The sequence below is a fragment of the uncultured Thiothrix sp. genome (genome assembly GCF_937873765.1).
Taxonomy (GTDB): Bacteria; Pseudomonadota; Gammaproteobacteria; order Thiotrichales; family Thiotrichaceae; genus Thiolinea.
This window is the reverse complement of the sequence record NZ_CALMZC010000043.1, coordinates 1-57,671: the sequence shown is the minus strand read 5'-3', so window position 1 is coordinate 57,671 and position 57,671 is coordinate 1. Positions and strand designations below refer to the sequence as shown.

56 protein-coding genes and 1 pseudogene (1 of these 57 running past the window's edge) are annotated in these 57,671 nt (G+C 46.0%); 37 read left to right on the top strand and 20 right to left on the bottom strand.

The window, feature by feature from the left end; all coding sequences use genetic code 11:
• On the top strand, window positions 1-2,241 hold the 3' portion of the coding sequence (locus Q0307_RS13190; protein WP_298661246.1) for an IPTL-CTERM sorting domain-containing protein. It extends 735 nt beyond the left edge of the window; the window shows 2,241 of its 2,976 coding nt (coding positions 736-2,976); its start codon lies off the left edge, out of view; its stop codon occupies window positions 2,239-2,241.
• 70 nt (window positions 2,242-2,311) lie between these two features.
• Here Q0307_RS13190 and Q0307_RS13185 read toward each other — a convergent pair whose 3' ends face one another.
• The gene (locus Q0307_RS13185; RefSeq protein ID WP_298661245.1) at window positions 2,312-2,713 is read right to left on the bottom strand and encodes a PGPGW domain-containing protein; all 402 of its coding nucleotides are present in this window, start codon (window positions 2,711-2,713) and stop codon (window positions 2,312-2,314) included.
• A gap of 38 nt (window positions 2,714-2,751) precedes the next feature.
• Between Q0307_RS13185 and Q0307_RS13180 the strand changes: the two genes are divergently transcribed.
• The 4 genes from Q0307_RS13180 to Q0307_RS13165 all read left to right on the top strand — a co-directional run bounded on the left by Q0307_RS13180 (window position 2,752) and on the right by Q0307_RS13165 (window position 6,405).
• Window positions 2,752-4,038: an ATP-dependent 6-phosphofructokinase gene (locus Q0307_RS13180; RefSeq protein ID WP_298661244.1), complete on the top strand. Its 1,287-nt coding sequence runs from the start codon at window positions 2,752-2,754 to the stop codon at window positions 4,036-4,038.
• 121 nt (window positions 4,039-4,159) lie between these two features.
• Window positions 4,160-4,498 carry a DUF3301 domain-containing protein gene (locus Q0307_RS13175; RefSeq protein ID WP_298661243.1) on the top strand — a complete coding sequence of 113 codons (339 nt, stop codon included), beginning with the start codon at window positions 4,160-4,162 and terminating at the stop codon, window positions 4,496-4,498.
• 35 nt (window positions 4,499-4,533) lie between these two features.
• Entirely contained in the window at window positions 4,534-5,472 is a 939-nt protein-coding gene (gene ispH, locus Q0307_RS13170) for a 4-hydroxy-3-methylbut-2-enyl diphosphate reductase (RefSeq protein ID WP_298661242.1), read from the top strand.
• Between the two features lie 264 nt (window positions 5,473-5,736).
• Window positions 5,737-6,405, top strand: coding sequence for a c-type cytochrome (locus tag Q0307_RS13165; RefSeq protein ID WP_298661240.1), 669 nt, complete (start codon window positions 5,737-5,739; stop codon window positions 6,403-6,405).
• 50 nt (window positions 6,406-6,455) lie between these two features.
• Here Q0307_RS13165 and Q0307_RS13160 read toward each other — a convergent pair whose 3' ends face one another.
• The 9 genes from Q0307_RS13160 to icmF all read right to left on the bottom strand — a co-directional run bounded on the left by Q0307_RS13160 (window position 6,456) and on the right by icmF (window position 22,689).
• Entirely contained in the window at window positions 6,456-7,643 is a 1,188-nt protein-coding gene (locus Q0307_RS13160; RefSeq protein ID WP_298661239.1) for a lytic murein transglycosylase, read from the bottom strand.
• A gap of 94 nt (window positions 7,644-7,737) precedes the next feature.
• Window positions 7,738-10,236: a glycogen/starch/alpha-glucan phosphorylase gene (locus Q0307_RS13155; RefSeq protein WP_298661238.1), complete on the bottom strand. Its 2,499-nt coding sequence runs from the start codon at window positions 10,234-10,236 to the stop codon at window positions 7,738-7,740.
• 35 nt (window positions 10,237-10,271) lie between these two features.
• The gene (gene glgA, locus Q0307_RS13150) at window positions 10,272-11,738 is read right to left on the bottom strand and encodes a glycogen synthase GlgA (protein ID WP_298661237.1); all 1,467 of its coding nucleotides are present in this window, start codon (window positions 11,736-11,738) and stop codon (window positions 10,272-10,274) included.
• Entirely contained in the window at window positions 11,738-13,999 is a 2,262-nt protein-coding gene (glgB, locus tag Q0307_RS13145) for a 1,4-alpha-glucan branching protein GlgB (RefSeq protein ID WP_298661236.1), read from the bottom strand. Before glgB ends, glgA begins: the two co-directional genes overlap by 1 nt.
• 8 nt (window positions 14,000-14,007) lie before the next feature.
• Entirely contained in the window at window positions 14,008-15,420 is a 1,413-nt protein-coding gene (malQ, locus tag Q0307_RS13140) for a 4-alpha-glucanotransferase (protein ID WP_298661235.1), read from the bottom strand.
• Window positions 15,421-15,423: 3 nt separating this feature from the next.
• Window positions 15,424-17,148, bottom strand: a complete 1,725-nt coding sequence (locus Q0307_RS13135) for a glycoside hydrolase family 57 protein (RefSeq protein ID WP_298661234.1) — start codon at window positions 17,146-17,148, stop codon at window positions 15,424-15,426.
• Entirely contained in the window at window positions 17,138-18,472 is a 1,335-nt protein-coding gene (gene glgC / locus Q0307_RS13130) for a glucose-1-phosphate adenylyltransferase (RefSeq protein ID WP_298661233.1), read from the bottom strand. The genes Q0307_RS13135 and glgC overlap by 11 nt, the downstream gene beginning before the upstream one ends.
• Before the next feature lie 210 nt (window positions 18,473-18,682).
• Window positions 18,683-19,264 carry a GspH/FimT family pseudopilin gene (locus tag Q0307_RS13125; protein WP_298661232.1) on the bottom strand — a complete coding sequence of 194 codons (582 nt, stop codon included), beginning with the start codon at window positions 19,262-19,264 and terminating at the stop codon, window positions 18,683-18,685.
• 158 nt (window positions 19,265-19,422) lie between these two features.
• Complete coding sequence (gene icmF / locus Q0307_RS13120; protein ID WP_298661231.1) at window positions 19,423-22,689, bottom strand: fused isobutyryl-CoA mutase/GTPase IcmF; 3,267 nt, start codon at window positions 22,687-22,689, stop codon at window positions 19,423-19,425.
• Window positions 22,690-22,885: 196 nt separating this feature from the next.
• On the opposite strand from icmF, the gene Q0307_RS13115 reads away from it, so the two are divergent.
• Window positions 22,886-23,284 carry a MerR family DNA-binding transcriptional regulator gene (locus tag Q0307_RS13115; RefSeq protein WP_298661230.1) on the top strand — a complete coding sequence of 133 codons (399 nt, stop codon included), beginning with the start codon at window positions 22,886-22,888 and terminating at the stop codon, window positions 23,282-23,284.
• On the opposite strand, the gene cobB is transcribed toward Q0307_RS13115, so the two are convergent.
• Both cobB and Q0307_RS13105 read right to left on the bottom strand, forming a co-directional pair.
• Window positions 23,277-23,999 carry a Sir2 family NAD+-dependent deacetylase gene (gene cobB / locus Q0307_RS13110; RefSeq protein ID WP_298661261.1) on the bottom strand — a complete coding sequence of 241 codons (723 nt, stop codon included), beginning with the start codon at window positions 23,997-23,999 and terminating at the stop codon, window positions 23,277-23,279. The genes Q0307_RS13115 and cobB overlap by 8 nt on opposite strands.
• A 71-nt stretch (window positions 24,000-24,070) precedes the next feature.
• Window positions 24,071-24,484, bottom strand: a complete 414-nt coding sequence (locus tag Q0307_RS13105; protein WP_298661229.1) for a DUF1877 family protein — start codon at window positions 24,482-24,484, stop codon at window positions 24,071-24,073.
• Between the two features lie 132 nt (window positions 24,485-24,616).
• Here Q0307_RS13105 and Q0307_RS13100 point away from each other — a divergent pair, with 132 nt between their 5' ends.
• Window positions 24,617-25,438, top strand: a complete 822-nt coding sequence (locus Q0307_RS13100; RefSeq protein ID WP_298661228.1) for a hypothetical protein — start codon at window positions 24,617-24,619, stop codon at window positions 25,436-25,438.
• Here the strand turns inward: Q0307_RS13100 and Q0307_RS13095 are convergent.
• From Q0307_RS13095 to Q0307_RS13070, 6 genes are all read right to left on the bottom strand, one after another.
• Window positions 25,435-26,622 carry an AGE family epimerase/isomerase gene (locus tag Q0307_RS13095; protein ID WP_298661227.1) on the bottom strand — a complete coding sequence of 396 codons (1,188 nt, stop codon included), beginning with the start codon at window positions 26,620-26,622 and terminating at the stop codon, window positions 25,435-25,437. The two genes, Q0307_RS13100 and Q0307_RS13095, sit on opposite strands and share 4 nt — an antisense overlap.
• Window positions 26,619-27,620: a Gfo/Idh/MocA family oxidoreductase gene (locus Q0307_RS13090; protein WP_298661226.1), complete on the bottom strand. Its 1,002-nt coding sequence runs from the start codon at window positions 27,618-27,620 to the stop codon at window positions 26,619-26,621. Before Q0307_RS13090 ends, Q0307_RS13095 begins: the two co-directional genes overlap by 4 nt.
• 80 nt (window positions 27,621-27,700) lie before the next feature.
• Window positions 27,701-28,195 (bottom strand): heme-degrading domain-containing protein, encoded by a 495-nt coding sequence (locus Q0307_RS13085; RefSeq protein WP_298661225.1) that lies wholly within the window; start codon window positions 28,193-28,195, stop codon window positions 27,701-27,703.
• A 39-nt stretch (window positions 28,196-28,234) separates the two neighbouring features.
• Complete coding sequence (locus Q0307_RS13080; protein ID WP_298661224.1) at window positions 28,235-28,483, bottom strand: Lrp/AsnC ligand binding domain-containing protein; 249 nt, start codon at window positions 28,481-28,483, stop codon at window positions 28,235-28,237.
• Window positions 28,484-28,558: 75 nt separating this feature from the next.
• The gene (locus tag Q0307_RS13075; RefSeq protein WP_298661223.1) at window positions 28,559-29,707 is read right to left on the bottom strand and encodes an alpha-hydroxy acid oxidase; all 1,149 of its coding nucleotides are present in this window, start codon (window positions 29,705-29,707) and stop codon (window positions 28,559-28,561) included.
• 113 nt (window positions 29,708-29,820) lie between these two features.
• Complete coding sequence (locus Q0307_RS13070; RefSeq protein WP_298661222.1) at window positions 29,821-30,144, bottom strand: hypothetical protein; 324 nt, start codon at window positions 30,142-30,144, stop codon at window positions 29,821-29,823.
• Between the two features lie 361 nt (window positions 30,145-30,505).
• Between Q0307_RS13070 and Q0307_RS13065 the strand changes: the two genes are divergently transcribed.
• The 15 genes and pseudogenes from Q0307_RS13065 to Q0307_RS12995 all read left to right on the top strand — a co-directional run bounded on the left by Q0307_RS13065 (window position 30,506) and on the right by Q0307_RS12995 (window position 39,887).
• Window positions 30,506-30,718, top strand: a complete 213-nt coding sequence (locus tag Q0307_RS13065; protein ID WP_298661221.1) for a hypothetical protein — start codon at window positions 30,506-30,508, stop codon at window positions 30,716-30,718.
• Complete coding sequence (locus Q0307_RS13060; protein WP_298661220.1) at window positions 30,719-31,561, top strand: urease accessory protein UreD; 843 nt, start codon at window positions 30,719-30,721, stop codon at window positions 31,559-31,561.
• An 11-nt stretch (window positions 31,562-31,572) separates the two neighbouring features.
• The gene (gene ureA / locus Q0307_RS13055; protein WP_298661219.1) at window positions 31,573-31,875 is read left to right on the top strand and encodes an urease subunit gamma; all 303 of its coding nucleotides are present in this window, start codon (window positions 31,573-31,575) and stop codon (window positions 31,873-31,875) included.
• Window positions 31,876-31,980: 105 nt separating this feature from the next.
• Window positions 31,981-32,286 (top strand): urease subunit beta, encoded by a 306-nt coding sequence (locus Q0307_RS13050; RefSeq protein WP_298661218.1) that lies wholly within the window; start codon window positions 31,981-31,983, stop codon window positions 32,284-32,286.
• Complete coding sequence (gene ureC / locus Q0307_RS13045; RefSeq protein ID WP_298661217.1) at window positions 32,286-33,989, top strand: urease subunit alpha; 1,704 nt, start codon at window positions 32,286-32,288, stop codon at window positions 33,987-33,989. The genes Q0307_RS13050 and ureC overlap by 1 nt, the downstream gene beginning before the upstream one ends.
• 257 nt (window positions 33,990-34,246) lie before the next feature.
• Window positions 34,247-34,486: pseudogene (locus Q0307_RS13040) on the top strand (Uma2 family endonuclease); the annotation flags it as partial.
• Window positions 34,487-34,689: 203 nt separating this feature from the next.
• Window positions 34,690-35,502, top strand: a complete 813-nt coding sequence (locus tag Q0307_RS13035) for a metallophosphoesterase (RefSeq protein WP_298661216.1) — start codon at window positions 34,690-34,692, stop codon at window positions 35,500-35,502.
• Window positions 35,503-35,519: 17 nt separating this feature from the next.
• The gene (locus tag Q0307_RS13030; protein ID WP_298661215.1) at window positions 35,520-36,440 is read left to right on the top strand and encodes a diacylglycerol kinase family protein; all 921 of its coding nucleotides are present in this window, start codon (window positions 35,520-35,522) and stop codon (window positions 36,438-36,440) included.
• A 38-nt stretch (window positions 36,441-36,478) separates the two neighbouring features.
• Complete coding sequence (locus tag Q0307_RS13025; protein ID WP_298661214.1) at window positions 36,479-36,961, top strand: TspO/MBR family protein; 483 nt, start codon at window positions 36,479-36,481, stop codon at window positions 36,959-36,961.
• A gap of 160 nt (window positions 36,962-37,121) precedes the next feature.
• Window positions 37,122-37,601, top strand: a complete 480-nt coding sequence (gene ureE / locus Q0307_RS13020) for an urease accessory protein UreE (protein ID WP_298661213.1) — start codon at window positions 37,122-37,124, stop codon at window positions 37,599-37,601.
• Window positions 37,540-38,268 (top strand): urease accessory protein UreF, encoded by a 729-nt coding sequence (locus Q0307_RS13015; protein WP_298661212.1) that lies wholly within the window; start codon window positions 37,540-37,542, stop codon window positions 38,266-38,268. Before ureE ends, Q0307_RS13015 begins: the two co-directional genes overlap by 62 nt.
• Before the next feature lie 17 nt (window positions 38,269-38,285).
• Window positions 38,286-38,897 (top strand): urease accessory protein UreG, encoded by a 612-nt coding sequence (gene ureG, locus Q0307_RS13010; RefSeq protein WP_298661211.1) that lies wholly within the window; start codon window positions 38,286-38,288, stop codon window positions 38,895-38,897.
• A gap of 165 nt (window positions 38,898-39,062) precedes the next feature.
• Window positions 39,063-39,374: a hypothetical protein gene (locus Q0307_RS13005; RefSeq protein ID WP_298661210.1), complete on the top strand. Its 312-nt coding sequence runs from the start codon at window positions 39,063-39,065 to the stop codon at window positions 39,372-39,374.
• Between the two features lie 37 nt (window positions 39,375-39,411).
• Complete coding sequence (locus tag Q0307_RS13000) at window positions 39,412-39,693, top strand: hypothetical protein (protein WP_298661209.1); 282 nt, start codon at window positions 39,412-39,414, stop codon at window positions 39,691-39,693.
• Window positions 39,660-39,887, top strand: a complete 228-nt coding sequence (locus Q0307_RS12995; protein ID WP_298661208.1) for a hypothetical protein — start codon at window positions 39,660-39,662, stop codon at window positions 39,885-39,887. The genes Q0307_RS13000 and Q0307_RS12995 overlap by 34 nt, the downstream gene beginning before the upstream one ends.
• Here the strand turns inward: Q0307_RS12995 and ubiB are convergent.
• Complete coding sequence (gene ubiB / locus Q0307_RS12990; protein WP_298661207.1) at window positions 39,884-41,548, bottom strand: ubiquinone biosynthesis regulatory protein kinase UbiB; 1,665 nt, start codon at window positions 41,546-41,548, stop codon at window positions 39,884-39,886. The genes Q0307_RS12995 and ubiB overlap by 4 nt on opposite strands.
• A gap of 37 nt (window positions 41,549-41,585) precedes the next feature.
• The gene (locus tag Q0307_RS12985) at window positions 41,586-42,149 is read right to left on the bottom strand and encodes a DUF2058 domain-containing protein (RefSeq protein ID WP_298661206.1); all 564 of its coding nucleotides are present in this window, start codon (window positions 42,147-42,149) and stop codon (window positions 41,586-41,588) included.
• A gap of 179 nt (window positions 42,150-42,328) precedes the next feature.
• Between Q0307_RS12985 and Q0307_RS12980 the strand changes: the two genes are divergently transcribed.
• The 15 genes from Q0307_RS12980 to rdgB all read left to right on the top strand — a co-directional run bounded on the left by Q0307_RS12980 (window position 42,329) and on the right by rdgB (window position 57,542).
• Window positions 42,329-45,859 carry an AAA domain-containing protein gene (locus Q0307_RS12980; RefSeq protein ID WP_298661205.1) on the top strand — a complete coding sequence of 1,177 codons (3,531 nt, stop codon included), beginning with the start codon at window positions 42,329-42,331 and terminating at the stop codon, window positions 45,857-45,859.
• Between the two features lie 643 nt (window positions 45,860-46,502).
• Window positions 46,503-46,955: a XisH family protein gene (locus Q0307_RS12975; RefSeq protein WP_298661204.1), complete on the top strand. Its 453-nt coding sequence runs from the start codon at window positions 46,503-46,505 to the stop codon at window positions 46,953-46,955.
• Window positions 46,925-47,245: an element excision factor XisI family protein gene (locus Q0307_RS12970; protein WP_298661203.1), complete on the top strand. Its 321-nt coding sequence runs from the start codon at window positions 46,925-46,927 to the stop codon at window positions 47,243-47,245. Before Q0307_RS12975 ends, Q0307_RS12970 begins: the two co-directional genes overlap by 31 nt.
• Window positions 47,246-47,434: 189 nt before the next feature.
• Window positions 47,435-47,629 carry a hypothetical protein gene (locus Q0307_RS12965; protein WP_298661202.1) on the top strand — a complete coding sequence of 65 codons (195 nt, stop codon included), beginning with the start codon at window positions 47,435-47,437 and terminating at the stop codon, window positions 47,627-47,629.
• 317 nt (window positions 47,630-47,946) lie between these two features.
• Complete coding sequence (locus Q0307_RS12960) at window positions 47,947-49,053, top strand: PQQ-dependent sugar dehydrogenase (protein ID WP_298661201.1); 1,107 nt, start codon at window positions 47,947-47,949, stop codon at window positions 49,051-49,053.
• A gap of 66 nt (window positions 49,054-49,119) precedes the next feature.
• Window positions 49,120-49,851, top strand: coding sequence for a 1-(5-phosphoribosyl)-5-[(5-phosphoribosylamino)methylideneamino]imidazole-4-carboxamide isomerase (gene hisA, locus Q0307_RS12955; protein WP_298661200.1), 732 nt, complete (start codon window positions 49,120-49,122; stop codon window positions 49,849-49,851).
• 2 nt (window positions 49,852-49,853) lie between these two features.
• Complete coding sequence (hisF, locus tag Q0307_RS12950) at window positions 49,854-50,627, top strand: imidazole glycerol phosphate synthase subunit HisF (RefSeq protein WP_298661199.1); 774 nt, start codon at window positions 49,854-49,856, stop codon at window positions 50,625-50,627.
• A 19-nt stretch (window positions 50,628-50,646) separates the two neighbouring features.
• Complete coding sequence (locus tag Q0307_RS12945; protein ID WP_298661198.1) at window positions 50,647-52,557, top strand: AAA family ATPase; 1,911 nt, start codon at window positions 50,647-50,649, stop codon at window positions 52,555-52,557.
• 29 nt (window positions 52,558-52,586) lie between these two features.
• Entirely contained in the window at window positions 52,587-52,907 is a 321-nt protein-coding gene (locus Q0307_RS12940) for a phosphoribosyl-ATP diphosphatase (protein WP_298661260.1), read from the top strand.
• 22 nt (window positions 52,908-52,929) lie between these two features.
• Complete coding sequence (gene tatA / locus Q0307_RS12935) at window positions 52,930-53,181, top strand: twin-arginine translocase TatA/TatE family subunit (RefSeq protein ID WP_298661197.1); 252 nt, start codon at window positions 52,930-52,932, stop codon at window positions 53,179-53,181.
• A 14-nt stretch (window positions 53,182-53,195) separates the two neighbouring features.
• On the top strand, window positions 53,196-53,483 hold the full coding sequence (tatB, locus tag Q0307_RS12930) for a Sec-independent protein translocase protein TatB (RefSeq protein ID WP_298661196.1): 288 nt from the start codon (window positions 53,196-53,198) through the stop codon (window positions 53,481-53,483).
• Window positions 53,467-54,531, top strand: coding sequence for a twin-arginine translocase subunit TatC (gene tatC / locus Q0307_RS12925; RefSeq protein ID WP_298661195.1), 1,065 nt, complete (start codon window positions 53,467-53,469; stop codon window positions 54,529-54,531). Before tatB ends, tatC begins: the two co-directional genes overlap by 17 nt.
• A gap of 46 nt (window positions 54,532-54,577) precedes the next feature.
• Window positions 54,578-56,116: a 2,3-bisphosphoglycerate-independent phosphoglycerate mutase gene (gene gpmI, locus Q0307_RS12920; RefSeq protein ID WP_298661194.1), complete on the top strand. Its 1,539-nt coding sequence runs from the start codon at window positions 54,578-54,580 to the stop codon at window positions 56,114-56,116.
• Window positions 56,117-56,235: 119 nt separating this feature from the next.
• Complete coding sequence (gene rph / locus Q0307_RS12915; RefSeq protein WP_298661193.1) at window positions 56,236-56,952, top strand: ribonuclease PH; 717 nt, start codon at window positions 56,236-56,238, stop codon at window positions 56,950-56,952.
• Window positions 56,949-57,542, top strand: a complete 594-nt coding sequence (gene rdgB, locus Q0307_RS12910) for an RdgB/HAM1 family non-canonical purine NTP pyrophosphatase (RefSeq protein WP_298661192.1) — start codon at window positions 56,949-56,951, stop codon at window positions 57,540-57,542. Before rph ends, rdgB begins: the two co-directional genes overlap by 4 nt.
• Window positions 57,543-57,671: the final 129 nt, after the last annotated feature.

Here is a 57,671-nt window from a genome sequence, read left to right as displayed (position 1 = left end):
CTGGATGGCAATCAAGATGGGCATCAAACTAGTGGTGAATTTGGCTTAGTTGGTGCTGTGGTTACGCTAATCAAGGCTGATGGTACGGTAGCGCGCGATTTAGATAATTTCGTTGTAGCCACCCAAACCATTGGTGCGACGGGCGCGTACAAATTCACTAATTTACCAGAAGGCGATTATATTGTTAAAGTCACGCCACCTGCTGGTTATGTAGTCAGCCCGGGTGGGGCGGATGCGGATCTTGATAGTACTGATACCGACAATAACTGTGTGACGAATAGTAGCGGTGCACAGACTTTACCCTTTACTTTAACAGCCGGTACGGAACCAGATACCGATGGGGATGATGCGAATAGTAATCTGACCTTGGACTGTGGCTTCTACCAATCAAAAACACCGCTTTACAGTATTGGTAACCAAGTTTGGGTCGATGATGGTGCGGGTGTTGCAGCGAACGCAAATAACGGTAAGCGGGATGCTGGTGAAGCAGCAGTGATGGATGGTGTTCAAGTCGAGCTGCTTGACAATAAAGGTACTGTCATCAAAACCGCTACTACCACTAATGGCTTCTATTTATTCAGTGGTTTAGCTGCGGGTGATTATCAAGTCTGTTTAACAGCAGCCAATTTCACGGCTAAATCCTTGTTGCTAGACTACACCGCAAGCACGAATGGCAATGAAACGGATTCCAATCTGAATGTTGATAACAATGATAATGGTTCAGATACGCCTACAAACGGCTTATGTTCTAGCTTAGTTACTTTAGGCGATGATGAACCGACTAAAGAATCACCAACCGCTAGCGGAATAGCGGGGGATGATGGAGCTAGTACGGATGATAATCGTTCAAACTTAACGATCGACTTTGGGGTTGTTCCACCGAAAGCAGCGCCTTCATCAGTTAGTGTGGGTGATTTAATTTGGGTAGATGGTGATGCGGATGGTGTGCGTGATACTGACGAGTTAGGTTTAGCAGGTGCTAGCGTAGCACTCTTAACAGCAACTGGTGGAACCGCTAAAGATATAGACGGCAAAGATGTTGCACCACAGATTACGGGCGCGGATGGTAAATACTTATTTACGCATTTACCGTCTGGTGATTATCAAGTTACCGTTAAACAGCCGACAGGTTATTTCCTAAGTTTAGGTGGCTTAGATGTCGATGTAGACACCAATAACTCCGATAGTAACTGTATCATCGATAATAGTGGTCTGGCGAAAACACCGGTCTTTAGTTTGGCAGAAGGCACTGAGCCAGACCTGTTAATCGATGGAGATGGTACTAACAGCAACTTAACCGCGGATTGTGGTTTCTATCCAAGCATGACGATCGGCGACAAGATTTGGGAAGATAAAAACGCTGATGGCGTACAAGATGCAACAGAGGCGGGCTTACCCAATGCTGTCGTTACGCTTACCGGAGCCGATGGTATTTCTATAGTTTACGATGTCAATGGTAAGCCGGTCAGCACCACCACCACAGGTATCGATGGTAACTATCAATTTACTAATCTGATTCCAGGTATCTATAGCATTAATGTGAAACCGACCGCAGGTTATCACCTCTCACCGGGCGGAGCTGACCCAGATACTAATACTTCAAATGTAGATAGTAACTGTAAAGCGGTCGAAGGTGGTTTCCAGACTTTATCCTTCAAGATTATGAGTTTGGATGGTAAAACCGGTGTGTCAAATAATTCGATTGACTGCGGTTTCTATCGCTCAGTTGGCTTGGGTAATCGGTTGTGGATTGACTTGGATGGAGATGGTAAGCAAGACCCGAATGAGCCAGGTGTACCGAAAGCTACTGTTACACTAGTCGATATGAATGGTAAGCCAGTCACGGACATTTATGGCAAAGTCGTACAGCCACAAACTACCGGAACGAATGGCGATTATTTCTTCGGTGATCTGCGCGAAGGCGACTATGTATTGCAAGTGACTCCACCCGCTGGCTATACCTTAACTCAAGGGGGTAGTGATCCTAATGACAATGTGCTCAATGATAGTAATGGTATTACCAAAACCGATGGTACGGTGAGTAGCTTACCGATTAAGTTAACTTGGGGCAGTGAGCCGACTAACGACGGGGACAATGATCCTTCGACTAACTTAACCATAGGTTTTGGCTTCATTGCCCCAGAAGGCAGTCTGCAAATTCCTACTTTAAGTCAGTGGGGCCTAGGTATTCTGTCCATGCTGCTAAGCGGTTTAGCATTCTGGAGACGTCGCAAGTCTTAATTTATACCTTAAGTAATCAAAGCCCGGCCTCGTGCTGGGCTTTTTGTTGAGCCATTTAAATTTAGCTTACTTAAACTTCTAAAGGTGGTTTTCCAGCTTTTTCACGAATCCAATTCAAGCTTTCCAACACACCTTTACGTGTCACCACCCAGCGTTCCAAAGCATATTTCCCTGGAAAACTCATAATTGTCAGTCCCAATAGGATACACAGTATTCCTTGCCCCGGCAGTACGAGCATAGCTAAACCGGCTAAGAGCACCATCAAACCAAACAGATTGCGTAAGATAGTCTTGGGTTTTAATAAGTCTACCGTATGTCCTTGCCGCCGGTGACTGAAGTAGTCGCTAGGAATCTTATTAATCAGGACGGGTAGCAGAAGCAGTGAAAAGACAAACATTAAAAGTGAAATAATGCCGATCCAGTACAATAGTGTATCGTGTTGTACCAGCCAGTCTGTGATATTGTTTAGCATCTGTTTGCCCTATCTAGGTTTATGTTAAAGGATGCATCGTGACGGATTTTAGTATCGATCAATTAGGTGTATGTCAGTATCTCAATCCCTTGCATCACTTATTGAACTTTAGCTATCGGGCTGAACACGAGCGCTTATTGTTGCAACCCGAAGTACACTGCCAAGATAGCGGTTTTACCTTGCAAACCACAGAGACGTTAGAACTAGCAGGGCCACGCGAGCTATTGTTCTTTGAAGCCAGCAAAACTCGTGCTGCCATTGTCACTTGTGGTGGATTATGCCCGGGTTTAAACGCGGTGATTCGTGGTCTCGTTATGCAATTATGGCATGTTTACGGTTGCCGAGATATTTTGGGGATTCGTTATGGTTATCATGGCCTTGGCAATCAAGGTAGCGAGCCTTTAGTATTGAATCCGGATATTGTCTCAGGTATCAAAGCTAATGGTGGAACGCTCTTGGGTTCTTCACGTGGTACGCCTCCCACCGATGAATTAGTGGATAATCTGCAAAAGCGTAACATTGATATGCTGTTTGTTATTGGTGGCGATGGCTCCATGCGCGGCGCAGAGGCCTTATGGGATGAAATCAGAGCACGTTCTGCAGCCATTTCCATTATTGGCATTCCCAAAACCATCGATAATGATATTCCCTATGTGCGTCGTACTTTTGGCTTTGACACCGCAGTTGCTGAGGCAGTTAAAGCAATTAATGTTGCGAATATTGAAGCCAAGGGGATGCCGAATGGGGTCGGTTTAGTCAAGCTGATGGGGCGGCATGCCGGTTTTATAACAGCGACCGCTTGTGTGGCGTCAGGCAATGCGAATTTTTGTTTATTGCCTGAAGTTCCGTTCCGTTTAGAAGGCAAATCGGGCTTGTTGGCAATCCTAGAGCAACGTCTAGCTACTCGCCATCATGCAGTGATAGTGGTGGCCGAAGGGGCAGGGCAAGATTTAGTGCAGGGTATTGGCCAAGATGCCTCAGGGAATGCAAAGTTGGGTGATATTGGTTCTTATTTAAAAACGCGTATCACTGAGCATTTTAGTAGGTTACCAATGCCCTTTGGTTTAAAGTATATTGAACCGAGTTATCTAATTCGCTCTGCCCCACCGACTGCATTTGATCAGCTTTATTGCGATCAACTGGCACGAGCGGCAGTCCATGCAGCGATGGCAGGCAAAGGCGGTATGCTCATTGGAGATTGGAATGGGCGGCTCACTCATGTGCCGATTCGCGCACTGCGAGGCCAGCAGCGTTGGGTGAATCCGAGGGGCGAGCTGTGGTTTAGTGTGCGTGAAAACACGGGGCAACCCCAACTTATGGGTTAAGGTGTTGATTGAGATTCATGAGGGGGAACTCATCTGTAGTGACCCGATAGAGCCAAGGCTATTTGTTATGCCTTGGTTTTTGCTTGATACTAGTTCGCTCATTATCTAACGCTATCGAGCTATGAGTATCTTTATTTTTATTGCCGTCTTATTCGCTCTCGCATGGTTCTGGCAAGACAGTCTGAAAAGCCGCGAGCGTGCAATTCAAGCAGCGGCGATTGCCTGCCGCGAAATCGGTGCACAATTACTCGATCAAACCGTTGCTTTAAAAAAACTTAAATTAGCGCGTGCTGAGTCGGGGCAAGTCACTTTGCGGCGGATTTATGAATTTGAATTTAGCTTAGCGGGTTATGAGCGTTTATATGGACGTGCTTATGTGCTTGGGCAAAAGCTAGAGCAAGTCCAACTAGATCGTGCAGAAGGCACTGTGATTGATATAAAAAGCCCAGCGCATTCTTGATACAATCCTATTTTCAGTTGTAGAGACCTCTTTGTATGCAAGTTACGCTCGCTAATCCTCGCGGTTTTTGTGCTGGAGTGGATCGCGCTATTGAAATCGTCGACCGTGCTTTAGAAGTTTTAGGTGCGCCCATTTATGTACGTCATGAAGTCGTGCATAACCGCTTTGTGGTAAATAATTTGCGAGATAAAGGCGCTGTATTTGTGCAAGAGTTGGATGAGGTTCCCGATCATGCCACGGTGATTTTTAGTGCGCATGGCGTGTCACGGGCAGTACAGGAGCAGGCTAAGCGACGTGGTTTGAAAGTCTTTGATGCCACTTGCCCTTTAGTGACGAAAGTCCATGTTGAGGTCACGCGTTATAGCCGTGAAGGTCGGGAAACTGTACTGATCGGGCATAAAAATCACCCCGAAGTCGAAGGTACGATGGGGCAGTATGAAACCAGTTTTGGTGGTCAAATCTATCGCGTGGATTCACCTGAAGAGGTGGCTGCTTTAGAAGTTAATAATCCTGAAAAGCTAGCCTTCGTGACTCAAACTACTTTATCGGTCGATGATGCGGCGATTGTGATTGATGCTTTGCGTGCTAAATTTCCGTCGATTGTAGGGCCACGTAAAGATGATATTTGTTATGCCACCCAAAATCGGCAAGATGCCTTGAAAATGCTGGCTGAAACTTGTGATTTAGTACTGGTCGTGGGTTCGCCCAATAGCTCAAATTCTAATCGCTTGCGTGAATTAGCCGAGAAGCGTAATACCCCGGCTTATTTAATTGATGATGCCAATGATATTCGCTCTGAATGGTTAGGGGGTGTTCAGCGGATTGGCTTAACTGCGGGAGCTTCAGCACCAGAAGTGTTAGTAGATGGTGTGCTGGCGCATTTGAAGCAGTTAGGAGCTACGGTGGAAGTACAGAACTCCGGGATTACTGAGAATATCTCGTTTGTATTGCCGAGAGAGTTACGTAAGGTCTAATAAAAATAGACAACTTATAAGTTAGTTAAAGATGTATTTTTTTGGCTTTTTAAATAACTTAGAGATTCGTATCATTTTTAGTTAAGAGGCGCGCATCTTCAAGTAGTCAACCGAAACAGCACTCTTTATTGGGTGGATTAGATTATTATTTGACTAAACTCAGCTCTAGGCCACCTCGTCGAAGTGTAAGCTATGTAGCGATTTTTAGGTTTAATCCTTAAAAATTTTAATAAAAAGCTATTGATATTACATAGGATAATTGTGATGCGTGCTGTAAAGCTGTTGATGTTAGTGGGTCTGATTGGATTTAGTTGTACTGCTCAGGCAGAAAATAAAATGCTGGAGATGGTGACGCAAAAAGGTTGTTTTATTTGCCACTCAGTGCAAGCTAAAACTGGGCCTGCGATTCCTCTAGCCCCCGCTTATGCAGATATTGCCGAGCGTTTTAAGGATAAAACTGATGCAGTCAGCTATCTTGCACAACGGATTCTAAAAGGGACTATAGATACTCAACAGGATTGGAGTGGTCAGGTTAATATGCGTTTTATGCCACCTAACCTAAATGTCACTGCAGAAGAAGCGACGCAGTTAGCTACTTGGGTGATGAGTATTAAAAAAGATACTATCAGTGAAGAAGTAATTAAACATGAGGGTATGTTGGGTTTAGCGGCGCAAAATGGATGTATCGCTTGTCATGGTATGAGTAAAGAGGCCGATTCACATTATATTCCATTAGCTCCCCCGTTTAGTGAAGTGTCAGCGCGTTATAAAGGCAATGCTGAGGCTAAAGCAGTGCTGGCAGAGTCGATTGTGCAAGGTACAGTAAATAAAGAAAAGAAATGGCCTGATGTGAATATGCGTTTTATGCCACCTAATCCCACGCTTAAACAAGAGGATGTAGACAAGTTAGTAGAGTGGATTCTCTCTTTGTAGTCATGCTAAGAGTTTACCCCCTATCATCTGTAAAATAGGGGGTAAAGGATCTAAAGTTTTCTTAGCAATACTAGGTCTGGATACCCGTCCGCAGGCAAACCCAATTGCTGCTGTACTTGACGCACTGCATTGCGGGTATCTTCGCCAATAATTCCGTCAATTTTACCTACCGGCAGGCCTCGAGCTGCCAATTGTGATTGCAACTGCCGGACTTGCGTAATAGATAGTTTCTGTACGGGTGCATTGCCCGCATACAAAGGATTAGCGCCCGCAAAGCGCGTTGCTAAATAAGCCGCTGTGGTTGCATAAACGGTGGATTCATTCCATTGACGAATCGCGTCAAAATTGGCAAAAGCCAAGAAGGCTGGGCCATTGCGTCCCATCGGTAACAATAAAGCGGCTTGCCCATTTGGGCGCAAAGGGTCGCCATCCGCTTCGGTCACACCCATCGCTGACCATTCTGCAAGTGGTAAGCGATTATCTAAGCGTGCTTTTGACCAATTCATTTCTCGCGGTACTTTGACTTCCACTAACCAAGGTTGACCCGCTTGCCAGCCATGATGTCGCAATAAATTCGCCGCCGAGGCTAAGGCATCCGCTTTGGAGCGAATTAAATCCCGATGACCATCACCATCAAAATCCACCCCTTGTTGATTGTAGCCAGAAGGTAAGAACTGCAATTGACCTAACTCACCTGCCCAAGCGCCGCGCATACTCGCAGGTGTTTGATCACCTTTTTGCACCAACCATAACGCATGTATAAGTTCAGGGCGGAAACGCTCAGGGCGGCGGCAATCATAGGCCAGAGTTGCTAGTGAGCGTATTGTAGGATAGTCACCTGTGACCGCGCCTAAGTCGGTTTCTAAAGCCCATAAAGCGGTAAGCATGGGAGCAGGCACACCATATTCCTGCTCAATGCGTTGAAAGAGTTTGGCATTCGCTTGCATTTGTTTTTGACCATTCGACAAGCGATAACTGGATACTTTTTTACCGGCAAATTCTAAAAAGGTTTGCGCAAATACTTCTTGAGAACGATCTCGTTGAATCACGCTTTGGTCGAGCGTAATACCATTTAAAGTGTTATTAACCACTTCAGCGGAGAGACCAGTGCCTATCGCTGCTTGCTTAAAATTATTGAGCCAGGTTCCAAAATCCTGTGTATTTCGACAATCTGCCCAAGCTGCTGTGCTTCCATAGCAAACACTAGCCAGCAGTAAACCGTATGTAAACTGACGCATAGTTAGCCTTTATTCATATCCATAAGAATAGGATGAGTATAGCAACAGACGGTGAAACTGCCGTCTGTCTTCCAAAGACCAACTTTCAGGGTGATTAGTTCTCTGAGCTGATCGGTAAACGCCAAATATCGCGATTGTATTCGTGCATGGTGCGGTCGGTTGAGAAAAAACCACTGTTGGCAGTATTGAGAATACTCATGCGCGTCCAACGCTCTTGATCTTGCCAAGTGAGCGAGACTTTCTCTTGAGTATCAACATAGCTACGGAAATCCGCCAAAGTCATCCAAGGGTCGTTTGAGCTGAGTAGGCTGTTGATAATATTATCGAAAATACCGGGTTCAAACGAATTAAAGTGCCCACAGCTTAAGAGCTGCATCACTGATTTCAAATCAGCATCTTTCTCAACAAGTTCCCAAGGACGATACTGGTGACATAGATCCTTCACCTCCTGTTCGCGCAGGCCAAACAGGAAGAAATTTTCTTCACCGACGGCTTCTAAAATCTCAATATTCGCACCGTCATACGTACCGATAGTGAGCGCACCATTCATCATGAACTTCATATTACCTGTGCCAGAAGCCTCTTTACCGGCAGTAGAAATTTGCTCGGATAAGTCAGCAGCAGGTGCAATGATTTCCATACTAGAAACGCGATAGTTCGGTAGGAAGGCAACTTTTAACTGCTTACCCACTTCAGGATCATTGTTGACGAGATCAGCCACACTATTAATCAGTTTGATAATGCTTTTCGCCATCACATAACCGGGAGCTGCTTTACCGCCAATCAGCACACAACGATTGGCCCAATTATCTAAGCGGCCTTGTTTAATGCGTGAATACAGATGAATCACATGTAATATATTCAGGAGCTGACGCTTATATTCATGAATCCGTTTGACCTGAATATCAAACAAAGCATGTGGATCGAAATCTACCCCGCATTCAGCGCGAACTAACTTAGCTAAGCGCTGTTTATTTGCATGTTTGACCTCGCGCCAAGCCTGCTGGAAAGCGGTTTGACTGGGTTCTGCAAAAGGTTTAAGTTTCTCTAACTGCTCTAAGTGCGCCACCCAATCGGTGCCAATATGCTGATTGACTAAAGCAGTCAAACCTAAATTCGCATTGGCTAGCCAACGGCGTGGAGTGACACCATTAGTTTTATTATTGAATTTCTCCGGCCAGAGCTCATAGAAATCATGGAAGAGGTCTTTGACTAGTAGCTCAGAGTGCAAAGCGGCCACGCCATTAATCGAGAAGCTGCCCACAATCGCTAGCCAAGCCATGCGCACTTGACGCACCGCACCTTCTTCAATAATCGACATACGGCGTTGGCGCTCTGTATCGCCTGGCCAACGCATGGACACTAAGCGCAGGAAGCGTGCATTGATTTCATAGATTATTTCTAATAAACGTGGCAACAGCTTTGCAAATAAATGCACGGGCCAGCGTTCTAAAGCCTCAGGTAAGAGGGTATGGTTGGTATAAGCCATACACTGCGAAGTAATTTCCCAAGCCTGATCCCAACCCAGTTGCTTTTCATCGATCAACAAACGCATCAACTCTGCGACTGCAATGGTTGGATGCGTGTCATTCATTTGGAAGACATGCTCAGCAGCAAATTGGCTGTAATCATGCTCCGTATGATCACGCTCCCAAATCCGAATCGCGTCTTGTAAGCTGGCAGAAGCTAAGAAATATTGTTGGCGTAAACGCAGTTCTTTACCATTTTCGCTGCTGTCATTCGGGTAAAGCACCATCGAAATGTGTTCTGCATTATTTTTGGCTTGTACGGCCTCGGTGTAATCACCTTGGTTGAATTCTTGCAGATTGAATTCATCTGTCGCACTAGCTTTCCACAAGCGCAAGGTATTCACTGTTTTATTGCGATAGCCCGCAATCGGCATATCAAACGGGATAGCTAAGACATCTTCGGTCTCCACCCAACGAGTACGCATCTTGTTTTCAGCATCGCGATAGGTTTCACTGCGCCCACCAAATTGAATGCGCTGAGCATATTCGGCTCGTTCAATTTCCCAAGGATTACCATCACGTAGCCAATGATCAGGTTCTTCGGTTTGATAGCCATTTTCAATATGTTGACGGAACATGCCGTATTCATAGCGAATTCCATAACCGACTACTGGCAAGCGTAAGCTCGCGCAACTATCCATAAAGCAAGCCGCTAAGCGGCCTAAACCACCATTGCCTAAGCCAGCATCCGGTTCTTCAGAGGCAATTTCTTCTAAGGATGTGCAGTAGTGATAGAGGGCTGATTTGATATTCGCGTCAAGATCCATGTTCAATAAATTATTGCCAAGTGAGCGTCCAATTAGGAACTCTAAAGACATGTAATAAGCACGCCGTGTACCGGGCTTGAGATATTCATCCCAAGTATTGCGCCAATCGACCATTAAACGATCACGAATCGTATAGGCAAGCGCATTGTACAAATACACCGGAGGACAACCTTGAAAACGGCCTAAGTGATAAGAAAGATAGCGCTGAAAATCACTACCGAGGGTTTCAACATCATTGTTCAATGGGTCAAGCTCCACCGGAAGGAAGGGCATTTGATTGCTTGGATGGGTGTTCATAGAACGGACACTCCTAAATTGCCTGTCCAAATTGATTAATTGCGATAAAGTTCGAGATAACGCTTAGCACTGCGCTTCCATTCAAAATCAGCTTTGAGTGCATTACGTTGCAATACTCGCCACAATTTTTGATCGTCTGCAAACATGCGTAAGACCCACCATAAAGTGCCTAATAAGGCATGGCTAAACGGCAAGTAAAAGACAAAGCCATTGGCGGTGTTGGCAGTGATATTCGCTTCAGTGGCATTAATCACCGTATCCGCTAAGCCACCCGTGTTATACACCACTGGCAAAGTCCCATAATTCAAACTGTACATTTGATTTAAGCCACAAGGCTCAAAGCGCGAAGGCATTAAGAAAATATCACAGCCTGCTTCGAGCAAATGCGCTAGAGCCTCGTTATAACCGATATACACCATCACGCGACCCGGATAGCGGGCTGCCAAATCATAGAGCGCTTGCTCATAGTGATAATGGCCACTACCGATGAGTACAAAGGCGGCATTGGTTTCAGCGAGGAGCGGGTGAATACATTCCATCACCATATCCACACCTTTTTGTTCAACTAAGCGACTTACCATACCTAGCAAGGGACGTGCCAACTGCTCTTGAGTTGGGCTTTGCCCAAAGCGTTCTAATAAGGCTTGTTTATTCGCCAGTTTGCCTTTTTTGACATCGCGCAGGCCATAGTTCTGTACCAGATAGTGATCGTGCTTAGGATTCCAACTCTCGGTATCAATCCCATTGAGAATGCCGTGGAGTTTATGGCTACGTGAGCGCAATAGCCCATCTAGACCATAACCAAACTCTGGAGTACAGATTTCTTTGGCATAGGTGGGGCTAACCGTAGTCACGGTATCGGCATAGACAATACCTGCTTTGAGCATCGAAAAGCCCCCGTAAAACTCTACACCCTCACTCGACCACCAATGCCAAGCTAGTTGTAATTGATCATAAACAGTCCGTGAGAAATGACCGCCATAGGCAAGATTATGAATCGTAAAGATACTACGTGGGCGTGGATTGATCTCTTCCAACAAAGCGGGAATCAAGCCAGTTTGCCAGTCATGGGCGTGCACCACATCCGGTCGCCAGTTGAGCTGTAAAGCATCAGCGGCCAATAAGGCTGCTGCACGCGCAAAGACAGTGAAGCGTTCCGCATTATCTGGCCAATCATAGCCATCAGGATGCATATAAGGATTGCCGGAGCGTCCAAATAAAGTACCGCACTCCACCACCCAAATCGGGAAAGGAAAGGCTTCATGCGAGCCTTCCAAAATATGTACCGTATGTACACGCCCAGCACCTTGAATTTGCAAAGCGCCAAGACTGTGAACATCTTTAAGCTTACCCATCATGTCATAGTAAGCCGGTAATAGGAGGCGTACCTCAGCACGCTCAGTATGGAGTGCAACCGGTAAGCCATAAGCTACATCAGCGAGTCCACCGGTCTTGATTAAGGGGTAGGCCTCGCTGGCAGCAAATAAAACTTTTAATGCCATTAATCTGTCTCGCGAATAGGTTTCTTACTTAGAGCTGGAGAGGCTGCAGAACTTGCAGGCACTTCAGCTTCAGGAATAGCTTGCAAGAAAACTGCCGCTAAGGGAGGAAGGGTGAGTTCAATCGAGTGCTCAAAGCTCATGTGTGGGTGATTTTGCACGATTAACTTGCCCGCGTTGCCACAATTGCTACCGCCATAGTATTCGCTGTCGGTATTTAAAATTTCTTGATAAGCGTAAGCGGGTGGTACACCTAAGCGATAAAAGCTGCGAGGTACAGGAGTGAAATTCAGTGCAATGACCAACGGATGCTGTCTATCTTTACCGTAGCGCACCAGACTCAATAAAGAGCGCTCAGCATCATCACAATCAATCCAACGGAAACCTTGTGGGTCGTGATCAAATTGGTGTAAAGCCGGATTATTCCGATAGACACTGTTCAAATCGCTAATGAGCTTGCCTAAAACTTGATGTGCTGGGAAGTTGAGCAGACCCCAATCCAGCTCGACTGCTTCATTCCATTCCAACCATTGCCCGAACTCACCACCCATAAAGAGTAGTTTCTTACCCGGATGTGCATATTGCCAAGCATAGAATAAGCGCAGATTCGCAAAGCGTTGCCAATAATCACCCGGCATTTTACCCAGCATACTGCGTTTCATGTGTACAACTTCATCATGTGAAAGTGGTAACACGAAGTTCTCAGTCCACGCATACATTTGGCTAAAAGTGAGCTTATTTTGGTGGTATTTGCGATAGAGAGGGTCGAGTGCAATATAACTTAGGCTGTCATTCATCCAGCCCATATTCCACTTCATGGAAAAGCCTAGACCTCCTAATTCAATCGGGCGCGATACGGCCGGCCAAGTCGTCGATTCTTCCGCGATGGTGAGTACACCGGGGAATTGTGCATGTACCACTAGATTGAGTTCACGCAGGAATGCAACCGCTTCAAGATTTTCCCGCCCGCCATACTGATTGGGAATCCATTGTCCGGCTGGGCGCGAATAATCCAAATAGAGCATAGAGGCTACCGCATCCACGCGCAGGCCATCTAAATGGAACTCTTCCATCCAATACAAGGCATTCGCAATCAGGAAGTTACGGACTTCATTGCGTCCATAATCAAAAATCAGAGTCCCCCAATCTTGATGCTCACCTTTACGGGGGTCAGCATGCTCGTATAAGGCTTCACCGGTAAAGCGTGCGAGGGCGAAATCATCTTTGGGGAAATGTGCTGGTACCCAGTCGAGCAAAATCCCGATGTTATTTTGGTGGCAGCAATCGACAAAATAGCGTAACTCATCGGGGCTACCTAAGCGTGCCGTGGGTGCATAATATCCTGAGACTTGATAACCCCAAGATTGATCGAGTGGATGCTCGGAGATGGGTAGCAGTTCAATATGGGTATAACCCAAATTGTTCACATAAGGGATTAACGTATCGGCTAATTCACGCCAGCTATAAAAGCGATTATCAGCATGTCGCTTCCAAGAGCCAGCATGTAATTCATAAATACTCAGCGGTTGGTGTTGCCAATCAAATTGCTCACGCTGTTGCATCCAAGTTTGATCTTGCCAAACATACTGGCTGGGTGCTGGAATACAGGCCAATGTCTCTGGACGCAAAAACATTTGCTGTGCATAAGGGTCTGCTTTACGGATAAGGCTGCCAAAGCGGGTGAGGATTTCGTATTTGTAACCTTCACCTGCTGGCAGGTCAGGGACAAATAGCTCCCAAATCCCCGTTTCACCACGTGAGCGCATCGGATAGCGTCGACCATCCCAGTCATTGAAATTGCCTACTATGCTGACGCGCTGTACACCTGGAGCCCAAACTGCAAATAGGCAGCCTTGTACACCATTGATTTCTTTTAAATGCGCCCCCAAAACCTTCCAAGCTTGACGATGATTACCTTCACCGAGTAGATGCAGATCAATTTCACCCAATTGTGGCTCAAAAGTGTAAGGAGTAACGGTTTCTAACCACTGGCCAGTTTTTTTATCTAAATAGCGTAGCTTCGGGTGGATGTAGGGGGCGGCTTTACCTAGCTCGCTACTCGCTTCTGGTATGAAGCTAAAGCAATCTGAGCCTTCCAAGCGTTGGAGTGGCTGCTGATCAATTTCAATTTTTTCTGCAGAGGGCATAAAAGCGCGAAACACCCAAGTGATTCCCTCTTGATGCCATCCCAAAAAGTGAAAAGGATCGTGATGCGTACCTGCTTGCAGGCGCTGCAGCTCGCTCATACTAGGCGAAGTATTCATGATTTATCTCACTGGGTTACTACTGTGGTGTGGTATCGCTGATGTTGCTGTAACTGTGTTTTTAACCGTGTGAGTCGATCTGACTGAACTTGGTGCCAATCAAAGCGCCAATGCCAGTTGCCTTCGATCGTGCCGGGAACATTCATCCGTGCTTCACTGCCTAAGCCGAGTACATCTTGCCAAGGTAGCATTACCAAACCTGCCGCACTTTGGATCACAGTAGCTAGCATCAAGTCGGTGATATTACCTTGATTTTGTTCGGTACTCAAAAAAATATGTTCTTGAATTAAATTCAAAGTCCAAGCTCGTTGCTCAGCAGTCAAACTATTGAACCAACCTAGCAACGTATCGTTGTCATGTGTGCCAGTGTAATACACGGTATTGGTGGTGACATTCCAAGGCTTATGCGGATTATCTGCAAAATGGTCAAAAGCGAATTGCAGCACTGACATGCCGGGTAGTTTGTATTTATGCCTTAAAGCTGTAACCTCATGAGTAATGATGCCTAAGTCTTCAGCAACCAAAGGCAAATCACCCGACGCAGCTTGCAAACAAGCTAGTAATTCATCTCCCGGAACTTTAGCCCAATAGCCTTCAATAGCGGTGGGACTGTCTGCTGGAATCATCCATGCTGCTTCTAAGCCTCGAAAGTGATCAATACGTACCAAATCGAAGAAATCAAAATGATAACGCAAGCGCTCGCGCCACCAAGCAAATTGAGTTTGCTGCATTAATTCCCAGTTATAGTGCGGATTACCCCAGCGCTGACCAGTTGCGGAGAAATAATCAGGCGGGACGCCAGTCACAACAGTCGGCTTGCCTGCCGCATCTAACAGAAATAATTCAGGATGCGCCCAAACATCCGCACTATCGTAAGCTACAAAAATCGGCATATCGCCAAATAAGCGAATGCCCAAGGCTTTTGCATGAGCGCGTAGACTTTGCCAATGTTGCCAGCAAGCGAATTGCTCATCAATGTGTTGGTTTAGCGCATCGGTATGTTCACTTTTAAAGCTAGCTAAAGCAGCTCCTGAACGCTGTCGGTACTCACTGGGCCAAGTCGACCATTCAGTGCTATTGAAAACAGCTTTCAATTCCATGAATAAGGAAAAATCATCAACCCAATGCTGATTTTTTTGATACCAAGCGGCAAATTCAACAGTTTCAGCTGGTTGTTCTAAGGGGACACTCCTCTTGTTAGGAAATAACGCCGGATTTAAAGCAAAGGCTGAAACACATTGATAAGGCGAAAGCCCATTGAGCGGCAAGCCTAAAGGTAGCATTTGCCAAACACTTACGCCCAACACGGCCATCTGATCTAGCCAACGCCACGCATCGTGGTCAAGCTGACCCGATGGTAGCGAACTAGGGTGTAATAAAATACCAGCTTCAAGCCGGTTAGGGACAATAGCGGTGGTCATTCGTTAAGTATTCCTACGCATAGTGCCTGCGTTTTCTACACCATTACCACCTTTAGATAAGGGTGTATCGAGATGCTGTGGCGGTTCTAAATTTAATAATTGATAGACTTGTTTGATTTGTAAACGGAATAAACGCTCGAAATCCCTTACGCTTTCAGTGGCGTTGTAGTCGCCAAACCACCAAAACCAGTCTGAGCCTTCACAGACAGCCAATTGTTGCGAAGCTTGATATTGCTGCTCTACACTTAAACGTCCAGTGGCCAAAGCATCATCATAAGCTTGCTTGGCAGCCACTAAATAATCCCACCCTCGATTTTTATCTTCTGAACCAATCCATGTCGAGAACGAGCCATACACCCAACTGCCTGCACAGAGTTTAGGTAAATCTTTTGGGGGGACAGTCTCATATAAATCCGCAAAGCAAGCAGTCTTAAGTAGCTGGGATTTATTCAATTCGCTATAGAGCAAGTCTAAAAACTCAACGGCATTATCTGGATAATATTCCCAAGCATTTTCGCCATCTAAAATAATAGCTAGTGCATGTTGATTAGCTTCTGCACCTAAGAATTTCGCAGTATTTTCTAGGTGCTGGATAAAGTCGTGCACCGCATTGGCCGCGCTCCAATTGCTATATTTGAAGCCGATTAAATCAGAGAGGCCATCATCACGGAAATGTATACGCACTTGGCTATGCGTAAGCGTATGCGGTTTAAACAGGTCACGCTTAGATTCAATCGGTTCACCGGTATAGTGGGATAAATGGCTACTGCTGCGCCAAACACCTTCACCTGAAGCCGTCCAGCGAATACCAAATTCATCCAAGAGAGCTATAGCACTAGCACTCACGCCACCTTCAGATAACCAAACTCCTTGGGGGCGCCGCCCAAAATAATGCTCGAAGCACTCAATCCCACGTTGCATATGCCAACGTGCCCGCGCATAACCTTCGGGATAATGTGTAGCTTGCGGTGCAGGAGCATGCGGCAAGGCACAACGCATATTCGTAAAGTCTTGCAAGAGCGGAATAATCGGATGCATATAAGGGGTCATCGATAATTCAACTTGCCCGCGCTCGGCTAAAACACGATAGCGCGCGATTATGTTTTGCAGGCAGTTCGCTATGACTTGGATTAATTGCAGGCGATCGGTTTGATCAAACAACTGGCCTTTGGCAATTAAAGCTTGCACTGCAGCCTGTTTCTTTAATGATTGCCCCAGCCAAGCCAGATGATACCAAGTGATGAGGTCTAAAAAGTATTGTTCACTTAAATAAGTTAGTGGCTGCTTATAGTCAGGATTTTCTAACCCCGCAACTTCAGCCGCGCCGACCATATCCAATAAGCCACGGAAAATCGGCCACGGATGAATCATTCGTGGCGCATAGCAACGTTGGCAATCTTGCAAGATTTGGCTACGCCCAGCCTTATCGGTAGGAATAGATGTTAAACTTGCTAAGAGATTTAGCAACGGATCTTGGGTTGGCTGCCCTGTTGCTAATAGGGTTTGTAGCTGCTGTTGGTAATCCTCTAATTGCTCCAAAAGCACAGGCGCAAAATTCACCACTGCACGCATTTCTGGATGTTGTTCTAGGTGCATGGCCATGTCGCTATAGTCTTTTATGGCATGTAAATACACCCAAGGTAATCGATACTCTCCTGCTAAGCCATTGCGGTACCAAGGCTGATGCATATGCCAACATACCACCACATTGAGCTTATTACTCTCCATAACGTTCTCGCCATAATTTATCGTAGTCACCTGTGTGTAGCTTTTGTCCCAGCATTTCTGCTGTCACCAAAACGATCCCCTCTTCTGACACAAAGAAGCGTTTCTGATCGTCTTCGAGATTTTCCCCAATCACGGTGTTATCTGGAACTACACAACCCTTATCAATCACTGCCCGACGGATGCGACAATTTCGTCCAATATTTACCTTCGGCAGGATAACACTCTCAGTAATCGTGGTGTAGTTCTCTACCGTACAGTTAAAGAACACCACGGAATTTAAAATACTTGCACCAGAGATAATACAACCGGTTGATACCAAAGAGTCAATCGCTTCTCCACGTCGCCCTACTTGATTGAAGACAAATTTAGCAGGTGGCGACTGGGGTTGATACGTCCAAATGGGCCAATCCCGATCGTATAAATTTAATTCTGGCTCAATGGCACACAATTCCATATTGGCTTGCCAATAGGAATACACCGTGCCCACATCTCGCCAATAGCCGGGTTCATCCTTCGCATTACGGAAAGGAAAGGCACGTGCATGGGCGTTTGCGATTTGATTAGGGATAATGTCTTTACCAAAATCATGTGAAGAATGAATTTTGTCAGCATCTTCACTCAAAGTACGGAATAAAAAATCCCGTGAAAACACGTAAATACCCATCGACGCTAGCGCTTTATCCGGTTTACCCGGAATCGCTTCTGGATTAGCGGGCTTTTCGGTAAAGCGGGTAATTCGCATATTTTCATCCACCGCCAGTACCCCAAAACCTTTCGCTTCCTCTAGAGGCACTTCAATACAAGCCACTGTAAAATCCGCTCCAGACATAACGTGTTCAAGCAGCATTTTTGAATAGTCCATGCTGTAAATATGATCACCACCAAGGACTAGAATATATTCAGGATCATGGCGCTGGACTAATTCGATATTTTGGAATAGGGCATCCGCCGTGCCCTGATACCATTCACGTTTGTCAGTGCGTTGTTGAGCAGGAATAATTTCTACGAATTCACCAATTTCAGCACGCATAAAATTCCAAGCCCGTTGCAAATGCCGAATCAAAGAGTGTGAGCGGTATTGTGTTAAGACTCCAATCCGGCGAATCCCTGAGTTCACACAGTTCGATAAAGTAAAATCGATAATTCGATATTTGCCACCAAAAGGCACGGCTGGTTTAGCGCGCCAGAAAGTTAAATTTTTAAGCCGTGAGCCTTCACCACCCGCCAAAATTAAGGCAAGGGTTTTATTCGCTAATTCACTTACTACGCGTGGTTGGGTGTAATAACGATAAAGTTTGGCCTGCTCTTCTTTAGAGAATGTCATGTGGAGGTCTCCTGCTGCTATTGAGCTTAGTGTGTTTAGATTTTGTGAGGTAACAGGCGCTTGTGTGCATAGATGATGCAATGAATATACCCATTGACCCGCGTGATTTTTTAGAATAACGTGATTGCGTAGTATAAATAGCTTATAAGAAAGAGTTTAGCTCAAAGTTGCTGAAGGAGAGAGGTAGCAACTTTGATTAGGAACTTAGAGTTAGCAGTCTTCGCCGCTAGTGATCGTACAAGAACGCACTCGACCCGTGGTATTAAAATAAATTTTTGATAAGGCTTGATCGTTTTTAGCATTCGCAATTCGGATGCTGAAAGCACGCGGTGAGGTATCTCCCGTTGGACGATAGCTAACTAAATTAGCTGGAGCGCCATTGGAGACAACGGTGAAGCGTGGATTAGGCGCTTCAGAAATGGCTAAAATTTCTTCGGGTGAATCTAATAAGCCATCACCATTGGTATCAAATTTAGTGGTGGCAGCGGTTAAACTGCCGTTTTTGTCATAATCGGTAAAAATAATCCAACCATTCGCAAAGCTAGTTGCAGTGGAGTTGCAGGCCGTTTGCCCTGAATCGCTCGCACATAAGGTAACATTAAAACCCCGTTTGGCTGCTTCGCTGCGTGCTAGGTACAAGTTGGAAACTAGGCTATTAGTCAACGTCTGTAGTTGATTACGTTCGATCATGCTTTGTAGGTTGGGCGCTGCGATAGTGGCAAGAATTGCGACCACGCTGATAGTGACCATGAGCTCAATGAGGGTCATACCCACTTGTTGGATGCGCTTCATTGGGGGACACCTTATATTTTTTATTAATAACTAGTAGTTTACTATAAGAAATAGTAATGAGTCTCGCAGTGAAAGGATTAATGGTGGTAGACGACTAGATAAAAGGAAAGTGAATGCCCCGTTTTGGGGCATTCGTAGTAGGAGGAAGGGAATGAAAACTACATATTACGGCGGTATTGTCCACCTACATTAAATAAAGCTTTTGATATTTGACCCAAGGAGCAATAGCGCACCGCATCCACTAATTCACTGAAAATGTTCTGATTGTGAATCGCAGCTTGTTGCACCCGTTCTAAAGCAGCTTGGGTTTGCGCTTTGTTCCTGCTTTGGAAATTCGCTAAGCGGCTTAATTGGCTCTGCTTTTCCTCATCCGAAGAACGTGCTAATTCGATGGTGAATTCCTCGCGGCCTTTTGGATTTAGGAAAGTATTCACACCAATAATTGGCAAGCTGCCATCGTGTTTTTTGTGCTCATAGTACATGGATTCATCTTGAATCTTGCCGCGCTGATAGCCAGTTTCCATTGCACCCAAGACCCCACCTCGTTCGGCGATACGCTCGAATTCTTGCAGCACCGCTTCTTCCACTAAATCGGTTAGTTCATCAATAATGAACGCACCTTGCAGTGGATTTTCATTTTTCGCTAAGCCCCATTCATTATTGATAATGAGCTGGATAGCTAAAGCACGCCGAACCGAGTTCTCAGTTGGGGTAGTGATGGCCTCATCGAAAGCGTTGGTATGTAAGCTATTGCAGTTATCATAAATCGCAATCAAAGCTTGGAGGGTCGTGCGGATATCATTGAAGTCCATTTCCTGTGCATGCAAAGAGCGGCCTGAAGTTTGGATATGATACTTCAGTTTTTGGCTACGCTCATTGCCGCCGTATTTAAAGCGAATCGCTGTCGCCCAAATCCGCCGTGCGACTCGACCCATCACGGTATACTCAGGATCCATACCATTGCTAAAGAAGAAGGATAGATTCGGCGCAAAATCATCAATATGCATGCCGCGTGCTAGGTAGGTTTCTACATAGGTGAAACCATTCGAGAGCGTAAACGCGAGTTGCGAAATCGGGTTCGCGCCTGCTTCGGCAATATGATAACCAGAAATCGATACTGAATAGAAATTACGCACTTTGTTTTGCACGAAATACTCTTGAATATCGCCCATCATCTTGAGCGCAAATTCAGTCGAGAAGATACAAGTGTTTTGGCCTTGATCTTCTTTGAGAATATCGGCTTGTACGGTTCCACGCACATTTTCTAAAGCCCAAGCACGAACTTTTTCGATTTCCTCATCAGTCGGGCGACGACCGTTATCCGCTTCAAATTTTACTACTTGTTGCTCAATCGCGGTGTTAATAAACATCGCTAGCAGAATCGGGGCAGGGCCATTGATGGTCATCGAAACCGAAGTGCTTGGGCTACACAAATCGAAGCCATCATAGAGGACTTTCATATCATCTAAAGTTGCAATCGACACCCCAGAATTACCGACTTTGCCGTAAATATCAGGGCGCAGATCAGGATCGCAGCCATATAAAGTCACTGAATCGAAAGCTGTCGATAAGCGCTTTGCAGCAGAATGTTCAGATAGGCGTTTGAAGCGGCGATTGGTACGGAAGGGATCACCTTCACCCGCAAACATCCGAGTTGGATCTTCATTTTCGCGTTTGAAAGCAAACACGCCTGCCGTATAAGGGAAGCTACCCGGAAGGTTTTCTAACAGCAGCCATTTAAGCAGTTCGCCGTGATCTTCAAAGCGGGGTAGTGATACTTTCGGAACTTTAGTGCCTGATAAAGTGCTGCGTTTTAGCGTCGTGCGAATTTCCTTATCACGGATTTTCACCACATATTCATCGCCCGAATAACTGGCACGGACTTGTGGCCAAATTTCCAGAAGTTTACGCGCACGGCTATCCAGTTGTTCATCACGTTGGGCGATGAGTTCATCTAAAGCGACTAAGTCATTCGCAGCCGTACCTAGCATCCGCTTGGTTTCGCACAATTGCTGACGCTCACGCGCAATTTTAGCTTGCGCATTAACGGTTTTATGATAACCGCGCACTGTGTCGGCGATTTCAGCTAAATAACGCACGCGCTCTGGTGGAACAATCACGGAGTTGCCTGAAGATTTACGCACGGTTACGATAGGTAATTGATTGCGTTCTACTAATAAACCCGCCTCTTTCAATTGAGCTAGCAAGTTTTGATACAGTGCTGTTACACCATCGTCATTGAAGCGGGCTGCAATCGTACCGAAAACAGGCATTTCCTCAGGGCTTTGCCCAAAGGCTTCACGATTGCGCTGTACTTGTTTGCACACATCGCGATAAGCATCTTCCGCTCCTTTGCGGTCGAATTTATTGATGGCTACTGCGCTGGCAAAATCGAGCATATCAATTTTTTCAAGCTGACTTTGTGCGCCAAACTCAGGAGTCATCACATACAGTGATACATCCACCAAGGGTACAATCGCGGCGTCCCCTTGGCCAATGCCGGGTGTTTCAACGATGATTAAATCAAAGCCAGCCAGCTTAGTCGCAGCAACTACATCCTTAATCACTTCAGGGATTTCGCCGATTGATTCACGAGTGGCAATTGAGCGCATGAAAATATTCGGATGATCAATCGCATTCATCCGAATCCGGTCGCCTAATAAAGCGCCACCGGTTTTACGTCGGGTTGGATCGACGGCAATAATCGCAATTTTGAGCTGATCTTGCTGACCTAAGCGGAAGCGACGAATGACCTCATCCGTGAGTGAGGATTTCCCTGAACCTCCCGTTCCTGTAATGCCCAGTACCGGCACTTTTTTCGCCGGATTTACCACCCGTTCTAAAATTTCTGCACGCAACTCTGGATTTAAAGTATTGTTTTCTAGAGCAGTAATAGTGCGAGATAGGGCGCGCCAGTTACCCGTTATAATCGGCTCAAGAGTGCTTGGAGCAGTTGCACCGGGATCAAAATCGCAGCGGGCGATAATATCTAAAATCATCCCCTGTAAGCCCATTTGCTGACCATCTTGCGGGGAGTAGAGACGTGTCACTCCATAATCTTGCAACAGCTTAATCTCTTCAGGAATGATAACGCCACCACCACCCCCGAAAATGCGAATATCCGCGCCATCTTGCTCGCGCAACATATCCACCATGTATTTTAAATATTCGACATGCCCCCCTTGATAGGAGCTAATCGCAATGCCGTGCACATCTTCTTGGAGAGCTGCATTGACGATTTCAGCCACTGAGCGATTATGCCCAAGGTGAATGACTTCAACACCGTTGGCTTGCAGGATACGGCGCATAATATTAATCGCTGCATCATGCCCATCAAATAGACTAGCTGCGGTCACGAAACGGACAGGGCGCGCTAATTTAGTGGTCGAGTTGGCAGCAGGCTGAGCGGGGCTATTCATTGACATGGAAAAGATCCCTAGCGGTGTTGATCATTTGGAGTGTTTGCTGTGCTGAATGCACTGGGCTAAAATATATTACGTTAACGTAAGCGTCAATTGGAATAAATAGAAAATCCATCAATTTAGCGATCTATTGCGTATTGTTACAGGTATAACTAAGAAAGCGTAGACATATGCCTAATAGCCGTGGAAGAATTTCAGCATGGAACAGAAAACTTACACTATCTCCGACTTAGCCAAAGAGCATGCAGTCACGCCACGCACTATTCGTTTATATGAAGAATTAGGTATTGTTGCGCCCAAACGTGAAGGGAATAAGCGCATTTATGTTGAGCGTGATCGGGTTCGTTTGCGCCTAGCGATTCGCGGTAAAGGCTTAGGCATGAGCCTAGCTGAAGTTAAAGAACTGATCGATATGTATGACAATACGGGTCGGGATGAAAAGAAACAGCTTAAACGCCTATTGGAAAAGCTCCAAGAGCGTCGGGATATTTTACTTGCCCAACGCCGCGATATTGAAATCACTTTAGCGGAAATTGATCGAATTGCGGATAAAGCGCGTTCGACTTTAGCCGATTTGGAGCGAGCTAAAGCTAGCTAAGTAGTTGATCTACATAACTAGGTACTAACTGACTAGCGGTGCCATTCAAAGATTCATCAAACATTGCGCTATTGCTAGTGGGGTCTAGGTTCAACTCCACAGTACGTGCGCCTGCTTGTTGGGCAATTTGCACAAAGCCAGCAGCAGGGTACACTTGCCCCGAAGTCCCAATGGAAATAAACAAACCACAAGCCATTAGTGCCCGATAAATCTCTTCCATTTGCAGGGGCATTTCACCAAACCAGACAATATGCGGACGTAGGTTGCCTGCTTGATGACAGCATTGACAGGTACTCGTAGTACTTAAGTCGCGATCCCAGTTATATACCTGTCCAGTTTGTTGGCAATGAATCTTATTTAATTCGCCATGCATATGAATCAGTTGTTTACTGCCAGCACGTTCGTGCAAGTTGTCAACATTTTGCGTTACTAGCAGCACTTTTCCCGGGTAGTTTCGCTCTAAACGGGCTAAAGCTAGATGGGCTGCATTGGGTTGAATAGCGGGATCATGGAGTTGCTTCCGCCGTGCATTATAAAATTCATGCACGAGGCTTGGATTTTGGGCAAAACCTTCTGGTGTGGCGACTTCTTCAATGCGATGGTTGTGCCAAAGGCCGTCAGAGGCGCGGAAGGTTTGGATACCCGATTCAGCCGAAATACCTGCGCCAGTGAGAATAACAATAGAGGGTGCTTTAATAGAAGTCATAACTAGTATTTGAATTATAAATGAGCAACTACTTTAGCATGTTTAGTGGCAAGCTAAAGCACCCTATAAGGGTCAGAATCTTAGGTCACTCTAAATAGGACGGCATCGCCATTTTTTGCAGCCCGTTGATAGAGGCTAACGACTTCTTGAATATAGACTTTGAGCGTTGCCAAATCGGTTTCCATTTCATCACCCTTATAGCTGCTTTCGATATGGGCTTCATCCACGCAGGCCAGTTGCTCTGCAAGTTTTGGCACATCATCTGCCCAAGTGTATTGACTCATTTCAGGAATCGCATCGGTGTGCTCAGAATAGTCGCTCATGATGGCTCCCAAAATTTGAGTTAGCTCATACCAAGCCTGTTCTGCCCCTGCATAACATTCACGTGGCTGTTCCTCTAATTCATTATAAAGAAAGGCTAAGCCTAAAGCGCCATCCAATAAATCTTCTAGTTGCTGGTCAGAGAGTGCGTAAAAATCACCACCTAAACTCATAGAGAGTTCCTGTTGTCATGGGTTAGAGTTGCTGAGCATAGCTAAGCTTGCTGCCTAAAAAGAATAAATTATGATAAAAGGCTGGGGCAACTAGGTGGATTAAAACTAAGTAGTGGATGAGGAGCAACCCTAATGTATTTGCTAACTAATGCCAATTTACAAATTGAAGTCCTAGACCCGATTAACGACCGCAATAAGTTCGGCATACGCTACTGCACAGGTGGCTATATTTATCAAGTTTTAGATGAACAACATGGCAATCTACTTTCAGGCCCGACTTATCCTGATAGTTTTAATTGGTTCGATGGGCAAGGTATACCTGATGCTTTTAATTGGACACCCTTACGCACCTCGACTCAAGATGACAGTGAGGTTTTAATTATTGGCGTAGGTCTCTGTGATTTAATCAATAAGCAGGTCAAGGCTTTTTGTCATTGGCAGGTCGAGAGCCAAGAACAGCAGCTTATTTTCACGACTGAGCAGAGTTTTGCGGATTATACGCTGCAGTTAGTGCGTACTCTGTCTTTAAATGGTCGCACGCTACGCTCGCACACGGCTATTACGAATCAAGGTAAAGCTTTTATTCCGACTAGTTGGTTTCCGCATCCTTTTTTTCCACAGCCGCAAGTTTCAGCCGAGTTGTGTCAGTTCAATATCCCTGTGCAATTGAGGGCAGATAATCCGGGTTACGAGTTAGCAGCGAACGGCTTTATTCAGAGAAAAGCTCAGCCAACGCAACAAGGTTTTTATTTACCCTTAGATCTTCAAGCGCAGCAGCCCTTGAGTATTTTGCAGCGTCATGATCAATTAGGTTTGATTGGTGCTACTTCTTCCTATGTGCCGAGTTATTTGCCGATTTGGGGGAATCAACAGACCTTTTCTTGGGAGCCATTTTTTCAAACCATCGTGGCTCCCGCACAGACTAGCCGTTGGTGGATTGACTACCACTTTTAAACTAAGCCAGAGCGTAACACTTCATAGCAAGCGCCCATCGTATGGTAGTCGGTTTTACCAGCGGGTGATTTGTACTCATCATACTTTTGATTGTCACGGGTGAGAATGCGAAACCAAGCGCCGTATTGATGATCGATCAGATATTGCCAACTGTAGTCCCAAATCCGTTCATACCATGCTCGATAAATTGGCTTGTTAGTCGCTTGTGCTAAGAGTGCGGCGGCTGCAAAGCTTTCGGCTTGCACCCAGAAGTATTTATCTCCATCACAGATTGAGCCATCGGGGGCAAAACCATAGCAGATACCCCCATACTCCTGATCCCAAGCACGTTCTAAGGCTTGGTTGAATAAAGCTTCTGCGCGGTTGAGTTGCCAAGCTGCAGGCTGATGCCGATGGAGAATGAGTAGGAGTTTGGCCCATTCTGTTTGATGACCGGGTTGAAAGCCCCAAGGTCTGAATAGGTGTTTAGGATTATCTAGATTGTATTGCCAATCAATTTGCCAATTGGCATCGTAATGTTCCCAAATTAAACCTTGCGCTTGCCCCGCTAGTTTGTTGCTTACTGAATCGGCTAAACGTACTGCCCGCTGTAAAAAGTGTTGCTCTTGGGTCGCTTCATAAGCCCAGAGCAGTGCTTCGAAAGCGTGCATATTGGCATTTTGCCCACGATAGGGGCTAATCACACTAAAATCGGCGTTGGTTTCATCGCGATATAAACCGTGAGTTTCATCCCAATAATAGCGTTCTAATAGTTGCCAAGCCTTGTCAAGGCTGGTGCGACCTTCTTCAACGCCTGCTAATAAAGCGGTGGCTCCCGCTACAATCACAAAGGCTAAACCATAGCAGTGATTGGTCGTGTCAGTAGCTTTGCCGTTTTCCAAGAGCCAAGCATAACCGCCGGTAGCAGGTTGGCGGTGTACTGTTTCGAGGTAAGCCAAGCCATGCCTAACCCAATCGCTATAATCTAAATCGGCAAAATAGCGCGTAGCCATCGCGTAATTAAATACAAAACGCGTGCTACTGACTAAATGTCGGGTGCTTTCGTGGTAGACGCTGCCATCATCCCGAAAAAAGTGATAAAAGCCACCCGCAGGATCAAAGACCGTCGGTTGATAAAATTGCAGAGTTTTGCGGATATGCTGCTCTAGAAATTCACGGCAGTAGAAATCAGGATGCTTATTCATAAGTTAATCGCTACTTTTTGCCCAGTTCGCGCAGATTCTAAACAAGCTAATGCGCCCGCTAAAGACCATATTCCATCTTCACCACTAGCGGCAGGTGTGCCTTGACCTTGGATAGCGGCTACAAAACGCTCAACACCGATGTTATACACTTCATTCGCTGTAAGCTCTAACAGGTGATCACCGCGTGCTGTACGTAATAAAACCTCTGGTTGGGCAGCAGGATGCATGACATTTTTTGCAATTAAAGAACCTTCCGTACCATGAACCTCAAAGCCATTCCCAGCATAGGGTACTGTAAAGGCGGTATGGACTTGGGCAATCACGCCGTTATCAAAGCGAAATACCGCCATCGAACCATCTTCAATCATGCCAGCACTCATTCCAAACTGCTGGGATAAACTTACGACTTCCGTCGGGTCGGCTTGAAGGACAAAGCGCAGAGTATCAACATCATGTACGACAATATCCAAGACTACTCCAGCCCCTGCTTCTGGCTTATCTAAACGCCAGCCTTGCAAAGCTTCGCGCAAATACACTGCATGAAATACTCGTGCCGCAATTGGTTTGCCAATCGCACCGGCTGCGATGAGTTCGCGCATTTTGTGATGGGCTTGGGCATTACGCAGATGATGATTAGTCGCAAAGACGACACTGGCTGTTTGGCAAGCGGCCTGCATTGCTTGAGCTTCAGTCAGTGACATCGCTAAGGGTTTTTCACAAAGTACGTGCTTACCCGCTTGAGCAGCCGCTAAGGTTTGTGGATAGTGAAGTTCATTGGTAGTGCTGATATAAACCGCATTCACGGCTGGATTCGAGAGGAGGTCTTCTAAAGAGCTAGCTGCATGTGGAATAAAGGTTTCCGCAGCATAAGCCCGCCCGCGCTCAAGGTTACTGCTATAAACGGAAACCACCTCACAATTAGGGGTGTTGCGAATGGCAGCGAGCATTTTGTTTTTGGCAATGTCACTTGCGCCAATAAAGCCGAAGCCAATAGTCATAGCAGGTTCCTTACTGTGGTGGTATGAAGTTTGTTTAGGGTGCTAGACTAGGTATAGCAAAAACAACGTAACTAATATAGTTAGCTTAAAGCTAATTCTGGCAAAGGTAGTTGCAAATATTCCGCAAGCACACTGACCACTAGATTATGATCTTCACGTTGTGGCAAACCAGAAACAGTAATAGTACCAATGCAGCCTGTACCTTTAAGTAGAATCGGAAAACAACCACCGGCTGCGGCTAAGTCGCGGGTATTTAAGCCGGTTTTGTCTTCTAAACCCGCTTTTTGGTGTTGTAAACGTAATTTCATTAGGTAAGAGCTGCAGTGATAATGCTGTACTAGATTACGCTTACGCCGTACCCAATCCGCATTATTGGGCGTCACACCGGGCAGCGCGACATGAAAAAGTTGATGCTCATTCACTTGAATATCAATCACAATACTCAAATTACGTTCTTTCGCGAGCTGGCGTAAGCGTGAACCTATAGTCCATGCGGTTTCAGCATCAAATTGCGTGAATTGCAAACGCTGCTCTTGGCGCACAATCTGTGCAATATCTTGTTCAATAGTCATCATAATGGCGGCTTATTTTTCTAATTAGGTTCAAATTTGCGTTTAAAAAGCTTTAAACGTCAGGGTCGTCAACGAGCGTTCAATATGCTCAATATTTAAAATATGGTCATTGATATATTTACCAATATCCTCTTCTTCAGGGATGTAAATTTTCATTAGCAAATCCCATTCACCACTGGTCGAATACAATTCCGAGACAATTTCACGCTCAAAAATTTCGTCGGCTACTGCATAGCCTTTGCCGGGTTTGCAGCGTAATTGCACAAAAACACAAGTGGTTAAAGTAGTCATAGCGGAAGTCTCTTAGCTAAATCAATCTAGCTACTGTAGCAAGAATAGCCTAAGCAGGAAATCGTCAAGCTGAATTCAAACGACCCGTATTAAATGAGCTGGGCTGAGATCGTTCAAAGACGCACAACCCATCAAGATCATATTGCGTTCAATTTCCTTGCGAAATAAATCTAAAGCCCTTTCTACGCCTGCTTGTCCGCCCGCTGTTAGTGGAAATAAGTAACCACGCCCGATTGAGCAAGCTTTAGCGCCTAAAGCAAGTGCTTTTAAAACCTGTGAACCACGTTGCACGCCACCATCAAGAATAATTTCTAAACGATCTGCGACCGCATCAGCCACTGCAGGCAACACATCAAACGGAGCGGCACAGCCATCTAATTGCCGCCCACCATGATTTGAGAGCATCACTGCGCTAGCGCCAATATCAGCGGCACGTTTGGCATCGTTGACTGAAAGAATCCCTTTAATCGCGAACGGTTTGCCCCATTGCTGAATAATGTCTTCGGCATCTTTCCAGACAACAGAACGGTCAAATTGTTGATGTACATAAGACATGACTGAGAGCAGATCTTTACTGTTTTGCATGCGCTTTTTGACATTAGCGAGTTCAAACTTGTCATGCATCAGATAGTTCAAAGACCAGTGTGGGTGCAATACAAAGCTGAATAAACTTTTTAGGGTTAACCGTGGTGGCATCACTAATCCGGTGTGCAAATCGCGCTCACGATTGCCAGTCACTAAGGTATCCACAGTCAAACATAGAGCATCAAAATTTGCCGCTTTACAACGCTCGATAAATTCACGAGTTAGTCCGCGATCTTTGTGAATATAGATCTGAAACATTTTGGGTTGGTCGCTAAGTTTACCAATCTCCTCAATGCTGACGGTGGAAAGCGTAGATAAGCTATACAGCGTTTCAGCTTTAGCTGCTGCACGAGCTACTGCATATTCGCCTTCATAGTGAAATAAACGCGTCATCGCCGTCGGTGCACAAAATAACGGCATACTAAGCTTGCGCCCGAATAAACGGGTGGAGATATCAAGTTTGGAGAGATCTGCTAAAGCATTGGGAATCAGGGCGAACGTATCGAAGCTTTGGGTATTACGGGTGGCTGTCCATTCATTTTCGGCAGCACCATCAATATAGTGAAAGAGTGGGGTAGGTAAGCGCCGTTTAGCTAAGCGACGGAAGTCTTGGAAATTATAACAATGCTGAATGCTCATCTAAGTTCTCCCAAACGGCTTTGCAGTGTAACGGGCTTAGTAGTTTAGAGCCAGCTAACGGAAAGTCGTCTCAGGCTTTCCGTTATGCAAGTAAAAGTACTTAGACTTTTAGCTTATTTTTTCTTTTTAGCCATTTTTTTGGCTGCTTTTTTAGTAGGTTTGCCAGCAGGACGCGATTGTTTTTTAGCCGCACATTGTTTGCAATCAGTAATGACTTTTACCGGCGCTGGTGCTGGTTTCGGTGCTTCTACTGGTTTAGCCGGTTCAGTTTTAGCAGCACATTCACTATAAGGTGTTTCATTCGCAGCCATGACACAGCCATAAGTACCATACAAAGGACCACCATTAGCGCCTACATAAAAGGTTTCTGCAAAGGCACTAGAAGAGAACGCGAGTACAGATACTGATAAAGCTAAGACCATCTGACGGATTTTCATATGAATACTTCCTTTGTTAACGAATTAAGTGGGGTATGCACTGCTGGAAGAGCATGAGTAAAGAGCTTTCTTATATTAGCTAAATCTTAGCAGAAAAATACTCCCTAGCTCTATAGGGGGCATTCAGGTTCTTGTCAAGGTTTCAGTTGATGCGCAGCAAAGCACTTATTATAAGCTGTTTTAGGCTGTGCACCATAAAAAAGCTTATGCATTTTAATTTGAATAATTTTAGTGCATAAATTTTAGCTAAATTTCTGTATGTGTAGTTTAATGACTTTGCAAACTGTCTGGTGAAACGCTACCTGACATTTGGCATGGAAGTTGCCGTGCAAGCACTAGGCTAATTTTCAGGATACTTGCCATGCGAACTGTCTATCTATTGCTAACCAGCTTGTTTCTAAGTAGTGGTGTCTATGCCCACACGAGTTTGATTCCTCATATTGAAACTGAAAGTGAGCTAGTACATGCATTAATCCATACCAGTATTTCTATTGTCTTAGCAGCTAGTTTATATCTGATTGTACGTAAAATGTTTTCCGCAAAGCGTGTCAACTTTAAGCGCAACCGCAAATAGATGTTAGCGGCAGAATCTGCACAAACAGGCTGGCAAGCTGAGCTAAAACTGCAGTTTGCTAAACGCTCTGATAAAACAATCTTAGCGAGTCGCTATCAACGTGGCCCTTTAGCAGTTCAGCGCCCGTTTTATCCCGAAGCTGAGATCTGCCACGCTTATGTATTGCACCCACCTGGTGGTGTGGTGGGTGGAGATGAGTTACATCTGCATTTCACGGTTGGAGCCAATGCGCGTGCCTTATTAACCACGCCGGGCGCGACTAAATTTTACCGCTCTGCTGGAATGCAGGCCACGCAACACCAGCATTTCCACATCACCGATGGCTGTTTGGAATGGTTGCCGCAGGAAAATATCTTTTTTCCCAATGCTAATTTTTTGCTCACCACCGAGGTGCATTTATCCGGCGAAGCGCAATACATCGGTTGGGAAGTGCACTGTTTGGGTCGTCCGGTGATTGGCGAAACTTTCGCTACGGGTAAAGCCATTTTCAAAACCGCGCTGTACCGCGATAACAAACCGCTGGTGTTAGATCGTTTAGTGATCAATGGGGAAGGGGATTTGCAGCTCGCCGCTGGATTGCGTTCACAGCCCGTCGTTGCCACTTTATTCGCCACGAATGCCGATAACACGCTGTTAGAAAACCTACGCCCCTTGTGTGAGAACGTCTGCGAAAACCTTGCAATGGGTACAGCGGGTGTCACGCTGTTGAATGGCGTATTGATATTGCGTTATTTGGGTAACAGCACCGAACAAGCGCACCGGTTATTGCGCAGTGCTTGGCAAACCTTACGCCCCGCTGTCATGGGTAAACCCACGACACCGCCGCGCATCTGGAATACTTAAGGAACACAACGATGGAACTCACCCCCCGCGAAAAAGACAAGCTCATGCTCTTCACCGCCGGATTGCTGGCAGAACGCCGCAAAGCGCGTGGCGTAAAACTCAATTACCCCGAAGCGATTGCCTACATCAGTTGCGCGATTATGGAAGGCGCACGCGATGGGCGTTCCGTCGCCGAAATGATGGATTATGGGCGTACTTTGCTCACCCGCGATGACGTGATGGATGGTATTGCGGAAATGATCCACGACGTGCAAGTCGAAGCCATTTTCCCCGATGGTACAAAACTGGTGACAGTACATGACCCGATTATTTGAAGAAAACCCCTCCCCAACCCCTCCCCTTATCAGGGAATGGGCTAAATCTTCTCCTCCCCTGATAAGGGGAGGTTGGGAGGGGTTTCTTTCTAAGGAGCTAATTTTATGATCCCCGGACAACTCTTCCCCGCCGACGGTGACATCGAACTCAATGCTGGACGCGAAACCCTCACCCTCACCGTTGCCAATACCGGCGACCGCCCGATTCAAGTCGGTTCGCATTACCATTTCTTTGAAACCAATAATGCCTTGCAGTTTGCACGCGCCGCTACACGCGGTTTTCGCCTCAATATCCCCGCCGGAACAGCGGTACGTTTCGAGCCGGGGCAAACCCGCGAGGTCGAATTGGTAGCACTCGCTGGCACACGCGAAGTCTACGGTTTCCAAGGCAAAATCATGGGGGCATTGTAATGGCACGGATTAGCAGACAGGCTTACGCTGAAATGTACGGCCCTACCACGGGCGACCGCGTGCGCTTGGGTGACACCGCCCTCATTATCGAAGTCGAACACGACCACACCGTGTACGGCGATGAAGTCAAATTCGGCGGAGGCAAAGTCATCCGCGACGGCATGGGGCAATGCCAGCGCAATGATGCCGAAGTCGTCGATGTGGTGATTACCAATGCGTTGATTTTGGATCATTGGGGCATCGTCAAAGCCGACATTGGCATTAAACACGGGCGCATTGTCGGCATTGGCAAGGCGGGCAATCCTGACACGCAAGCGGGCGTGAACATTCTGGTTGGCGCGGGTACGGAAGCCATCGCGGGCGAAGGTCACATTATCACCGCTGGCGGGATTGATACGCACATCCACTTCATTTGCCCGCAACAAATCGACGACGCGCTCATGTCGGGCGTTACCACCATGATTGGCGGTGGTACGGGGCCTGCGGCGGGGACGAGTGCCACGACGTGTACGCCGGGGATTTGGAACATGCACCGCATGTTGGAAGCGGCTGACAGTTTACCCATGAACCTCGGTTTCTTGGGAAAAGGTAACGTCAGTTTGCCCGACCCGTTACGCGAACAAGTCACTGCGGGGGCGATTGGTTTAAAACTGCACGAAGACTGGGGCACAACCCCAGCGGCGATTGATAACTGCCTGACGGTGGCGGATGAAATGGACGTGCAAGTCGCCATTCACACCGACACACTGAACGAATCCGGTTTCCTCGAAGACACGTTGGCGGCAATGAAAGGGCGCGTGATCCACACCTACCATACCGAAGGGGCGGGCGGCGGACATGCTCCCGACATTATCAAAGCCGCAGGGCAGGCGAATATTCTGCCATCGTCGACCAACCCGACGCGCCCGTACACCATTAACACGGTCGACGAACACCTCGACATGCTGATGGTTTGCCACCACCTGTCGCCGTCGATTGCCGAAGACGTTGCCTTCGCCGAAAGCCGTATTCGCCGCGAAACCATTGCCGCTGAGGACATTTTGCACGACCTTGGCGCGTTTTCGATGATTTCATCCGATTCGCAAGCAATGGGGCGGGTGGGCGAAGTGATTACCCGCACTTGGCAAACCGCGCACAAAATGAAAACCCAACGCGGCAGCCTCGGCACTGATCCTGCTGCGCACGACAATTTCCGCGCCAAACGTTACATCGCCAAATACACCATTAACCCCGCGATTACCCACGGTGTCGCGCACGAAGTCGGCTCGGTCGAAGTGGGTAAACTCGCCGATTTAGTGCTGTGGAAACCGGCGTTTTTCGGCGCAAAACCGAGCCTCATTATCAAAGGCGGCCTGATCATCGCTGCACCGATGGGCGACCCGAACGCCTCGATTCCTACCCCGCAACCTGTGCATTACCGCCGCATGTTCGGCGCATTCGGCAAGGCACAACACGCCACCACCATGACCTTCCTTTCCCAAGCGGGATACAACGCCGGTGTGCATCAGCAATTGGGGCTGCAAAGCCTGATTGGGGTGGTGAAAAACTGCCGCACCATCAGCAAAGCCAGCATGATTCACAACGACTACCAACCCGTGATTGAAGTAGATTCGCAGACGTATCAGGTGAGGGCGGATGGGGAGTTGTTGGTGTGTGAGCCAGCGACAGAGTTGCCACTGGCGCAGAGGTATTTTCTATTCTGATGGTTATCCATTTGCATAAAGTCGTGCAGTGTTAGATATTAAAAAATTGACCTGAACTGCAAACAAAGTCGCAGTGAAGACTAGCGCGAATTAAGTATTTCTTTTGGTTGTGCTGAGGTTATGGCATCAGTGAAAAATTAGGAGTTCTGTTCTTTATTAGTTTTATCAAATTAGGGGCTAGAACATGGATGATCGCTTAGATATATTGTCTTTGCTGATAAAAATTCGTTAATGTAGGTTGCCATGGCGCACCCGATTGGATTATTGAAGTACTTTCACCCTCAACCACCTTCAAAGACATGCACACCAAACGTAATCTCTATGAAAAAGTGGGTGTACGTGAATACTGGATGGTGCAGCCGACGGAGGCTTGGGTAATGATTTATCTCTTGGATGCACAAGGGCAGTATGGCAAGCCGGAGTTATTCAAATTAGATGAAGCTAGCCCAGTGGCACTCTTCCCCGAGCTAATGATTGAATGGGGCTTTTTGAGTTGAATCAACCGCACTAGCTCAACCCCAAAAACGCACGCTTCTTTTAGAGCAAAGTTTGATGCATTTCTAGCATAGGGAGTGGTCGCCTACTTGACCAGTCTGCTTTAAAGCGATGGAGTTTTCATCGTAGGCATTTAGCTGAATATACATCCCCGCGCTAGGACCGCTATAACTAAGCTTAATTTTTAGTAAGCAACTAACCACTTATGCCTACGTTTGTTCATATTTCCGACCTGCATTTTGGCCGCGAGCAAGCAGAAGTGATTGCTGCTTGGTTTAAGCAGGCAGCAGTGCTTCGGCCTGATTTGGTGATTATTAGTGGGGATTTAACCCAGCGCGCGACCGCTGAGGAATATATTGCAGCTCAGCAGTTTCTAGCGCAGTTACAATGGCCGTATTTTACCATTCCCGGCAATCATGATATGTCGGCCACAGATTTAACGGAGCGTTTTTTTAATCCGTGGAAAAAGTGGGAAAAGTATATTAGTCCAGCAACGGAGCCGGTGCTCAAACAGGCTGGTTATGTAGTGGTTGGGGTGAATACTGCGCGTGCGGCTGGCTTTTATTTTGATTGGTCACGTGGGCAGATTAGCCACAAGCAAATCAAAGAAGTACAAGCTAAATTAGCCGTTACGCCTGAGCAGGATTTAAGATTGGTAGTGGCTCATCATCCCTTTTGGTTGCCGCAGCTGTCTGCATATCGGGATCTAGTTAAGCATCGTGATCAGGCGTTGGAAGCCTTTCATTTCGCAGGAGTAGATTTAATTCTCAGTGGGCATGTGCATCGATCCTATACGCAAATTCTGCAAGGTGTATTGATTGTGCATGCAGGCACGACCTTTTCTAGCCGCTTAGTTGAGGGACAAGCTAATAGTTTCAATGTGATTAAAGGTGATCGTCAGCAGCTTAGTGTGGAGTTTATGACTTGGCAGGGCAGTGAATTTCAACTCGCCGAACGGCGTCAGTTTCGGCACAACAATGGAGTGTGGCAGCAAACTACTGGGCTTAATTCGGTTTAGGAGTGAGATTAAAGCTTATGCAAATTCAAACCCAAGATCTGCAAAACCTACCCGAACGCTTACCTCTGTTTATCAATCCTCATGCGGGAAGTGCATCTGCTTTGCTGGAGCAATTACGTAAACAAAAGCGCTTAATCATTCACCAGATTACCCCAGATAAGTTGCGGGTAGCCTTACAAACAGAAATAGCAGCAGGTACGCCGCGTGTTTTGGTTTGTGGGGGCGATGGGACTTTGGCTTTAGCCGCCTCAATTTTGATGGGCTCAGCAACGGCGATGGCGGTGGTGGCAGGCGGAACGCTGAATCATTTCGCGCACAATTGGCAGCTCCCCATCGAGTTGAATGCAGCACTTGATTTGGCGTTTACTAGCCCCCAAGTGACGGAAGTGGATGTGGGTTCTGTGAATCAGGATGTGTTTTTGAATACTAGCTCGGTAGGTGCTTATGTGCATTTTGTGCGTGCGCGCGAGTTGTATGAAAGAAGAATGAGCTATCGCTTAGCGAGTATTTGTGCTGGTTTTAAAATTTTACTGCGTTTGCGCAGTGGGCGCATGTATGTGGATGGCAACAAAAACCATTCGCCGCTAATTTTTATTGGTGTGCGTGAGCGCGATATGAGTTTTTCAGGTTTAGGGGCGGTACACGCGACCAGCCAAAATGTCCTCCACCTATTGATTGTCAAAACGACGACCTATTGGTCGTTGACCCAATTGATTTTCAATGTGATGTTCCGTGGTCTGGAGCCAGCCACTAAATTGGAAAATGTGGCTAGTCAGTTAGTTGAGCAAGTTGTGATCAATAATAGCCAGCATAAGCGCAGCATTTATGTAGCTTTAGATGGTGAATTAACTTTGCAAACCACACCTTTAAAATACCGCTATGTCCCGAATGCATTGCTTGTAGTTACGCCATCAACCGGTTCAAGTGCAAGAGAATAGCCTACACTCAAGATTTTAAGCGAACAGCGAGGTGCATCATGCTCCAGCAAATCATTGGGTTATTAGGTTGGTTATTGATTACTTTAGTGGCTGCTAGTATAGGTGCTTGGGGTTCAGCGAGTGCACCGAGCTTTTATCAAAGTCTGACTTTGCCGAGTTGGGCACCACCACCCTCAGTGTTTGGACCAGTCTGGTCAGTTCTCTATTTATTAATGGCGATCTCTGCTTGGTTAGTTTGGCGGGAGCGTGGCTGGCTAGGCACAGCGTGCATGGCTTTAGGACTTTATCTAGTTCAGTTAGCGGTGAATGCTTTATGGAGCTGGGCTTTTTTCGCTTGGCATCAAGGCGGCTTCGCTTTTGCGGTGATCCTATTACTGTGGTTCTTACTGTTCGCGACTTTAATTAACTTTTGGCGGATCAATAAGCTTGCGGGTACTTTACTAGTGCCTTATTTCGCTTGGGTGAGCTTTGCTGCGGTGCTGAATTTTACTGTGTGGCAACTTAATCCTAGTTTCTTATAAGTTGTTTCAGTGGTGGATAGGCTGCGCTGAAAAAGTGCGAATTTGGCCTCATTAAATCGCATATTCGCTATTTTAGTGCAGATTAGCGGCTATTTCTAGGTTAGCCGCTTGGCATGAAATCTGCTGATTAGCTAGCAACCCTATTTTTGCAGGTTAGCCTATGCTGAAGTTAATTGAAGTTCTTGCCGCACAAACCAGCGATGTTCCGAAACATACCCTGACTTTGCCCTATGAGCGGCGCATTGTTAGTCGCCAAAAAGTGACTTTAGATCAGGGGGAGGATGCAGGCTTATTTTTGGTGCGCGGTGTCAGCTTACAGCATGGCGATTTACTGAAAGCTGAGAACGGGGATTTAGTACAAGTCCAAGCAGCTTTGGAAACGGTATCAAGTTTGTATTGCACGGATCGCTTGTTGTTCGCACGCGCTTGCTATCACTTAGGGAATCGTCATGTGCCCCTAGAGATTCGCGATGGCCGCTTGCGCTATCTGCATGACCATGTGCTCGACGCCATGCTCTTGGGCTTAGGCTTACAAGTTGTGGTGGAGCAAGCAAGGTTTGAGCCGGAAGCGGGCGCTTATGCTCCCAGTGGGCATGATCATTCCCATCGTCACAATACACATTCGCATCACCATGACTGAGCCGCTGGCGCTCTTGCGCCTCATGCATTTAATTAGCCCAACTCTACCGATTGGTTCCTTTACCTATTCACAAGGTATTGAATGGGCGGTGGAAACGGGCTGGATTAAGGATGTGAACTCATTGCAAGCTTGGTTAGGCAGCCAATTGCATAGTTCCATTACACATTTAGATTTACCCCTGTTAAAGCGCTTGTATTTGGCTTGGCAAGTGGATGATTTAGTAGCGGTAGAGTCGTGGATTGCAGTTTCCAATGCCAGTCGTGAAACCAGTGAGTTATTGCTGGAGGAAAAAAATCGGGGGCGTGCTTTAACGGATTTATTAATTGCCTTAGAACTACCACAAGCAGCGGCGCATAAACCCTTGTTGAGTCAAAGCCAAGTGGCTGCGTTTGCCTTAGCGAGTTGCTATTGGCAGGTTCAATTAGAACAGGCGGCTTATGGCTATGTTTGGAGCTGGCTAGAAAATTTGGTTTTATCCGCCGTGAAGATTATTCCACTGGGGCAGACACAGGGGCAGAAAGTTTTGCATCAAATGACACCTTTACTCTTGGCTGCTGTGGAACAAGGCTTAAACCTTGCTGATGAAGAAATGGGAGCCGCTTTACCGGCTTTAGCCATTGCCAGTAGTCGGCATGAAACACAGTATACTCGTTTATTTAGATCTTAAATCAAGGACTTAATACCATGTCAAATCCCTTACGAGTTGGAGTCGGTGGGCCAGTGGGTTCTGGTAAAACAGCTTTGTTGGATGCTTTATGCAAAGCGATGCGTGATGACTATGAAATCGCGGTAGTCACCAATGATATTTACACCAAAGAAGATGCCCAGTTTTTAATGCGCAGTGAAGCTTTACCGGTGGAACGCATTGTGGGGGTAGAAACTGGCGGTTGCCCCCATACCGCGATTCGTGAAGACGCTTCGATGAATTTAGCCGCAGTCGAAGATTTACAAATTCGTTTTCCACAACTCGATGTGATTTTTATTGAAAGTGGTGGGGATAATTTATCCGCAACGTTTAGCCCTGAATTAGCCGATTTAACGATTTACGTGATTGATGTGGCAGAGGGTGAAAAAATTCCTCGTAAAGGTGGCCCAGGAATCACTCGTTCTGATTTGTTTGTCATTAATAAAATTGACCTTGCTCCCTACGTAGGTGCTTCTTTGGAAGTGATGGAGGCGGACAGTAAACGCATGCGTGGCGAGCGTCCTTTTGTGTTTTCTAATTTAAAGGAAAAGAAGGGATTACAGACGATTATTGATTTTATTGTCGAACGCGGCATGTTAACGCGGCATTGAATGATTGCTAGCCTATAGTCTGTACTTGATCATCATTAAGTAGATGACTAGGTATGCAAGTCATTTTTTGAAATTAAGCATGGAATTTACGAGGTTTTATCGCATCTTGCTAATTTTGTTGTAAGGTATATTGAGTGACTCATCAGTGTTGAAAGGAGATTACCGATGGCAAAGCAACAAGACCCTGATTTTGACGTACAGCTTGAGTTCGAAAAATTAAAATCGCAAGTCGCTGATTTATTGCAAACGCTAAAAGAAAATGGTGAGCAAAAAACGGCTGATTTACAAGAGAAGATTGCTAGCAGCGTAGAAGATTACAAAGATGCTGCTCTCAAAAAAGCTCAGCAAGTACAAGCCGTTGGGTCGGATGGCTTAGCCCAAGTTGAAACCTATGTAAAAGCTAATCCAGTGGCTAGTATTGCTATTGCATTTGGCGTTGGGTTTGTGCTTTCTCGCTTATTAGGTGGACGAAACTAACTTCTAGTGCTTAACTAATTAGACGAGTAGCGTAGTGATGAAAGCATTAACAGAAACAGTAATTAGTTTATTTGACTTAGCTGAAGCGGAAGGTCGCCTGTTTAAGCAAAAGGTTTTAAAAACCTTGGCGGTATCTCTGTTAATGATGATAGCTGCGTTTTTAGCTTTAGGCAGTCTATTGTTGCTAATGGCTGCTTTTTACAATTTTCTGGTGCAGTATTGGGAAGTACCGATAGTCTTTTTAGTGACTGCTGTCTTAGGTTTCGGATTAACCGGAGGTGTTATATGGTACGCGCTACAATTAAACCGCAAAGTGTAGCCGAAGCAAAAGCTTTAGTCCGCGCTAAAGCGGAGCAAATCGATTATTTAGAACCCTTGCGCCAACATCCTTGGACAAGCGTAGGTTTAGGTTTAGCCAGTGGATTTATTTTTTATCAACTCGTTAAAAAAGATCAAAAAATGACAAATGGCATCTATGCTCTAGGTGTTGAGTTAGCACGAAAATACCTTTAACGCTTGAGTAATCCATATAGGATTAAACCCAAGCCAATGAGTGCTAAACTGCCAGTAGTTAAAAATAATCCAGAATCTTGATTGATATAAGAACTGGTATTAAATAAAGCACCGCCTACCAATAAACTACCACCTGCAATAATAAATTGAGTTTTTAGCTGAGTGCTCTGTAATTTTTTTTGTAAGGTTTCTAGTTGCTTAGACTCCCATTGTAATTTCATTTGGTGTTGGGCGCTTTGTTTGAGGACGTCATGCAGTAGGTTTGGCATATAAGGTAGATTTTCCAGTAATTTAGGAAGATTAACTTTTACGCCATTCAATAGTGCCCGCACACCCACTTGCTCATCCATCCAACGCTCAATAAAGGGTTTGGCCGTCGACCATAAATCTAAATCAGGATACAGTTGCCGTCCTAAACCTTCGATATTCAATAAGGTCTTTTGCAGTAAGACAAGTTGCGGTTGCACTTCCATATTAAAGCGGCGTGCGGTTTGGAATAAACGCAGTAAAAAATTCCCAAAGGAAATATCTTTAATAGGTAAGTTAAAAATAGGCTCACATACTGAGCGAATCGCCGATTCAAATTCGTCAACACGGGTATTGGCTGGAACCCAGCCTGATTCTACGTGTAATTCAGCCACTCGTTTATAATCACGGTTGAAAAAAGCATAGAAGTTTTCAGCTAAATAACGCTTATCTTCTGGGGTGAGTGTCCCGACAATCCCGAAATCGACCGCCATATATTGCGGTTCATGTGGGTGAGTGGCATCTACAAAAATATTCCCCGGATGCATATCCGCGTGAAAGAAGTTGTGGCGGAAGACTTGGGTGAAAAAGACCTCAACCCCTAGCTCGCCTAAACGCTTAAAGTTTATCCCCAAATCTTTTAGGCGCTGAATATCGCCCACCGGAATACCATAAATCCGCTCCATCACCATCACATTGGTATGCGTGTAATTCCAGTAAACTTCAGGCACGTATAGCACCGGATTGCTTTCAAAATTGCGTCGTACTTGGCTAGCATTGGCCGCTTCACGCATTAAATCGAGTTCGTCGAAAATCGTTTTCTCGTATTCGGCCACAATTTCGACGGGGCGCAAACGGCGGGCATCTTTCCAATAACGTTGCACTAATTCCGCCAAGAGATACATAACTTCAATATCTTGGCGAATAATCTTCTCAATCCCCGGACGTAGCACTTTGACCACCACTTCTTTGCCATCCCAAAGTTGGGCTGCATGTACTTGAGCAATCGAGGCGGAGGCTAGTGGGTCGGTTTCAAAGCGTTGGAAAACTTCGGTGACTGGGCGTCCATAAGCTTTCTCGATTAACTGTCGAGCTTCAATACTCGAAAAGGGTGGAACCCGATCTTGTAAGCGTGTCAGTTCGCTTGCAATATCATCCGGCATTAAATCGCGACGCGTAGAAAGCATTTGCCCAAATTTAATAAAAATCGGCCCTAATGCTTCTAGAGATAAACGAATACGTTCACCACGTGGCCCTAAATCTTGGTTTTTACGCTTCCAATTCCACGGCAAGAGATGATAGATAAAGGCAACCGGACGGAACAATGGAATACTCAGCACGAGTTCATCCAGACCATGCCGGATGAAGACGCGTTGAATAGTCCAAAGGCGCAATAAGCGAGTGATGGATTTCATAGCTACCGTTGGGTAAGTGGCAAAAGGGCTTAGTGACTTACCACATTAAATCATCAGGAATTTGATAGGCTGCGTAAGGATCTTCTTCAGCAGGAGTCGGGTTTTTATTCACATTCAAGACCACGACAGCACTTGTATCACGCTGCACGATTTTTTCAGCCACGACACGGGGCACGAGTTCATAACCATCACCAAGGCGCACAATAGCGATCATGCCATAGGCTAGACGATCTTGTAGTAATTCAGTCACGAAGATTTTTTTGATCTTGTTCTGATCGGCAAACTGATAGCTGATTTCGCCTTGTCTGCGGTCAATCCGATTCATTTCGATGAGTTGGCGAATCTGGGCTTGAATGGCTTTCTGCTCGGCTTGCTCACGCTGCTGGCGATTGAGCTGTTTGGAACGCTCTGCTTGTTCTTGTAAGGCTTTTTCAGCGAGTAACTTAGCTTCATCCACTTTCACCTCGCCCGTGCGCTTGGCTTCTTTTTGGGCCTTCGCGGTTTTTTGATGTGCGTTTTTCCGCTCCTCGCGGGCGGCTTTTTCCGCTTTCGCTTGATCAATCAAACCAGCTTTGAGAAGTTGGTCTTTTAAGGAAGTCATGGTTTTAGTATCCACCACTGCTGAAAGAGGCGAGTAGTATAGCATTGCTTAGGGGGGGGGGAGGTTAATTTACAATGCACTGATGCTATTTCAGGGATAGACAATCTGTAATTTCTGTCACTTTTTATAGTTGGTCATTCTGGTATTCTTATTTTTTTGCCAAGTTTTGAGACAAGAAGATGCCTCATTTTCGTCCTTTGTTTTCATTCTCTAATGAAGATTTGGAGCTATTATTTGCCAAGTGCGATAATGATGCTGCACAACTTCATAAATTACATGAGGAGTTGAGTCAACGTACAACAAAACGTGCAGCAAAACTCCGTTCGCAAGTAGAAAAACAACTGAAATCAGCAAAAATAGAACGATTGGTCAACAAACTACCTGAGCAAATACCGATTCTACTTTCTTCTCCCTCTTCTGTTTTAGAAGAATTAGCCAGTCCTTTGTTATCAACAAAAGCTCAAATATCTACACTTCCTCCGATTTGCTGTAAGCAAAATGACTCGCCAGAGCCGCAAGCATTCCCTCCGGTAACCAACATCTCCGAAAACATATTGTCAGCATGGACGTCGTTGGAAGTGCTTTCCCCACAAAATTTTAACCGTCCTGAAGATTTGGCAAGTGGTGATAAGTCACGAGTTGTGGGATTCAATCAGGGATTGCCTTGGGAAAAAGGTGAGAAGTCTCGCCCAAATTTCCGTCTTTATTATCAGATTATATTAGGGACGTTGAAGTTAGAGCCAGCCGTGAATTGTCTGATTGAGCGTTATGGTGATACACGTCCAGAAAAACCAAGTATGTGTGGTAAAGCAGCACTGGCTATTGTGGTTGTCAACCAAAAAGGGCAACTTGTTGAATCGCCTGCGGTTGGTGTTTCCAGCTTTGCTTGGGGAGTCATGCAAGCATTGAACAGCGATTTGTCTGGGTTGGCGCAATGGTCAGATGTTGAAGATCAACTGGTTGAAAAGACCGAAAGCATTTTGTTGGGTGGCGCAATTGGCAAGGACGACCAAGAGAAAAGACGAGAAATGCCGATTTCACATCAGGTGCTGTTCGCTGCCTACGAAACGCTGGTTAAGACTTTAGGGTTGCCGTTTGAGTGGGTTGAAGCCCCAGATTTTGCCATTCGCGCTTATGCTTACTTCAAAGATCCAAGCTCACCAGAGCCACTGTTATTAAACAGTTTCTTTTTGAAAGACCTTGCATTGGCTCGGCAAGTATTGCCGAAAGGACAGTGTAAGAGCCTTCAGCAGTATCTTGGCGTTATGCGCCACAAGGACAGGATTGATTTATGCTTGGATGAGGCAGCGTTGAGCAATGCGGTAAGTCCGCAATCAACACCGTTGGCACGTTGGCCTAGTCAGGGAAATCATCCACTAGTGCTGCTTCAGCAAGCAGCGGTCAATTTAGCGTTTCAGGAAACACAGGACGGGGGATTGCTGGGTATCAATGGGCCTCCCGGAACAGGTAAAACAACGTTGCTACGGGATTTGGTTGCGGGTGTCATCACGCAACGGGCGGAGGTAATGGCAAAGTTTGATGACCCTACCAGTGTTTTTGAACACTCAGGCCAAAAAATCAAAGTCGGCAACGGGTGGCTTCACTTATATCGAGTGGCCGAATCATTACGAGGCTTTGAATTATTGGTCGCTTCTTCCAATAACAAAGCGGTAGAGAACGTGAGTGCTGAATTGCCGGGTTTGAAGGCTATTGCTGATGAAGCTTCTGGATTACGTTACTTCAAAGTTTTGTCTGACCAGTTACACCAAACCGAAACATGGGGTGCAATCGCCGCAGTTTTGGGGAATACCAAAAATCGCAGCCAATTCAAGCAAGACTTTTGGTGGGATGATGATTATGGTTTGAACAGCTACTTACAGGCAGCATCCGGTACAAAGCCACAAATAGAAGTGGTTGACCCACAAACAGGTGAAATTACTTATAGACCACCGTACATCGTTGAGATGGAAAAGCCACCTACGAATGTTGATGATGCAGCAAAAAGCTGGAAAAGCGCCCGTAATGATTTTCTCGCTGCTTTGGATAAAAGCCGCCAGATTCAGAAATGGTTGGAAGGATTGCGTCAAGAAATGGAGCAACTCTCCATTTTTGCCCGAAACGAAGTAGATGCTTTGGCAAAACGTGACCAACTGACGGGTGAGGTCTATCGCTGTGAAGTAGATGTCTCTAGTGTGCAGAATCGTCATACGGCTGCTGACCTTCAACGTCAACGTGTGACAGAAGATTTGGAGAGCCATCAGCAGGTCAAACCAGGATTTTGGGCAAGATTGTTCCGTACCCAATCTGCCAAAGCGTGGGTAAAAAGGCTTGCCTCTATACAAGTCAGTTGCCGTGAAGCGGAAACGCATTGTGCCGAATGGGGCAAGAAATTACAGCAGTTAGACAGGCAGTTGCAGCAGCTAACCAATGAGAAAAATAATGCTGAAATGGCTTGGCAAGTGGCTTGGAATCGACATAAACAGGCCAAGCAAAGTATCGCTGATGCCCAACAGAAATATGGCGTTCTGTTCACTGATACCGAGTTTTTCGCACTGGAAAACAATGAACGACAGAAAAAAACACCGTGGTTTCCGGCTGCTGCCCAGCGTTCACGCGATGACGTTTTTATTGCGGCAATGGCATTGCATCGGGCATTTATCGACGTAGCCGCTAAACCTTTGCGGCATAACCTCGGTGCTTTGATGAATGTGTTTACGAATCAGACACTACCGGATGCACAAAAGCAGGCGTTGCTTCCTGATTTGTGGACTTCATTGTTTTTGGTCGTGCCGTTAATTTCAACAACGTTCGCTTCGGTGAACCGGATGCTTGGTAAACTGCCGCTGAATAGTTTGGGATGGCTGTTGGTGGATGAAGCGGGTCAGGCTTTGCCACAAGCTGTTGTGGGGGCGATGTTGCGTACCCGTCGTGCTGTTATCGTGGGTGATCCCATCCAGATTGAGCCAATTGTGATGTTGCCGCCAACTTTAACTGGGGCGATTTGCCGTCGTTTTGGCGTTGATCCTGATCATTATAATGCTCCTACCGCTTCGGTACAGACTCTGGCAGATGCTGCTTCTCGGTATATGACGGAGATTGAAGGCAAGATCGGTAATCGTAGTGTGGGCGTGCCGTTATTAGTGCATCGCCGTTGTGCAGAACCTATGTTCGGTATTTCAAATGCGGTGGCGTATTCCAACCTAATGGTATCTGCCAAACAGCCTAAAGCCTCGACTATTCGGGATGTACTTGGTGCTTCACGCTGGATTCATATCCAAGGGGGAAGTACTGAAGACAAATGGAGTGAAGATGAAGGTAACGAAGTGCTACGTTTACTCCAGAAAATGGTTCAGGGACGTGCAAAACCTGATATTTATATCGTTACACCTTTCGTCATTGTTGCAGATCATCTGCGTCAGAAATTGCGTGAGAGCAAGATTCTTGATGGATGGGTTGATGATCCTTGGCGCTGGGCGAATGATCGGGTTGGGACGGTACATACCGTGCAAGGGCGTGAGGCTGAAGCGGTGATTTTTGTTTTGGGTGCGCCCCTGCCATCCCAAACGGGAGCGCGAGGTTGGGCTGGTGGGCGACCTAACTTATTGAATGTTGCGGTAACACGCGCTAAAGAAGTGTTGTATGTCATTGGTAATCGCAACCTTTGGAAAGATGCGGGGCTGTTTCGTGAGCTGGATAAGCGGACTCAGTAAAAAGCATATGTCTAATTAAAGAAATGGTTTTAATTTTTTTGATGAGTTAACTATAACTACAAATTAAATTATTATTCGCACTTCAAAGAAATAACATGCTTGCTTTATGTTAGGTATTGAGTAGAGCTGCAAATTTTTTCTACCGAATGATTAAAATGTTAGCAGTGAAGCCCTGTAAAGGAAATTAGCCAAACTCCTGATACCAAACTTACAGAAGTGTTAGATTTTATCCATGACTTTCGGCTGGGCTTGCAGGCATCCCAGAGCTTTAGCAGCCAACACAAGTCATACCATCCGAGAGTTTTTTGGAGGAGCTAAAGCGTTGTATCCGTCAGCTCAACCTCGCTCCTTTGGGGGATTTTGGCCTGAACTTAAGCGGCTATCGCTTTAATCGCGAGGAAGCGAAGGAGCGTTGATTATTTCCTTTCCTCCAGTAACCAGTACCGTACCGAGGTAGGCGGGTGTGCGAATTTGGGGTGGATTTGATAAAGTAAGTCAGCTTCAATGAATCATGATAAACGATCAATTGGCTATTAGCTCATAGTTGCCTGTTTGCAGCATAGCAGTTCAGGCAAGGCGACTCCAAGAAATTGCCATTACGTGTATAATCGTTTCAATCTTATTGAAAACACGCGGTCAGAGGATGCCACAAAGAGACGAAACGCACCAATTTGTCAGAGAAGCCTTGGTTAAGGATGGCTGGCAAATTACAGATGATCCTTATGTCATATCCTACGGTGAGCGTTTTTTGTTTGTCGATCTTGGTGCAGCCTATTCCCCGGCTGTTAGCCAGTTTATCGGTGCTCAACGGCGAGATCAGAAGATTGCAGTAGAGATCAAAGAGTTTCGAGGTAAATCGGCCATTAACAATTTGGAGCAAGCGATTGGGCAGTATATCCTGTATCAATTGCTACTCAAGCAAGTTGATCCCAAGCGCAAAGTGTATCTCGCTATTTCAGACATCGCGTATGCTGAGATATTCAGTGAACCGATTGGTGAGTTGGTGATTAACGAGCTACCAATGGATTTAATCGTCATTGATATGCAGGAAAAAGAGGTGAAGAAATGGATACGGAAAACTACCGCGCGGCAGTAAAGCATGTCATTCAAATCTATGCCAGATTTCGCCCTTCTCATGGCAATATTCGGCTAGATACCCTGTTTGACGAAACTCAAGACCGCTACGCACTGATGCAAGCGGGTTGGGATCGGGGTAGGCGGGTGCGCGGCAACCTGATCTACATTACCTTTCAGGATGGTAAGGTAGTAGTCGAATATGACGGCATTGAACATGGCATCACGGACGACCTAATCCGCCAAGGCGTGGATGAAAAAGACATCATACTGGCGTTTTTGGATGAGCCGGATATTGCCGTTGCAGCCTAAAAGAGTTCATAAAATGGACAAATAGGATCTAGTTGTGCGTTATTGAAAATCCGTGAGCGGCAATCGAGCCACCCACCGTCTGCGTCTGCTGCTAAAGAAGATCAGTTAATGAAACACAGCGATTTTCATATAGGTATAGAGTTTTTCACCGCCTCCGGCAAGTGACGTTGTAACGATGTGGGTACTCGTGTGATCGTGGCAGTTTCGCTCGAACCGAGGGCAATAGTACGCATCTCTACTGACCCGACTGGTAAGCAAGTGAAGAAAATTTTTGTCAGCGACGACTTACGTGACCTGAATGGGTCGCCCTATGATGTGGCTGAATATGTATTTGACGTATACGATCTGAATGGCTGTTCCTTTGATCTTGCTGATTTCGTTTAGCGGGTACAAGATTAACCAGCCACCACTCATCCACGCGCACATTGCTTCTGTATTGCTTTGAATCGCCCTGTCCATCCTTCTTATCATGCTTGAGTTGCCCTACCTAAAGCTTATGCGGCCCCTCTCATGCCCTGTAGCGTACAACTTAATCAGGAGTACCATCCGTTTCCCTTCATGCTTGAGTTGCCCTACTTAAAGCTTATGCGACCCCTCTCATGCCCTGTAGCGTACAACTTAATCAGGAGCACCATCCGTTTCCCTCCAAAGCCAACTACACTCGTTACTAGAGTGTTAACATCAAAATCGAATCATTCAGAATGAAAAAATATTGGCTATATCTGTGCCTAGGTGTCCTCAGCCTAGTGCTTATGGGTTGTGGGGCGCGTTCTGCAAGTCCAGTGAAGGCAACTAAAGTAGTGGGGGGCTTAGATCATCCTTGGTCTATGGCTTTTCTACCCGAGAATGAGATTTTAATTACTGAGCGCAGTGGGCAGTTGCGCAGTGTGAAAAAGGGTAAGTTATCCCCCCCTATTACAGGTGTTCCAAAGGTCTATGCACAAGGTCAGGGGGGCTTATTAGGCGTTGCAGCTCATCCACAGTTTCCTAAAAACCGATTAATTTATCTCGCCTATAGTGCCTCTGGTGAAGGTGGCGCAAGTACCGAACTGGTACGCGCTCAATATTATCAAGGCAAATTAACTAATCTACAAAAGCTCTTTATTGCCCTCCCTAAACTTGAAAGTGCACATCATTTTGGTGGGCGTTTACTGTTTGATAAGCAAGGTTATTTATATCTCACGTTAGGCGAGCGTGGCCAACAAGAGCTTGCCCAAGATACCAGTAATCATGCAGGTGGGGTGGTACGCTTAAAGGATGATGGTCGTGTGCCTGAGACTAATCCGTTAAGAGGTAAAGCAGGTGCTGCACCAGAGTTATTCACCTACGGGCATCGTAATGTGCAAGGGATTGCTTTAAATCCTAGCAATGGTCAAGTGTGGACGCATGAACATGGCCCCCAAGGGGGTGATGAAATTAATATCCTCAAAGCAGGTGCAAATTATGGTTGGCCGGTGATTACTTATGGTGAGGAATACGGTGGTGGATCAGTGGGGGAGGGCAAAACTAAACAAGCGGGTATGGAACAGCCTGTCTATTATTGGACGCCTTCCATCGCACCCTCGGGTATGACTTTCTATAGCGGTGATAAATATTCAGGCTGGAATGGCAGTGTTTTTGTTGGTTCTCTCAAATTTTCTAAGCTAGTCCGTTTAACTTTAGTCGGTGGTAAAGTTGCTGCTGAGGAAAGTTTGCTCGAAGATGAACTAGGGCGCATTCGTGATGTTCAACAAGGCCCAGATGGCTATCTGTATCTCTTAAATGATGAAAGCAAGGGTAGTTTATATCGCTTAGAACCGAGTCAATAAGTCTAAACCCTGTTGGCTAACTAGATTTTGCGCTAGGATGCGAGCTTCGTTATTTAGGATCTAATCATGCTGCTGATTCCTGCTATCGACCTGAAAGACGGTCAATGTGTGCGCCTGCGTCAGGGGCGTATGGAGGATACGACGGTATTCTCTGCTAATCCTGTGGATGTTGCCCAGCGTTGGGTGGATGCAGGCGCACGTCGCTTACATTTGGTCGATTTAAATGGCGCCTTTGAAGGCAAGCCGGTCAATGGTGAGGTGGTGCGTGCAGTCGCGGCTAAGTTCCCCGATTTACCGGTGCAAATCGGTGGTGGGATTCGTGATGCAGCGACGGTTGCCGCTTATCTAGAGGCTGGCGTGCAGTTTTGTATTATTGGTACGAAAGCCGTGCAAGATCCACAGTTTGTAGTCGAACTCTGTAAACAGTTTTCGGGGCATATTATCGTCGGAATTGATGCGAAGAATGGCATGGTGGCTACCGATGGTTGGGCGGAAGTCTCACAAGTGACTGCAATTGATTTGGCTAAACAATTTGAGCAAGCGGGTGTGAGCGCGATTGTTTATACCGATATTGCGCGTGATGGCATGATGACGGGTGTGAATGTTGAAGAGACTGCCAAACTCGCTGCCAGTATTTCGATTCCAGTGATTGCCTCGGGTGGTGTTACGAATCTTGATGATATTAAAGCGCTACTTGCGGTGGAGGATAAAGGCGTGATGGGCAGCATTTTGGGTCGCTCTATTTATGAAGGCACAATTGATTTAGCGGAAGCACAACGCTTAGTGGATGGAGTGTAGTTATGGGCTTAGCTAAGCGCATTATTCCTTGCCTGGATGTTGATAATGGGCGTGTGGTGAAGGGGGTCAACTTCGTCGATATTCGCGATGCGGGCGACCCTGTGGAAATTGCGGCTCGTTATAATCGTGAAGGTGCAGATGAGATTACTTTCCTCGATATTACCGCTAGCTCCGATAATCGTGAAACCATCGTGCATGTCGTGGAGGCGGTCGCTTCCCAAGTTTTTATTCCACTGACGGTCGGTGGCGGGATTCGTAAATTAGATGATGTACGCCGCATGTTAAATGCGGGGGCGGATAAAGTTGGAATTAATACGGCAGCGATTACCAATCCCGAATTAGTCCGCGAAGCCACAGATTATTTCGGTTCACAATGCATTGTGGTCGCCATTGATGCCAAACGCGTAAGTGAGGCGGGTGAGCCTTTACGCTGGGAAGTATTCACGCATGGCGGACGCAAACGCACCGGGATTGATGCTGTGGCTTGGGCTGAAAAAATGGCCGCTTATGGTGCAGGTGAGTTATTAGTTACCAGTATGGATCGCGATGGTACCAAAAGTGGTTTCGATCTAGTACTGATGGCTGAGATTAATGAGCGGGTTTCAGTACCTTTAATTGCTTCTGGTGGCGTGGGTAATTTACAGCATTTAGCGGATGGCGTATTAAAAGGTGGCGCTGATGCGGTGTTAGCCGCTAGTATTTTTCACTTTGGCGAATATACCGTAGGCCAAGCCAAGGAATTTATGGCGGCGCAAGGTATCGAAATGCGCTTATAAATAATATTAAGGAGCCTTCATGCTGCAAGTTGATAAGCAGTTAATTGCCGAACGAAAAGAACAATTAGAGTTAGTCCGTCACACGCTTAAGCAGCATTTTATCGGGATCGATAAAATCATTGATGATTTAATTGGTTATATCCAAGTCTGGTATTTAATGCCAGAGTTGTTGCAGCGCCCAGTAATTGTCAATCTTTGGGGTATGACTGGTGTTGGCAAAACCGATTTAGTACGCAAACTAGTTCGTGCACTCAATTTTCAAGAGCGCTTTGCTGAAATTGAGCTATCGAATATCGATCAGACGTTTTGGCACTCTTCGGTTTCCTCTATCTTAGATAAACGTGAGCTGCATGATAGCAAGCCCTGTATTCTTTTATTTGACGAAATTCAACGCTTTAATACGATTGATGTTGAGGGCAAACCGCTCGCTCAATCACGTTTCATGGATTTCTGGAGCTTACTATCAGATGGCTATCTAACCCGTTATGATCAAGAAGCCAATGATATTGATAATTTCCTCGCTCGTTATTTTTGGGAGCGTAAGCGTAAGAAAAAGCGTTTAGACGCGGGGGAAGAGCCTGAAGTCAGTTATGAGCCTTATGAACATTATATTAGCTCGTATGACTTATTATCTTTCAAGAAAACCCTGAATTTGGATATTGATTTAGAGTCACTCTTTGAGCTGCCTGAGCCTGAACTAGTCAATCTATTGCTGAATGCGAAAAAGAAAAAAACCCTGTATGAGCCGATTAACCATGCACAGACTTTAGTGATTATTTCAGGGAATTTGGATGAGGCGTTTTCGGTTGCACGCGATGCCGCCGAAGCGGATGTCGATGCGGATATTTTCCATGCCATCAGCAGCAAAGTGACTTTAATGGATGTGAAAAATGCGCTGTTACGCAAATTCCGTCCTGAGCAAGTGGCACGTTTTGGCAATATTCACCTCATTTATCCGAGCTTACGTAAGCAAGATTTCCAAGCCTTGATTGCACGTGAAGTTAAGCGTATCCAGCAAGAAACCTATACACGTACTGGTATTCAATTAAGCATTGATCACAGTATGGAGGCGCTAATTTATCGCAATGGGGTATTCCCAGCCCAAGGCGTGCGTCCGGTATTTTCCAGTGTCACCGATATTTTAGAGGTCAATTTATCTAATCTGCTATTACAAGCACTCACTACTGAGGCTGATTGCATAGCACTACGCTATGATACTGTGGCCAAGCAAATTGTGGCTCAAGTGGGTGAGCAAGAGGTTAAAGTGGCTTTTGAAGGGCGTATTGATCAGATTCGCGCTAGTAATCAAGCGGCTGCCACGGCGAATATTAGTGTGCATGAAGCCGGACATGCTGTTTTGTATATGGCTTTATTTAAACTGGTGCCAATGCAATTGCAAAGCCGGATTGCGAATAGTTATGCAGGTGGCTTCACTTTCCCTCATCAAATTTATCGTACTAAGCAAACCATGCTAGATATGATCAAGATTTTTCTAGCCGGTGGTTTGGCAGAAGAATTAATCTTCGGTGCGAATGAAGCGTCGATTGGGCGCTCACAGGATCGCGAAGAGGCGTCCATTATTGCGCTGGATTACATGCGCCGTTATGGCTTCGATGATGGCTTCCAAGCTTGTTATGTGATGGAGGATCATGCCCATCGTATGAAGAAGGAAATTACCGATGCGGCGGTTGAGCAAATAATTGTGGCGCAAGTTGAGGTAGCCCGCAGTTTATTGTTAAAACATGAGCTGCTCTTGGTGGAGTTAGCACAGAAGTTAGCAGTGACAGGGAAGCTTGAAGTACAAGTGATTGCAGAGATTGCCCAAGCTCATGGCTTAGGGGTGAGCATACAGGATGAGAATTATTTGCATGTTCCCGCTTATGATAAACACTTAGATTCTGCTAATTTATCTGCTGGCAATTGTTCTTAAGCGGTTTCTTCGCGCATAATGCGCCCATGATGAATGATGCGATACTTTCACAATTAGCGCAGGTACTAGAAGAGCGTAAGCAAGCTGCGCCTGACAGCTCTTATGTCGCTAAATTGTATGGCAAAGGCTTGGATGCCATCCTCAAGAAAATTGGTGAGGAAGCCACAGAAACTGTTATGGCTGCGAAAGATGGCGATAAAGAAAAAATCATCTATGAAGTTGCTGATTTATGGTTTCATAGTTTAGTGCTCTTAGCCCAGCAAAATTTACACCCGCAAGACGTGCTGAAAGAATTAGAACGTCGTTTCGGCTTATCAGGCTTGGCTGAGAAAGCCAGTCGACCCTCTTAAAACGATAGGATGATGAACTACTATGCATTTTAGTCCTTTACAATTAGTCCTGATCTTAGTGATTGTTATTCTCCTGTTTGGGACTAAAAAATTGCGTAGCATGGGCGGCGATTTGGGCGAAGCTTTCAAAAACTTCCGTAAAGCAGTCAAAGATGGTGATGAAGCGCCCGAGGCTGAAAAAACAGCTCAGCAGATTCCACCTACGCCTAATGTCACTCCGAATGTGCAAGGCAATGTGATTGATGTACAGGCTCGGGAAAAAGACAAAGTCTAAACTTAGGCGCTAACATGTTTGAAACTAGCTTTCTGGAAATGTTGGTGATTGGCATCGTGGCTTTATTAGTCATTGGCCCTGAGCGTTTGCCGACGGTCGCTCGCACGGTTGGCTTATGGGTAGGTAAAGCGCGGCGCTTAATTGCTCATACTCGCGCTGATATTGAACGAGAGCTAGGTACGGAAGAGTTACGCTCGATGCTTTATAAGCAAGAGGAAGAGCTGCGTAACTTACGTGTGTTGATGAACGACCAAGTCGATACAGCAAAGAAGGAAATCGAAACGCATGTTAAATCAGACTAAGGGTGCTGAGAATGCTGGTGAAAAAGCATTTTTAGAGCATCTGATTGAACTGCGTGATCGCCTGTTACGGATTGTGCTGGTTCTAGGCGCAGTCTTTATCTGCTTAACGCCTTTCGCGCAAGATCTCTACAATTGGCTCTCTGACCCATTAGTGCGTAACTTGCCACAAGGCGAGAAACTGATTGCGATAGGTGTCGCTTCTCCTTTTCTGGTACCGTTTAAATTAGCCTTGATGGTCGCTTTTCTGTTGACCCTGCCTTATACCTTCTATCAAGTTTGGGTGTTTATTGCCCCCGGCTTGTATCAGCATGAAAAGAAAATGGTCACACCATTGCTGCTATCGAGCGTGGGGCTATTTTATGTTGGGATGGCGTTTGCCTATTTTTTTGTGATTCCGATGATTTCTAAGGCTGCAGTAGCTTTTGCTCCAGCGAATGTGAATCCAACACCTGATATAGCCACCTATCTCGATTTTACCGTAGCGATGTTTTTGGCTTTTGGATTAAGTTTTGAGACACCGGTGGCAACCATACTATTGATTCGGATGGGAATTGTTAGTGTAGAAGCTTTAGCCAAGGCGCGTCCTTATATTATTGTGGGCGCTTTCACGATTGCGATGTTCCTTACACCTCCCGATGTGGTGTCGCAAATTATGATGGCTGTACCCATTTGGCTCTTGTTTGAAGTGGGATTATTCCTAGGTCGGACTGTTGCTAAAAAGCGCAGCGATGCTGAGACTGAAAATGACTATATTGGCTCAACAGCTTTAGTAGCTAGCGCAGCAGCTAGTACCGCTAGTCTTCTCCAGTCTGGTGAAGATATTGAAAGCTTAGATCAAACTGATAATACGCAGAATTCTGCAGAATATTGGCAGGATGATAAGTATAGTTTTAAGGAAATGGACGATGATGAGTTTCGCCCATTAACGGATGAAGAATTAGAGGCTGAGTTAGATAAAGCTGCTAAACAGCAGGCGGAGCTGGATGAGCAAGGACGTTATGCGGCTGGTGATCAGCCCACTAATCAGCCAATTCCACCCAAAGATTAAAGATGCGCGAGTAACTTAGCTACTCGTCCCAAGTATTTGAGTGATCATGACACAAACCACTTTAGCTCCACGTCGTAATGTTATTTTGATTATTTTGGATGGCTTCGGCGTCAATCCAAGCAAAAAATATAATGCGGTTTATGAGGCGAACACGCCTAATTTAGATAGTTATTTCGGTAAGTATCCACATACTACTTTAATGGCTTCAGGGCGCTCAGTAGGTTTGCCAGATGGACAAATGGGTAATTCTGAAGTTGGGCATATGACTATTGGTTGTGGTGCTATCCTCAAGCAAGATCTAGTGCGCTTAGATGATGCGGTTGCCGATGGCAGTTTAGCGGTTAATCCCGTATTGTCGGCGGCTTTGCAAAAAGCCAAAGCTCAAAAGCGGCCGCTACATTTGATTGGTTTGGTTTCTGACGGTGGTGTGCATAGTCATCTCAATCACTTAGAAGGTTTATTACGTGCTTGCAAACAGCATGAAGTGATCCCTGTAGTGCATGCAATTACTGATGGGCGTGATACCGCACCACGGGTAGCGAAAACTTTCATTGCGCGTGTACAAACCATTCTGGCAGAAACTGGCGGGCAGATTGCGAGTATCTGCGGGCGCTTCTATGCGATGGATCGGGACAAACGCTGGGAACGTACTAAACTGGCTTGGGATGCTTATGTACATGGCATTGGCACGCTTGCCACTGATCCTTTAACTGCTATTGATGACGCTTACGCAACCGATCAAGGTGATGAGTTTATTACTCCACGCTTGATGCCGAATGCTGAATTGATGCGCGGTGGTGATCAGGTTTTATTCTTCAATTTCCGTAATGATCGCCCACGACAAATGTCAGAAGCTTTGGCTTTAGCAGCCTTTAAAGGCTTTGAGCGGGGTGACTTTGGGTTAGTTGAGCTAACCACACTCACTGAATACGATGAAAAATACCCGATGCCAGTCATGTTCGCCCCTGAACGTCCGAGCACTAATATTGCTGAGGCTGTCAGTGCCGCAGGTTGTAAGCAGTTCCATTGTTCAGAAACTGAAAAGTATGCGCATGTGACCTTTTTCTTCAATAGTGGTCGTGAACTACCTTATGCAGGTGAAGATCGTTTGGTGATTCCTTCGCCTAAAGTCGAAACCTATGATCTCAAACCAGAAATGAGCGCTCCTGAAGTGGCAGATGCAGTCGTGGTGGCTTTGAATAAAAATGAATACAGTTTTATCGTGGTTAATTTCGCGAATGGCGATATGGTTGGGCATACGGCTGTTCCGGGGGCAGTGGTTAAAGCCGTGGAGGCTTTAGATCGTGAAGTCGGGCGAGTATTAGATGCAGCAGTAGCGAATGAATATTCAGTACTATTAACGGCAGATCATGGTAATTGTGATGAATATATCGATCCTCTAACCGGTGAGCCAAATACTCAGCATACAGTTTATCCGGTGCCATGTTTGCTAATTGATCAAGTCAATTGGCGTTTAAGTACGGGTGGTGGTTTGAGTAATATCGCGCCAACTTTATTGCAATTAATGGGCATTCCTAAACCAACAGCGATGACAGGCACGAGTTTATTGCTAGAACCGATTTAACTTGCTTTATTAATTAGAACTCTGTTGAGTTAATTGACAAAAGCTAAACTTTTATCGGCCTAAGTTCTGGGTAATTGAGTATAATTGGCGCATTCAAAAGTTAATAAAAGGATGCAGCCATGCGCTCTAGCGGACGAAACCCAGATCAAATGCGCCCGGTGCGGTTTACTCGACATTACACTTGCCATGCCGAAGGTTCGGTGTTGGTAGAATTTGGTAATACTAAAGTGCTGTGTACAGCTACTGTTGAAGACAGAGTACCCCCTTTCCTCAAAGGTAAAGGTCAGGGTTGGGTCACAGCAGAATATGGCATGTTACCGCGTTCAACCAATACGCGCGTGCAGCGTGAGGCGGCTAAAGGCAAGCAGTCGGGTCGCACTATGGAAATTCAGCGCTTAATTGGGCGTGCTTTGCGGGCAGTGGTGGATTTAGAAGCCTTAGGTGAGCGCCAAATTACTTTAGATTGTGATGTTTTGCAGGCTGATGGCGGCACACGTACTGCGTCAATTAGTGGTGCTTATGTAGCCTTGCAGGACGCTATGACTAGTTTAGTTAAGCAAGGTAAACTGAAGAAAAACCCAATTTATGGACAAGTAGCTTCAGTATCGGTAGGTATTTATCAAGGGACACCGGTATTAGATTTGGATTATGTAGAAGACTCTGCTGCTGAAACCGATATGAATATTGTCATGAATGATGCGGGACAGTTTATCGAGCTACAAGGTACGGCAGAAGGGCATGCATTCCGGCGTGAAGAGTTAGATGCGATGCTGTTCTTAGCCAATAAAGGCATTAGTGAAATCATGGAAGCGCAAAATAGGGCTTTAACGGTATGACACAACGCTTAGTTTTGGCGAGCAGTAATGCGGGTAAATTACGCGAATTTAATAGTTTACTGGCTGATTTTGGCTTTGAAGTTGTACGCCAAGCTGATTTAGGTGTCAGTGATGCTGAGGAAACTGGCCTAAGTTTTGTAGAAAATGCTTTACTTAAAGCGCGTCATGCCTCACAAGTCACAGGTTTAGCAGCTTTAGCGGATGATTCTGGTTTAGTGGTTGATGTGTTGGATGGGCAACCGGGGATTTATTCGGCTCGCTTTGCTGGGCAACCCACGAATGATGCAGCGAATAATGCGAAACTTTTGGAAGCTTTAAAGGATGTACCGGCTGAGCAGCGGGCTGCGCGTTTCCGTTGTTGTATTGTGCTAGTTCGGTATCCCACGGATCCTGTGCCGCTGATTGCGGAGGCAAGCTGGGAAGGGTGTATCTTAACTGAACTACAGGGTCAGCAAGGTTTTGGTTATGACCCGCTGTTTTATCTGCCTTTGCAGGCTTGCACAGCGGCTGAGTTAGAGGCGAGTGAGAAGAATCGAATTAGCCATCGTGGGCAAGCTTTGCAGCGTTTGCGGACTTTATTAGCGGCTTAGTTTAAGCAACATTTAATTATTTTCTGCTTAGGGTTTGAGGAGAGTGGCTTGAGTATTCCTGTAAAGCTGTGGTTGGGTATCCTAACAACTGAATAACCACTCTAAACTCCTGTTTTTGTTAGCTACTTA

Bases quoted from the DNA above. Each gene is read 5' to 3' on its own strand.
- Q0307_RS13185 (WP_298661245.1), bottom strand. From the start codon at position 2,713: ATGCTAAACAATATCACAGACTGGCTGGTACAACACGATACACTATTG.
- Q0307_RS13175 (WP_298661243.1), top strand. From the start codon at position 4,160: ATGAGTATCTTTATTTTTATTGCCGTCTTATTCGCTCTCGCATGGTTC.
- ispH (WP_298661242.1), top strand. From the start codon at position 4,534: ATGCAAGTTACGCTCGCTAATCCTCGCGGTTTTTGTGCTGGAGTGGAT.
- Q0307_RS13165 (WP_298661240.1), top strand. From the start codon at position 5,737: ATGCGTGCTGTAAAGCTGTTGATGTTAGTGGGTCTGATTGGATTTAGT.
- Q0307_RS13160 (WP_298661239.1), bottom strand. From the start codon at position 7,643: ATGCGTCAGTTTACATACGGTTTACTGCTGGCTAGTGTTTGCTATGGA.
- Q0307_RS13155 (WP_298661238.1), bottom strand. From the start codon at position 10,236: ATGAACACCCATCCAAGCAATCAAATGCCCTTCCTTCCGGTGGAGCTT.
- glgA (WP_298661237.1), bottom strand. From the start codon at position 11,738: ATGGCATTAAAAGTTTTATTTGCTGCCAGCGAGGCCTACCCCTTAATC.
- glgB (WP_298661236.1), bottom strand. From the start codon at position 13,999: ATGAATACTTCGCCTAGTATGAGCGAGCTGCAGCGCCTGCAAGCAGGT.
- malQ (WP_298661235.1), bottom strand. From the start codon at position 15,420: ATGACCACCGCTATTGTCCCTAACCGGCTTGAAGCTGGTATTTTATTA.
- Q0307_RS13135 (WP_298661234.1), bottom strand. From the start codon at position 17,148: ATGGAGAGTAATAAGCTCAATGTGGTGGTATGTTGGCATATGCATCAG.
- glgC (WP_298661233.1), bottom strand. From the start codon at position 18,472: ATGACATTCTCTAAAGAAGAGCAGGCCAAACTTTATCGTTATTACACC.
- Q0307_RS13125 (WP_298661232.1), bottom strand. From the start codon at position 19,264: ATGAAGCGCATCCAACAAGTGGGTATGACCCTCATTGAGCTCATGGTC.
- icmF (WP_298661231.1), bottom strand. From the start codon at position 22,689: ATGTCAATGAATAGCCCCGCTCAGCCTGCTGCCAACTCGACCACTAAA.
- Q0307_RS13115 (WP_298661230.1), top strand. From the start codon at position 22,886: ATGGAACAGAAAACTTACACTATCTCCGACTTAGCCAAAGAGCATGCA.
- Q0307_RS13105 (WP_298661229.1), bottom strand. From the start codon at position 24,484: ATGAGTTTAGGTGGTGATTTTTACGCACTCTCTGACCAGCAACTAGAA.
- Q0307_RS13100 (WP_298661228.1), top strand. From the start codon at position 24,617: ATGTATTTGCTAACTAATGCCAATTTACAAATTGAAGTCCTAGACCCG.
- Q0307_RS13095 (WP_298661227.1), bottom strand. From the start codon at position 26,622: ATGAATAAGCATCCTGATTTCTACTGCCGTGAATTTCTAGAGCAGCAT.
- Q0307_RS13090 (WP_298661226.1), bottom strand. From the start codon at position 27,620: ATGACTATTGGCTTCGGCTTTATTGGCGCAAGTGACATTGCCAAAAAC.
- Q0307_RS13085 (WP_298661225.1), bottom strand. From the start codon at position 28,195: ATGATGACTATTGAACAAGATATTGCACAGATTGTGCGCCAAGAGCAG.
- Q0307_RS13080 (WP_298661224.1), bottom strand. From the start codon at position 28,483: ATGACTACTTTAACCACTTGTGTTTTTGTGCAATTACGCTGCAAACCC.
- Q0307_RS13075 (WP_298661223.1), bottom strand. From the start codon at position 29,707: ATGAGCATTCAGCATTGTTATAATTTCCAAGACTTCCGTCGCTTAGCT.
- Q0307_RS13070 (WP_298661222.1), bottom strand. From the start codon at position 30,144: ATGAAAATCCGTCAGATGGTCTTAGCTTTATCAGTATCTGTACTCGCG.
- Q0307_RS13065 (WP_298661221.1), top strand. From the start codon at position 30,506: ATGCGAACTGTCTATCTATTGCTAACCAGCTTGTTTCTAAGTAGTGGT.
- Q0307_RS13060 (WP_298661220.1), top strand. From the start codon at position 30,719: ATGTTAGCGGCAGAATCTGCACAAACAGGCTGGCAAGCTGAGCTAAAA.
- ureA (WP_298661219.1), top strand. From the start codon at position 31,573: ATGGAACTCACCCCCCGCGAAAAAGACAAGCTCATGCTCTTCACCGCC.
- Q0307_RS13050 (WP_298661218.1), top strand. From the start codon at position 31,981: ATGATCCCCGGACAACTCTTCCCCGCCGACGGTGACATCGAACTCAAT.
- ureC (WP_298661217.1), top strand. From the start codon at position 32,286: ATGGCACGGATTAGCAGACAGGCTTACGCTGAAATGTACGGCCCTACC.
- Q0307_RS13035 (WP_298661216.1), top strand. From the start codon at position 34,690: ATGCCTACGTTTGTTCATATTTCCGACCTGCATTTTGGCCGCGAGCAA.
- Q0307_RS13030 (WP_298661215.1), top strand. From the start codon at position 35,520: ATGCAAATTCAAACCCAAGATCTGCAAAACCTACCCGAACGCTTACCT.
- Q0307_RS13025 (WP_298661214.1), top strand. From the start codon at position 36,479: ATGCTCCAGCAAATCATTGGGTTATTAGGTTGGTTATTGATTACTTTA.
- ureE (WP_298661213.1), top strand. From the start codon at position 37,122: ATGCTGAAGTTAATTGAAGTTCTTGCCGCACAAACCAGCGATGTTCCG.
- Q0307_RS13015 (WP_298661212.1), top strand. From the start codon at position 37,540: ATGCTCCCAGTGGGCATGATCATTCCCATCGTCACAATACACATTCGC.
- ureG (WP_298661211.1), top strand. From the start codon at position 38,286: ATGTCAAATCCCTTACGAGTTGGAGTCGGTGGGCCAGTGGGTTCTGGT.
- Q0307_RS13005 (WP_298661210.1), top strand. From the start codon at position 39,063: ATGGCAAAGCAACAAGACCCTGATTTTGACGTACAGCTTGAGTTCGAA.
- Q0307_RS13000 (WP_298661209.1), top strand. From the start codon at position 39,412: ATGAAAGCATTAACAGAAACAGTAATTAGTTTATTTGACTTAGCTGAA.
- Q0307_RS12995 (WP_298661208.1), top strand. From the start codon at position 39,660: ATGGTACGCGCTACAATTAAACCGCAAAGTGTAGCCGAAGCAAAAGCT.
- ubiB (WP_298661207.1), bottom strand. From the start codon at position 41,548: ATGAAATCCATCACTCGCTTATTGCGCCTTTGGACTATTCAACGCGTC.
- Q0307_RS12985 (WP_298661206.1), bottom strand. From the start codon at position 42,149: ATGACTTCCTTAAAAGACCAACTTCTCAAAGCTGGTTTGATTGATCAA.
- Q0307_RS12980 (WP_298661205.1), top strand. From the start codon at position 42,329: ATGCCTCATTTTCGTCCTTTGTTTTCATTCTCTAATGAAGATTTGGAG.
- Q0307_RS12975 (WP_298661204.1), top strand. From the start codon at position 46,503: ATGCCACAAAGAGACGAAACGCACCAATTTGTCAGAGAAGCCTTGGTT.
- Q0307_RS12970 (WP_298661203.1), top strand. From the start codon at position 46,925: ATGGATACGGAAAACTACCGCGCGGCAGTAAAGCATGTCATTCAAATC.
- Q0307_RS12960 (WP_298661201.1), top strand. From the start codon at position 47,947: ATGAAAAAATATTGGCTATATCTGTGCCTAGGTGTCCTCAGCCTAGTG.
- hisA (WP_298661200.1), top strand. From the start codon at position 49,120: ATGCTGCTGATTCCTGCTATCGACCTGAAAGACGGTCAATGTGTGCGC.
- hisF (WP_298661199.1), top strand. From the start codon at position 49,854: ATGGGCTTAGCTAAGCGCATTATTCCTTGCCTGGATGTTGATAATGGG.
- Q0307_RS12945 (WP_298661198.1), top strand. From the start codon at position 50,647: ATGCTGCAAGTTGATAAGCAGTTAATTGCCGAACGAAAAGAACAATTA.
- Q0307_RS12940 (WP_298661260.1), top strand. From the start codon at position 52,587: ATGAATGATGCGATACTTTCACAATTAGCGCAGGTACTAGAAGAGCGT.
- tatA (WP_298661197.1), top strand. From the start codon at position 52,930: ATGCATTTTAGTCCTTTACAATTAGTCCTGATCTTAGTGATTGTTATT.
- tatB (WP_298661196.1), top strand. From the start codon at position 53,196: ATGTTTGAAACTAGCTTTCTGGAAATGTTGGTGATTGGCATCGTGGCT.
- tatC (WP_298661195.1), top strand. From the start codon at position 53,467: ATGTTAAATCAGACTAAGGGTGCTGAGAATGCTGGTGAAAAAGCATTT.
- gpmI (WP_298661194.1), top strand. From the start codon at position 54,578: ATGACACAAACCACTTTAGCTCCACGTCGTAATGTTATTTTGATTATT.
- rph (WP_298661193.1), top strand. From the start codon at position 56,236: ATGCGCTCTAGCGGACGAAACCCAGATCAAATGCGCCCGGTGCGGTTT.
- rdgB (WP_298661192.1), top strand. From the start codon at position 56,949: ATGACACAACGCTTAGTTTTGGCGAGCAGTAATGCGGGTAAATTACGC.